This window comes from Pseudomonas capsici, from assembly GCF_017165765.1.
GTDB classification, from domain to species: Bacteria; Pseudomonadota; Gammaproteobacteria; order Pseudomonadales; family Pseudomonadaceae; genus Aquipseudomonas; species Aquipseudomonas capsici.
The window spans coordinates 1-52,780 of sequence record NZ_JAFGZD010000030.1; the positions used below are offsets into that span (position 1 = coordinate 1).

Annotated in this window: 47 protein-coding genes, 1 tRNA gene and 2 pseudogenes; 27 read left to right on the forward strand and 23 right to left on the reverse strand. The window is 56.4% G+C overall.

Annotated elements, in window-relative coordinates; genetic code table 11:
- The 4 genes from tssI to JSY17_RS24425 all read left to right on the forward strand — a co-directional run.
- A partial coding sequence (tssI, locus tag JSY17_RS24410) for a type VI secretion system tip protein TssI/VgrG (RefSeq protein WP_206403212.1) occupies positions 1–1,254 on the forward strand: 1,254 nt, incomplete at its 5' end.
- Complete coding sequence (locus JSY17_RS24415) at positions 1,244–1,987, forward strand: DUF4123 domain-containing protein (RefSeq protein ID WP_117163634.1); 744 nt, start codon at positions 1,244–1,246, stop codon at positions 1,985–1,987. The genes tssI and JSY17_RS24415, both read left to right, overlap by 11 nt.
- Positions 1,984–6,957 carry an RHS repeat-associated core domain-containing protein gene (locus JSY17_RS24420; protein ID WP_206403214.1) on the forward strand — a complete coding sequence of 1,658 codons (4,974 nt, stop codon included), beginning with the start codon at positions 1,984–1,986 and terminating at the stop codon, positions 6,955–6,957. The genes JSY17_RS24415 and JSY17_RS24420 overlap by 4 nt, the downstream gene beginning before the upstream one ends.
- Positions 6,954–7,430, forward strand: coding sequence for a hypothetical protein (locus JSY17_RS24425; RefSeq protein WP_200998032.1), 477 nt, complete (start codon positions 6,954–6,956; stop codon positions 7,428–7,430). Before JSY17_RS24420 ends, JSY17_RS24425 begins: the two co-directional genes overlap by 4 nt.
- Positions 7,431–7,943: 513 nt before the next feature.
- On the opposite strand, the gene JSY17_RS24430 is transcribed toward JSY17_RS24425, so the two are convergent.
- Positions 7,944–8,156, reverse strand: a complete 213-nt coding sequence (locus tag JSY17_RS24430) for a DUF6124 family protein (protein WP_095067309.1) — start codon at positions 8,154–8,156, stop codon at positions 7,944–7,946.
- A 346-nt stretch (positions 8,157–8,502) separates the two neighbouring features.
- Here JSY17_RS24430 and JSY17_RS24435 point away from each other — a divergent pair.
- The 4 genes and pseudogenes from JSY17_RS24435 to JSY17_RS24445 all read left to right on the forward strand — a co-directional run.
- Positions 8,503–10,215, forward strand: a pseudogene (locus JSY17_RS24435) (RHS repeat-associated core domain-containing protein); the annotation flags it as partial.
- A gap of 1 nt (position 10,216) precedes the next feature.
- Positions 10,217–10,564, forward strand: coding sequence for a hypothetical protein (locus JSY17_RS24440; protein ID WP_206403216.1), 348 nt, complete (start codon positions 10,217–10,219; stop codon positions 10,562–10,564).
- A gap of 174 nt (positions 10,565–10,738) precedes the next feature.
- Positions 10,739–10,933, forward strand: coding sequence for a hypothetical protein (locus tag JSY17_RS25775; RefSeq protein ID WP_263943517.1), 195 nt, complete (start codon positions 10,739–10,741; stop codon positions 10,931–10,933).
- A gap of 18 nt (positions 10,934–10,951) precedes the next feature.
- On the forward strand, positions 10,952–11,302 hold the full coding sequence (locus JSY17_RS24445) for a hypothetical protein (RefSeq protein WP_206403218.1): 351 nt from the start codon (positions 10,952–10,954) through the stop codon (positions 11,300–11,302).
- 115 nt (positions 11,303–11,417) lie between these two features.
- On the opposite strand, the gene JSY17_RS24450 is transcribed toward JSY17_RS24445, so the two are convergent.
- Positions 11,418–11,630 carry a DUF6124 family protein gene (locus JSY17_RS24450; protein ID WP_095067309.1) on the reverse strand — a complete coding sequence of 71 codons (213 nt, stop codon included), beginning with the start codon at positions 11,628–11,630 and terminating at the stop codon, positions 11,418–11,420.
- A gap of 346 nt (positions 11,631–11,976) precedes the next feature.
- Between JSY17_RS24450 and JSY17_RS24460 the strand changes: the two are divergent.
- The 6 genes and pseudogenes from JSY17_RS24460 to JSY17_RS24485 form a co-directional block, all read left to right on the forward strand.
- Positions 11,977–13,195 (forward strand): annotated as a pseudogene (locus JSY17_RS24460) (RHS repeat domain-containing protein); the annotation flags it as partial.
- A gap of 465 nt (positions 13,196–13,660) precedes the next feature.
- Positions 13,661–14,050 (forward strand): immunity 22 family protein, encoded by a 390-nt coding sequence (locus JSY17_RS24465; protein WP_206403221.1) that lies wholly within the window; start codon positions 13,661–13,663, stop codon positions 14,048–14,050.
- 192 nt (positions 14,051–14,242) lie between these two features.
- On the forward strand, positions 14,243–14,713 hold the full coding sequence (locus tag JSY17_RS24470) for a hypothetical protein (RefSeq protein WP_206403223.1): 471 nt from the start codon (positions 14,243–14,245) through the stop codon (positions 14,711–14,713).
- 30 nt (positions 14,714–14,743) lie between these two features.
- Positions 14,744–15,214: a hypothetical protein gene (locus tag JSY17_RS24475; protein WP_206403225.1), complete on the forward strand. Its 471-nt coding sequence runs from the start codon at positions 14,744–14,746 to the stop codon at positions 15,212–15,214.
- 179 nt (positions 15,215–15,393) lie between these two features.
- Positions 15,394–15,864, forward strand: a complete 471-nt coding sequence (locus tag JSY17_RS24480; protein WP_206403227.1) for a hypothetical protein — start codon at positions 15,394–15,396, stop codon at positions 15,862–15,864.
- A 64-nt stretch (positions 15,865–15,928) separates the two neighbouring features.
- Positions 15,929–16,534, forward strand: coding sequence for a hypothetical protein (locus JSY17_RS24485; protein WP_200998029.1), 606 nt, complete (start codon positions 15,929–15,931; stop codon positions 16,532–16,534).
- Between the two features lie 213 nt (positions 16,535–16,747).
- Here the strand turns inward: JSY17_RS24485 and JSY17_RS24490 are convergent, their stop codons facing one another.
- The 7 genes from JSY17_RS24490 to JSY17_RS24520 form a co-directional block, all read right to left on the reverse strand.
- Positions 16,748–17,767, reverse strand: coding sequence for an ABC transporter substrate-binding protein (locus JSY17_RS24490; RefSeq protein WP_117163950.1), 1,020 nt, complete (start codon positions 17,765–17,767; stop codon positions 16,748–16,750).
- Between the two features lie 52 nt (positions 17,768–17,819).
- Entirely contained in the window at positions 17,820–18,686 is an 867-nt protein-coding gene (locus JSY17_RS24495) for an ABC transporter permease (protein ID WP_117163640.1), read from the reverse strand.
- Positions 18,687–18,727: 41 nt separating this feature from the next.
- Positions 18,728–19,609: an ABC transporter ATP-binding protein gene (locus JSY17_RS24500; RefSeq protein WP_117163641.1), complete on the reverse strand. Its 882-nt coding sequence runs from the start codon at positions 19,607–19,609 to the stop codon at positions 18,728–18,730.
- A gap of 16 nt (positions 19,610–19,625) precedes the next feature.
- Positions 19,626–20,519 carry a TauD/TfdA dioxygenase family protein gene (locus JSY17_RS24505; protein WP_117182577.1) on the reverse strand — a complete coding sequence of 298 codons (894 nt, stop codon included), beginning with the start codon at positions 20,517–20,519 and terminating at the stop codon, positions 19,626–19,628.
- Positions 20,520–20,712: 193 nt separating this feature from the next.
- Positions 20,713–21,495, reverse strand: a complete 783-nt coding sequence (locus JSY17_RS24510) for a MetQ/NlpA family ABC transporter substrate-binding protein (protein ID WP_117182578.1) — start codon at positions 21,493–21,495, stop codon at positions 20,713–20,715.
- A 219-nt stretch (positions 21,496–21,714) separates the two neighbouring features.
- Entirely contained in the window at positions 21,715–22,647 is a 933-nt protein-coding gene (locus JSY17_RS24515) for a sigma 54-interacting transcriptional regulator (RefSeq protein WP_117163644.1), read from the reverse strand.
- A 99-nt stretch (positions 22,648–22,746) separates the two neighbouring features.
- Positions 22,747–23,328 (reverse strand): alpha/beta hydrolase, encoded by a 582-nt coding sequence (locus JSY17_RS24520; protein WP_206403228.1) that lies wholly within the window; start codon positions 23,326–23,328, stop codon positions 22,747–22,749.
- A 386-nt stretch (positions 23,329–23,714) separates the two neighbouring features.
- Between JSY17_RS24520 and JSY17_RS24525 the strand changes: the two genes are divergently transcribed.
- Together JSY17_RS24525 and JSY17_RS24530 are read left to right on the forward strand one after the other, a co-directional pair.
- Positions 23,715–24,707: an AraC family transcriptional regulator gene (locus JSY17_RS24525; RefSeq protein ID WP_206403230.1), complete on the forward strand. Its 993-nt coding sequence runs from the start codon at positions 23,715–23,717 to the stop codon at positions 24,705–24,707.
- A 241-nt stretch (positions 24,708–24,948) separates the two neighbouring features.
- Complete coding sequence (locus tag JSY17_RS24530) at positions 24,949–25,644, forward strand: Abi family protein (protein WP_122372005.1); 696 nt, start codon at positions 24,949–24,951, stop codon at positions 25,642–25,644.
- Here the strand turns inward: JSY17_RS24530 and JSY17_RS24535 are convergent.
- A complete protein-coding gene (locus tag JSY17_RS24535; RefSeq protein ID WP_206403232.1) occupies positions 25,634–26,344 on the reverse strand; it encodes a Crp/Fnr family transcriptional regulator in 711 nt (236 codons plus the stop codon). The genes JSY17_RS24530 and JSY17_RS24535 overlap by 11 nt on opposite strands.
- An 84-nt stretch (positions 26,345–26,428) precedes the next feature.
- Here JSY17_RS24535 and JSY17_RS24540 point away from each other — a divergent pair, with 84 nt between their 5' ends.
- On the forward strand, positions 26,429–26,953 hold the full coding sequence (locus JSY17_RS24540; RefSeq protein ID WP_117185887.1) for an Mpo1 family 2-hydroxy fatty acid dioxygenase: 525 nt from the start codon (positions 26,429–26,431) through the stop codon (positions 26,951–26,953).
- 131 nt (positions 26,954–27,084) lie between these two features.
- Here JSY17_RS24540 and JSY17_RS24545 read toward each other — a convergent pair whose 3' ends face one another.
- The 6 genes from JSY17_RS24545 to dibA form a co-directional block, all read right to left on the reverse strand.
- Positions 27,085–28,074 carry a sulfate/molybdate ABC transporter ATP-binding protein gene (locus tag JSY17_RS24545; protein WP_117163649.1) on the reverse strand — a complete coding sequence of 330 codons (990 nt, stop codon included), beginning with the start codon at positions 28,072–28,074 and terminating at the stop codon, positions 27,085–27,087.
- 2 nt (positions 28,075–28,076) lie between these two features.
- Positions 28,077–28,949, reverse strand: a complete 873-nt coding sequence (gene cysW / locus JSY17_RS24550; protein WP_117182584.1) for a sulfate ABC transporter permease subunit CysW — start codon at positions 28,947–28,949, stop codon at positions 28,077–28,079.
- A gap of 10 nt (positions 28,950–28,959) precedes the next feature.
- Positions 28,960–29,781 carry a sulfate ABC transporter permease subunit CysT gene (cysT, locus tag JSY17_RS24555; protein WP_117182585.1) on the reverse strand — a complete coding sequence of 274 codons (822 nt, stop codon included), beginning with the start codon at positions 29,779–29,781 and terminating at the stop codon, positions 28,960–28,962.
- 104 nt (positions 29,782–29,885) lie between these two features.
- A complete protein-coding gene (locus JSY17_RS24560) occupies positions 29,886–30,893 on the reverse strand; it encodes a sulfate ABC transporter substrate-binding protein (RefSeq protein ID WP_117182586.1) in 1,008 nt (335 codons plus the stop codon).
- Positions 30,894–31,038: 145 nt separating this feature from the next.
- The gene (gene oscA / locus JSY17_RS24565) at positions 31,039–31,221 is read right to left on the reverse strand and encodes a sulfur starvation response protein OscA (protein ID WP_025258055.1); all 183 of its coding nucleotides are present in this window, start codon (positions 31,219–31,221) and stop codon (positions 31,039–31,041) included.
- 206 nt (positions 31,222–31,427) lie between these two features.
- Positions 31,428–33,362, reverse strand: a complete 1,935-nt coding sequence (dibA, locus tag JSY17_RS24570; RefSeq protein ID WP_200977097.1) for a phosphodiesterase DibA — start codon at positions 33,360–33,362, stop codon at positions 31,428–31,430.
- Positions 33,363–33,519: 157 nt separating this feature from the next.
- Between dibA and desA the strand changes: the two genes are divergently transcribed.
- On the forward strand, positions 33,520–34,704 hold the full coding sequence (desA, locus tag JSY17_RS24575) for a delta-9 fatty acid desaturase DesA (protein ID WP_117163654.1): 1,185 nt from the start codon (positions 33,520–33,522) through the stop codon (positions 34,702–34,704).
- Between the two features lie 138 nt (positions 34,705–34,842).
- On the forward strand, positions 34,843–35,844 hold the full coding sequence (locus tag JSY17_RS24580; protein ID WP_117182589.1) for a GGDEF domain-containing protein: 1,002 nt from the start codon (positions 34,843–34,845) through the stop codon (positions 35,842–35,844).
- An 80-nt stretch (positions 35,845–35,924) separates the two neighbouring features.
- On the opposite strand, the gene JSY17_RS24585 is transcribed toward JSY17_RS24580, so the two are convergent.
- The 4 genes from JSY17_RS24585 to JSY17_RS24600 form a co-directional block, all read right to left on the reverse strand.
- Complete coding sequence (locus tag JSY17_RS24585; RefSeq protein ID WP_117182590.1) at positions 35,925–37,304, reverse strand: HDOD domain-containing protein; 1,380 nt, start codon at positions 37,302–37,304, stop codon at positions 35,925–35,927.
- Between the two features lie 160 nt (positions 37,305–37,464).
- A complete protein-coding gene (gene gabT, locus JSY17_RS24590) occupies positions 37,465–38,745 on the reverse strand; it encodes a 4-aminobutyrate--2-oxoglutarate transaminase (RefSeq protein WP_206403234.1) in 1,281 nt (426 codons plus the stop codon).
- A gap of 120 nt (positions 38,746–38,865) precedes the next feature.
- Positions 38,866–40,308: an NADP-dependent succinate-semialdehyde dehydrogenase gene (gene gabD / locus JSY17_RS24595; protein WP_117182592.1), complete on the reverse strand. Its 1,443-nt coding sequence runs from the start codon at positions 40,306–40,308 to the stop codon at positions 38,866–38,868.
- A 242-nt stretch (positions 40,309–40,550) separates the two neighbouring features.
- The gene (locus JSY17_RS24600) at positions 40,551–40,853 is read right to left on the reverse strand and encodes a RebB family R body protein (protein ID WP_404823385.1); all 303 of its coding nucleotides are present in this window, start codon (positions 40,851–40,853) and stop codon (positions 40,551–40,553) included.
- A 171-nt stretch (positions 40,854–41,024) separates the two neighbouring features.
- On the opposite strand from JSY17_RS24600, the gene JSY17_RS24605 reads away from it, so the two are divergent.
- The 5 genes from JSY17_RS24605 (at position 41,025) to JSY17_RS24625 (ending at position 47,625) form a co-directional block, all read left to right on the forward strand.
- Positions 41,025–41,101 (forward strand) — tRNA-Arg (locus JSY17_RS24605).
- A gap of 114 nt (positions 41,102–41,215) precedes the next feature.
- A complete protein-coding gene (locus JSY17_RS24610; RefSeq protein ID WP_206403236.1) occupies positions 41,216–42,289 on the forward strand; it encodes a site-specific integrase in 1,074 nt (357 codons plus the stop codon).
- 381 nt (positions 42,290–42,670) lie between these two features.
- Positions 42,671–44,872 carry a sugar kinase gene (locus JSY17_RS24615; protein ID WP_206403237.1) on the forward strand — a complete coding sequence of 734 codons (2,202 nt, stop codon included), beginning with the start codon at positions 42,671–42,673 and terminating at the stop codon, positions 44,870–44,872.
- A 1-nt stretch (position 44,873) separates the two neighbouring features.
- Positions 44,874–46,841: a P-loop NTPase family protein gene (locus JSY17_RS24620; RefSeq protein ID WP_206403238.1), complete on the forward strand. Its 1,968-nt coding sequence runs from the start codon at positions 44,874–44,876 to the stop codon at positions 46,839–46,841.
- A gap of 34 nt (positions 46,842–46,875) precedes the next feature.
- Positions 46,876–47,625, forward strand: a complete 750-nt coding sequence (locus JSY17_RS24625) for a hypothetical protein (protein WP_206403239.1) — start codon at positions 46,876–46,878, stop codon at positions 47,623–47,625.
- A gap of 44 nt (positions 47,626–47,669) precedes the next feature.
- On the opposite strand, the gene JSY17_RS24630 is transcribed toward JSY17_RS24625, so the two are convergent.
- Positions 47,670–48,551: an ImmA/IrrE family metallo-endopeptidase gene (locus JSY17_RS24630; protein WP_206403242.1), complete on the reverse strand. Its 882-nt coding sequence runs from the start codon at positions 48,549–48,551 to the stop codon at positions 47,670–47,672.
- Complete coding sequence (locus JSY17_RS24635; RefSeq protein ID WP_263943172.1) at positions 48,529–48,873, reverse strand: helix-turn-helix domain-containing protein; 345 nt, start codon at positions 48,871–48,873, stop codon at positions 48,529–48,531. The genes JSY17_RS24630 and JSY17_RS24635 overlap by 23 nt, the downstream gene beginning before the upstream one ends.
- A gap of 501 nt (positions 48,874–49,374) precedes the next feature.
- On the opposite strand from JSY17_RS24635, the gene JSY17_RS24640 reads away from it, so the two are divergent.
- Genes JSY17_RS24640 through JSY17_RS25780 form a run of 3 tightly spaced genes read left to right on the forward strand, consistent with a single transcriptional unit; the run spans position 49,375 to position 52,186 of the window.
- Positions 49,375–50,460, forward strand: a complete 1,086-nt coding sequence (locus JSY17_RS24640; protein ID WP_206403243.1) for a multiubiquitin domain-containing protein — start codon at positions 49,375–49,377, stop codon at positions 50,458–50,460.
- Positions 50,457–51,851, forward strand: a complete 1,395-nt coding sequence (locus tag JSY17_RS24645; protein ID WP_206403244.1) for a ThiF family adenylyltransferase — start codon at positions 50,457–50,459, stop codon at positions 51,849–51,851. The genes JSY17_RS24640 and JSY17_RS24645 overlap by 4 nt, the downstream gene beginning before the upstream one ends.
- Entirely contained in the window at positions 51,851–52,186 is a 336-nt protein-coding gene (locus tag JSY17_RS25780) for a DUF6527 family protein (protein ID WP_232849637.1), read from the forward strand. The genes JSY17_RS24645 and JSY17_RS25780 overlap by 1 nt, the downstream gene beginning before the upstream one ends.
- Positions 52,187–52,335: 149 nt before the next feature.
- Here JSY17_RS25780 and JSY17_RS24650 read toward each other — a convergent pair whose 3' ends face one another.
- The gene (locus JSY17_RS24650; protein WP_206403245.1) at positions 52,336–52,476 is read right to left on the reverse strand and encodes a hypothetical protein; all 141 of its coding nucleotides are present in this window, start codon (positions 52,474–52,476) and stop codon (positions 52,336–52,338) included.
- Positions 52,477–52,780 lie beyond the last annotated feature (304 nt).

The window sequence follows — 52,780 nt, forward strand, 5'->3', positions numbered from 1 at the left end:
GGCAAACACCTGGCCAAGCGCGCCCTCGAGCGTCATCGCAGCGACTATCAACTGGCCGAAGGCAAAAGTGATCAACCCTTGCTGGTCAGCGGCCACTTCCTGGCCCTGACCCAGCACCCCAAGGCCAAATGGAACGACCTGTGGCTGCTGACCGAAATCCTCCACGAAGGCAAACAGCCGCAAGTGCTGGAAGAGTCGGTCACCAGCGACACCACCGCGCTCAAGGACGATTTCCACCAGGGCTATCGCAACCGCTTCAAGGCCACGCCCTGGGATGTGCCGAACCGCCCGCCGCTGCTGCACCCCAAACCGCGCATCCTCGGCAGCCAGAGCGCCGTGGTCACCGGGCCGAAGGGCGAAGAAATCCACTGCGACCAGTACGGTCGGGTCAAGGTGCAGTTCCACTGGGATCGTGAAGGCCAGGCCGACGACAAGACCAGTTGCTGGCTGCGCGTCTCGTCCGCCTGGGCCGGAGCCCAGTACGGCGGCATCGCCATCCCGCGCATCGGCATGGAAGTGCTGGTGACCTTTCTGGAAGGCGACCCCGATCAACCGCTGATCAGCGGCTGCCTGTACCACAAGGAAAACGTCGTTCCCTACGAGCTGCCGGCCAACAAGACCCGCAGCACCTTCAAGACCCTGAGTTCACCGGGCGGTGGCGGTTACAACGAACTGCGCATCGAGGACAAGAAAGGTCAGGAACAGATCTACCTCCACGCCCAGCGCGACTGGGACGAGAACATCGAGCACGACCAGAAGATCCGCGTCGGCAACGAACGCCACGACACCGTCGAGCAGAACAGCTACAGCGAGTTCAAGGCCGAGGAACATCGCACCACCTACGCCGACCGCAAGGTCGAAGCCCGGGCCGACGATCACCTGACTGTCGCGGCCAACCAGCACGTCAAGATCGGCACGGGGCAGTTCATCGAAGCCGGGCAGGAAATTCACCTCGACAGCGGCATCAAGATCGTACTGGAGGCCGGTAGCGAACTGACCCTCAAGGCTGGCGGCAGCTTCATCAAGATCGATGCCAGTGGCGTGACAATCAGCGGCCCGGTGGTCAACGTCAATACGGGCGGCAGCCCGGGCATCGGGTCTGGCATAGCGGCTTTGCTGCCGGGTCTGTTGAAACAGGCGGATGCCGCCAGAGCCGGTGCAGTACTGACGCCAGCACAAATCAATACGCTTAAACGCAACGCGCCGTTCTGTGAAGAATGCGAGAAGTGCAAGGACGGTGCCTGTGCAATCTGATCCCTTGAGCCCAATGGCATGGCTGACACAACAGCCGCTGCAACAAGGCGAGCGCCTGTATCTGATCATCAGCGCAGCCAGCGATGCCGAACCTCTCAAAGCCTTCTACCAGCAAGGCCATGCACCGGAGCTGATCCCGATCTGGGGAGGCACGCCCTATGCCGACTGGCAGCCCGTGATGCCCTACCTTGCCGAGCTGAAACCCAACGCGGGCTTTATGCAATGGATCGCCGAAACCGATGCTCAGGATTGGGGCTGGCTCGCCGTGTCGCGCTCGGAGCCCAATACCGTGTTCGAACATCTGCGCAGTCTGACCCAAGTGAAAATGCCCGACGAGACCGAGGTGTTTTTCCGGTTCTGGGATGGGCGGCATATCTATCCGATTCTGAAAGGGCTGGGTGACTCGGCGGGTGAGCTGATGCCGATGTTCGAGCGCTACCTGATCAATGGCCGCAGTCTGGAAGTCGGCCAGAGGTCGGTGCCCAAAGCGAAGGACTGGCCGTGGTGGGAAGTACCTCAGAAACTGCTGGATGGCCTGATGGCGGAAAACCCGTCCACCATCATCGACAACATGATGCAGTGGCTGCTGGATGAGCAGGCCGAGCTGTACTTCTCGTTCCCCGAATCCAACCTGCGAGAAAAGGTGGCGCGCTTCGTCAAACGCACGCCGCTCACGGAAGAAAACTTTACCGGGCTGTTGAAGGCCCATCTGGAAAACGAGGTGGCGGCATGAGCGTTTTGATGGGCGGAATCACCGGAGCCCTCACGGCCAAACAGCCTGATGCTCAGGCCATCATCAACGACTTCAAGAAATGCCTGACCGATTATCGCGAGCATGCCGAAGCCTGGTATGGCGGCTTGCTGGATGCCGAACAGCAATTCAAGGTAGGCGACGAGGTCGGCACTGCGGACAAGGACATCAAACAGTCAAACACCCTGTATGCCAACTGCCCGGCCAACGGCAAGCTCAAGCTTGTCCACAGCTTCGAGTCGGCGCGTTTTGTACCGATCGGCAATACGCCAGTGCGTCTGGTGCCCGTGGAAGATGGAAGGGTCTACGGCAAAAACGAGGTCGGTCAGGCAATCGACCTGAAAATAGGTCCGAGCGGAATTCTGGAAGTCACGGGCCTCAAGCCGAATCAACAGTACGCAATTACCTTTTTCCCAAACCCTACCCGTGCGCAGATCGACAGCCTGTTCGCCTCCTATCAGGGCGTTATCGGTGACCTGAGCGGCTGGCTGCAAACCGAATGGAGCACCGACTTCCTGCCGCTGTGGCAAGCGCATACCAACGCTTCGATGGGCGGCAGAGCCTTGCAGCAACTGGAGTCTGCCTGGAAAGGTTTTCTCAAGGCGATCATGGGCCTGTGGGGCGATATAAAGGGTCTGTACGACCTGGTCGCTCACCCTCGTGAGAACTACGAAAAGCTCAAGAAATTCTTCACCGAGGAAGAGATCAAGAAGATCTACAACGCCTCGAAAGAAGCGATTCAAACGGCGCTGCTGATTGCCAGCGATGAGCCGCTGATGTGGATCTACGTCGCAGCTATCGTTGCCTGGGTCAAGATGCTGCCGCCGCAGACCTGCACGGAAGTTCTTGCGGAACTGACCACCGAAGTGCTGCTGAACATCCTGATCGGTATCGTCCTCACCGGCGGTATCGGCCTGGCCGTGCGGGTCGGCGCCAAGGGGCTGAATGCTGCGAAAAACAGCGGCAAGGTCATGAAGTTGATCGAAGACTTCACCGCCATGCTGATGAAGATCAGCAAGAAGAATGCAACCGGGCATGCAGAAACCGCCAAACCGCTGCTGCTCAATGGCAATGCGCCGATGAACCCGGCACGCAAGGCCAGCGTTGAAATCGCCCCGCCCAAGCCGGCAGAAACGGCCGTCGCGCCGAAGAAAAAGCCGCCGGTCACAGGTGGTGCCGTCGAAACCGATGCGCAGATTCAGGCACGCGCCAAGAAAGAAAACGCAACGCGCATCGAACAGCAGGAAAAAGTCGACGACGCGGCCAAGCAGTCGAAAACCCCTGCCGACCAGCCCGCCCAGTGCGCCGACCGGACCTGCACCAACGGCGAACCGGTCTCGATGGTCACTGGCGAAGAATTGCTGACCCTGACCGATGGCGAACTCAGTGGTTTGCTGCCACTGGAATGGACACGTCTGTATCGCAGCAGTGCAGTCGAGATCGATAGCCGTCTCGGTTACGGCTGGAGCCATTCGCTGTCCCATCGTCTGCAACTGGACGACGAAGGCGTGCTCTGGACGGACAACGAAAATCGTCAGACACGTTTCCCGATGCCGACCGAGCAACGTCCGGCCATCACCAACAGCCTGGCCCAGGCCGCCATTTACTTGGGCGACGCCCCTGGCGAACTGATCCTCACCCAGGCCGGACCAAAAGCACGCTTCTATCACTTCCGGGCCGGTCGCCTGACCACCATCAGTGACGCGTATGACAACCAGGTCCACATCAGCTACGACCTGGTAGACCGGATTCAGCGCATCGACAACGGTGCAGGTCGCGCCCTGCTCTTGCGCTACGACGACCGCCATATAGTCGCGGTGGACCAGCAGCAACAACGCTCGGAGTTCGACGAGCGTGGCGAGCGCCAGAACCCGTGGCTGACGATCCAGACCCTCGTCACCTACAGCTACAACGCCCGGCACCAACTCGTCTCAGCCACCAATGCAGTCGGTGAAACCGAGTATTACCGCTACAACGACCAGCACGTCATTCTGGAGCGGCAACTGGCCGGGGGTGCCAGTTTCTTCTGGGAATGGGAGCGTGAAGGCAAGCTGTCGCGTTGCGTACGTCACTGGGCCAATTACTCACAACTCGAAGCACGTTATGAGTGGGATGACAAAGGAACGGTCAAAGTCCACAACGCCGACGGCAGCGCACAGGTTTACGTGCATGACGAAAATGCCCGTCTGATCAGCGAAACCACTCCCGATGGCGCAGAAACCCAAAAGGCCTATGACGATAAGGGCCGCCTGATTGCGGTAAAAGATCCGCTGGGGGCCATTACCGAGTATCAGTACAACGACGCCGGGCGCCTGATCGCTGTGATCCCGCCGGAAGACGCGACGATCCGTTACAACTACTTCGACGGGCAACTGGTCGAAGTCCTGCGCGGTAAAGCCCGCTGGCAGTATGATCGCAACCAGCAAGGCGATATCACCCGGCAAATCGATCCACACGGCAACGAAACCCATTACCGCTACGACCGTCAGGGCCGCCTGCTGGAAATTCGTCATCCCGACGGCAGCCTTCATCAACTGGGCTGGAACGGTCTGGGTCAATTGCTGGAAGAGCGTTTGCCCGACGGCGGCCAACGCAAATACCGTTATGACGCACTGGGTCGGCAGATCACCCGTCAGGACGAAACCGGCTCCATCACCCATTACCAATGGGACGCTGCCAACCGCCTGGCACAGGTTACCTTGCCCGGCGGAGCGACCCGCGCCTTCACTTACAACCCGTATGGCCGCGTCACCGCCGAACGCGATGAACTGGGTCGCATCACGCGCTACGAATACGCCGACAACCTGCATCTGGTCAGCCGCCGCATCAATCCGGACGGCAGCCAGTTGCGCTACCGCTACGACAACTCGCGGCTGTTGCTGACCGATATCGAGAACGAACGCGGCGAGCACTATCAGCTCGACTACTACGCCAACGGCCTGATCCAGCAGGAAACCGGCTTCGACGGCCGCCGCACCGCTTACGAATACGACCTCAACGGCCAGTTGCTGAAGAAAACCGAATTCGGCGACGACGAAAGCGAGCTGGTGACCGAGTACCAGCGCGACGCCGCTGGCCGCCTGCTGGTCAAGACCCTGCCCGACGGGGAAGAGATTCACTACAGCTACGATGCGCTTGGTCGTCTGGTCAACGTCGACGACGGCCACTGGCCGCTGGCCTACGAATACGACCTGCAAGACCGCCTCATCACCGAACACCAGGGCTGGGGCACGCTGCGCTACGAATACGACAGCGTCGGCCAGCTCAAGCACTGTCGCCTGCCCGATGGCAGCAAGCTGGATTACCACCACCATCGTGGCGGGCAACTGAGCAGCATCGACCTCAACGGCTCGCGCCTGACCGCCCACCAGTTCAGCGGCGGTCGTGAACGCCAGCGCCAGCAGGGTCTGTTGCTCAGCCAGTATCAGTACGACGAACAAGGTCGCTTGCAGGCGCACAGTGTCAGCCAGCAAGACCGCAGCCTGTTCCAGCGCCGCTACGCCTACGATGCCAACGGCAACCTGGCGGGTATCGACGACAGCCGCAAGGGCAACCGCAGCTTCCATTACGACCCGCTGGACCGCCTGATCAACGTGCGCGGCGCGACCCCGGAAACCTTCGCCCACGACCCCGCCGGTAACCTGCTGGGCCAGGGCGACCTGCCCACCGCCAACCTGGCCAACGTCAAGGGCAACCGCCTGCTGATGCAGGGCGACCGTCATTACGACTACGATGCCTACGGCAACCAGATTCGCGAACGGCGCGGTGCCGGGCAGAAACTCGTCACCGAATACCGCTACGACGCCCAGCACCGCCTGATCGGCGTCAGCCTGCCGGGCGGCAGTACCGCCACTTACAAATACGACGCCTTCGGTCGCCGCATCGCCAAGACCGTCGACGGCCACACCACCGAATTCCTCTGGCAAGGCGAACGCCTCGTCGCCGAAAGCGCCGAGAACCGCTACCGCAGCTACATCTATGAGCCCGGCAGCTTCCGCCCGCTGGCCATGCTCGATGGCGAAGGCCCGCGCAAAGCCACACCGTTCTACTACCAGCTCGACCACCTCGGCACCCCGCAGGAACTCACCGACTACAGCGGCGAGATCATGTGGTCCGCCAAATACCGCGCCTACGGCAACCTCGCGGCGCTGGACGTCGCAGAAATCGACAACCCGCTGAGGTTTCAGGGCCAGTATTTCGATACGGAGACAGGGTTACACTACAACCGGCATCGCTACTACAATCCGGGGACTGGACGGTTCTTGACGCCCGACCCGATCAAGCTGGCGGGTGGGTTGAACAACTATCGGTATGTGCCTAACCCTACGGGGTGGGTGGATCCGTTGGGGTTGAGTGATAGCTGTCCAGGATCAGGAACCGCGCTACCCAACAACACTGCGAATGCGACAAAACCTGATCGTATACCCATGACTCAAGATAAATATGATGAGATTATCAATCTTGAGAAAGGAAACAGGCCTGGTAATGTCCGTGAATATTTACCAGATGAATATGTAAATCTACATGAGGAAGCTTTTAGAACACAGGGTAGCTCTTTCGTTGTTATTGATGACTGGATCGAACTTTCTAGTTACCCAACCTTCCCACCAAGAAAATTTGTTGGTTTGCCGTCAGAAATGGACGCTGTAATTGCCAAATACAAGGCAAGCGGGGGGAATTGGCAGGTATTAAATAGAGAGCTAAATCTTGGATCTGGAAATCTTTCAGATAAAAGAATCTATCTCGTAAAAATCAAGCCTGGCGACCCCAGATTCAAATATGAGCTGCCGAATGGAAATGAGGCAGGCGCTTATCCTAAAGAATGGGTACCAGGAGGCGAGACCAAAAGTGGAACTAAAGAAGCGGCCTTGGTAGGGTCGGAAGAAATTAATCACGGAAAAGATGTAAACAAGCTCCTAAGCCAATTTGATGAATGGGAACAACTTCAATGATTAGCAACTTTGAAAAAGCTTTAAAAAGAAATGAGTTTCCAGCATACTTCAGAGGGAGCGGTATTTATTTCACAAGAGACCCTGACTGGGGGACACAACTTCATGCTATCAACTGGTCCGGCCTATGTGGCTTTTTAAAGTTACAAAAAGATCCAACCACCCTGCTAAAAGACGCGTTTAAAAAATACGTGCTAAGCATTGAAGAAACGCCAGAAGAAGCAAGCGATCTATTGGAAAACATCATCTGCTACTATCATATGAGAAAGAAAGTTTCAGAACTATCTGAAAATGGGTTCGACTTGATTCGTGATTTAGGAATTGAAGAGAAAAAAATTATCTCAAACTTGATGAGACTGCTAAAGCAAGAAATTGGCAGATCTAACAACGCTCAGAAAATTGAAAACTACAACTTAAATATAAGCAAATTAATTAGGGATGGTGGCCCCAAAAATATAGAAAACCTAGAACTGTAGATGGTATTACACCGAGCACCGGCTGCTTTATAAACAACCGAATCAAGCATATATTTTGCCCCCCCCTTGTATGTTTATCCACATACTTCAAAATAACATCTAAAAATAATTACCGAGTGGAATAACAAAGTGGATATGCAGTTTCTTGGCTTGCGAGTCGAACTAAGAACCCTAGAGCCAGCTCAAAAAGCGTATCGACTTGGACAGCAAATACCAACTGGATACGCCTACTCTTCAATAGGTAATGAGCCCCGACTACTGTGAAAACGGGGATTTTCTTGGCTCTGGATTCAGCAAAGATTTTCGTTGGTTTTTTGATAATGACACTGTAGAAGTTGACAAAAATTCTTTACTGAATGCTATTGAGGGGTACTCGTACCACGTAGATATCATGTCGGACATGAAAGAAAAATCACGTGTGGAGGGGTCCGACGAATGCCCATAAAGTTCCGCAAGAACTTGCGTGCGAGCAAGGCAGACCTCACTCGCACACTTGCATTGCTCACTCGAATATCAACGCACCTCCACACGCTCCAACGACCGATCCAGCTCGGCTTTGGCCATGCCGATCAGATGCACAACCGAGAAAGCCAGATCGCGTTTCGGGCCGTTGAGGGTATCTCCGCTTTCATAGGCTGTCGCGGCCGCACAGCGCAATAGCTCGCTCACATGCAGCAATGACTCTTCAAGGGATTGAGGGGGTGGAGCTGGTGTTGAATTGATCATGATGTTCTCTCTGAATTGGGGCCACCAGCATTCGCTGCTAAACAAATTAAAGGTGGCAGCTTTGACGCGGGTTAGCAGACCGGTAGAGAACACAAGACCCGGCGCATCCGAAGATGCCCCACGCAAAGCCGCCATAAACGGAGCTTGCGCTGTATGTGTTCTGAAACAGGCTGCTAAACCCGATCACTGATATTCAGTGACCGACGCAGCCTAGAGGCCAGAATTCACATGCGCAAGGGCTCGGGATTCTCTCGGAAACTTCATGCAGAAGAAAGGGAAAAGGGTGTCGGATTAGGTGATAGGAGACAGGATTTTCGTTAGCGAACGTAAACAGGTTTGACGGTAGCCACACCTTTACGAATACGACCTGCAAGACCGCCTCATCACCGAACACCAGGGCTGGGGCACGCTGCGCTACGAATACGACAGCGTCGGCCAGCTCAAGCACTGTCGCCTGCCCGATGGCAGCAAGCTGGATTACCACCACCATCGTGGCGGGCAACTGAGCAGCATCGACCTCAACGGTTCGCGCCTGACCGCCCACCAGTTCAGCGGCGGTCGTGAACGCCAGCGCCAGCAGGGTCTGCTGCTCAGCCAGTATCAGTACGACGAACAAGGTCGCCTGCAGGCGCACAGTGTCAGCCAGCAGGACCGCAGCCTGTTCCAGCGCCGCTACGCCTACGATGCCAACGGCAACCTGGCAGGTATCGACGACAGCCGCAAGGGCAACCGCAGCTTCCATTACGACCCGCTGGACCGTCTGATCAACGTGCGCGGCGCGACCCCGGAAACCTTCGCCCACGACCCCGCCGGCAACCTGCTGGGCCAGGGCGACCTGCCCACCGCCAACCTGGCCAACGTCAAGGGCAACCGCCTGCTGATGCAGGGCGACCGTCATTACGACTACGACGCCTACGGCAACCAGATTCGCGAACGTCGTGGTGCCGGACAGAAACTCGTCACCGAATACCGCTACGACGCCCAGCACCGCCTGATCGGCGTCAGCCTGCCGGGCGGCAGCACCGCCACTTACAAATACGACGCTTTCGGTCGCCGCATCGCCAAGACCGTCGACGGCCACACAACCGAATTCCTCTGGCAAGGCGAACGCCTCGTCGCCGAAAGCGCCGAGAACCGCTACCGCAGCTACATCTATGAGCCCGGCAGCTTCCGCCCGCTGGCCATGCTCGATGGCGAAGGCCCGCTGAAAGCGACACCGTTCTACTACCAGCTCGACCACCTCGGCACCCCGCAGGAACTCACCGACTACAGCGGCGAGATCATGTGGTCCGCCAAATACCGCGCCTACGGCAACCTCGCCGCCCTGGACGTCGCAGAAATCGATAACCCGCTGAGGTTTCAGGGTCAGTACTTCGATACGGAGACAGGGTTACACTACAACCGGCATCGCTACTACAATCCGGGGACTGGACGGTTCTTGACACCTGACCCGATCAAGCTGGCGGGTGGGTTGAACAACTATCGGTATGTGCCTAACCCTACGGGGTGGGTGGATCCGTTGGGGTTGGATACGTGTCCGGGAGATAAAGAATCTAATGCTCTTTCAACCCAAAATACTGCAACCAAATCTGCTGTAGACGAGGGAACTCCAGATGTACCAAGCTACGAAACGCCTTACAAACCGCTGAGCGGCCCTCAAAAGGAAGCTCTACTGGAGAAAGTGGAAAGCAGGACGGCTACCCAAGATGAAGTTGCTCATTTAGATTGGGACAGACGTTTCAGCCTGAGACGACGCCAAGGCGTACGTGGCTTTTGGTCCGACGAAAGGGCAAGACTCAAGAGAGGGGAGCCGGGAACAAGAAATTGGTCCGAGACCCAAAAAGAAGATATTTTGAATAAAAAGACCCCCAAATTTAACGATAAGTCCATTGAGGGGCACCACATGTATAATGCTTTAGATTATCCACAACTGGCAAATGATAGACTTAACATCTATCCTGCAACGAGAAGTGAACACCAATATCGCTGGCATGGCGGAAACTTCCAAAATGACACAATGGGCAAGCCGCTAAACCCACTAGTTCCCGAGGAGTTCTAAAATGCCTAAAATAAGTATTTCATGCAGTATTCCTGTAAAGGATATTGAAGCCACAAAATTCCTGCATAAAAATCTTGGGTGGGGACTTAGCAGTGCCTCACGCATGTTAATGCTGGGTGAAAAAGGTTTTTTTTATACCTGCCAGCTTTACTTGAGCGATCATCTTGAACACGATAAAAAAATAAGAGCAATCATAGATTTTTTTCATAAAAAAAACATACCACTAACCATTCTAGAAATAGGTGATGATGACGACTGGGGTGATATAGGCACCAATTTCGATCTATTAAAAATAACTGATGAACAGATGCTGAATGAGCTGAATAGCTCAGAGGATTATGATGGATAAAAAGCACTCCTCAAAAGAAAGAGCTACAGGGATTAGGTCGCTCACCTAGATTGGAATAGGCGTTTTTCGAACAGACGCCAAAGAGGCGTAGGCCGCTTCTGGTCAAAAGAAAGGAAAAAGCTTCTCCGGGGTGAGTAGGGTACAAGGGATTGGAGTCCGGAGCAGGCAAATGACATCGTAAAAAACAAACGTCCTAAGTTTGATAATAAAATGATCGAAGTTCATCACATGTACAATGCGCTGGACTATCCGCAGTTGGCTGATAAAGCTTTTAATATTTATCCCATGACAAGAGACGAGCACTTGTACAGATGGCACGGTGGTAGCTTCCAAAAAATTAGACCAAAGGCAAGCCACTCAACCCACTGACTCCTGGGGACTTTTGAAATGGCAAAGATAAGCATTGCAGCAGCATCTCCTGTTACAGACGTTGAGGCTGCTAAATTTTTACACCAACGTTTAAAAATGTCGCTTCCTGGTAGTCAAAAAAAGCTTGCCATGGGCAATGCAGGCTTTTTTTACACCTGCGAACTCTATGGAAACGACCATGTTCAACGCGAAAAAGAAATACGCGACATAATCAGCTTTTTCCAGCAGAAAAACATTGAGCTACTATTGCTAGAAATTGAAAGCGACCAAGACTGGAGCGACATAGACGTACAAAACCTTAGCAAGTACTCAGTATCCGTGGATGAGCTCCTAAATGCTTTAGGCTCCTCAACTGGACTTTATGAGTAATAAAAAGACGTCTCGATTTGGACCGCAAATACTGGCTGGGATGCGTCTACTCTTAATATGTGCGAGCAAGGCAGACCTCACTCGCACCTTCACACGTGTATTGGTCACTCGTATATCAACGCACCTCCACACGCTCCAACGACCGATCCAGCTCGGCTTTGGCCATGCCGATCAGATGCACAACCGAGAAAGCCAGATCGCGTTTCGGGCCGTTGAGGGTATCTCCGCTTTCATAGGCTGTCGCGGCCGCACAACGCAATAGCTCGCTCACATGCAGCAATGACTCTTCAAGGGATTGAGGGGGTGGAGCTGGTGTTGAATTGATCATGATGTTCTCTCTGAATTGAGGCCACCAGCATTCGCTGCTAAACGAATGAAAGGTGGCAGCTTTGACGCGGGTTAGCAGACCGGTAGAGAACACAAGACCCGGCGCATCCGAAGATGCCCCACGCAAAGCCGCCATAAACGGAGCTTGCGCTGTATGTGTTCTGAAACAGGCTGCTAAACCCGATCACTGATATTCAGTGACCGACGCAGCCTAGAGGCCAGAATTCACATTCGCAAGGGCTCGGGATTCTCTCGGAAACTTCATGCAGAAGAAAGGGAAAAGGGTGTTGGATTAGGTGATGGGAGGCAGGATTTTCGTTAGCGAACGTAAACAGGTTTGACGGTAGCCACACCTTTACGAATACGACCTGCAAGACCGCCTCATCACCGAACACCAGGGCTGGGGCACGCTGCGCTACGAATACGACAGCGTCGGCCAGCTCAAGCACTGTCGCCTGCCCGATGGCAGCAAGCTGGATTACCACCACCATCGTGGCGGGCAACTGAGCAGCATCGACCTCAACGGCTCGCGCCTGACCGCCCACCAGTTCAGCGGCGGTCGTGAACGCCAGCGCCAGCAGGGTCTGTTGCTCAGCCAGTATCAGTACGACGAACAAGGCCGCTTGCAGGCGCACAGTGTCAGCCAGCAGGACCGCAGCCTGTTCCAGCGCCGCTACGCCTACGATGCCAACGGCAACCTGGCGGGTATCGACGACAGCCGCAAGGGCAACCGCAGCTTCCATTACGACCCGCTGGACCGTCTGATCAACGTGCGCGGCGCGCCCCCGGAAACCTTCGCCCACGACCCCGCCGGTAACCTGCTGGGCCAGGGCGACCTGCCCACCGCCAACCTGGCCAACGTCAAGGGCAACCGCCTGCTGATGCAGGGCGACCGTCATTACGACTATGACGCCTACGGCAACCAGATTCGCGAACGTCGTGGTGCCGGACAGAAACTCGTCACCGAATACCGCTACGACGCCCAGCACCGCCTGATCGGCGTCAGCCTGCCGGGCGGCAGCACCGCCACTTACAAATACGACGCCTTCGGTCGCCGCATCGCCAAGACCGTCAACGGCCACACCACAGAATTCCTCTGGCAAGGCGAACGCCTCGTCGCCGAAAGTGCCGAGAACCGCTACCGCAGCTACATCTATGAGCCCGGCAGCTTCCGCCCGCTGGCCATGCTCGACGGCGAAGGCCCGCTGAAAGCGACACCGTTCTACTACCAGCTCGACCACCTCGGCACCCCGCAGGAACTCACCGACTACAGCGGCGAGATCATGTGGTCCGCCAAATACCGCGCCTACGGCAACCTCGCCGCCCTGGACGTCGCAGAAATCGACAACCCGCTGAGGTTTCAGGGCCAGTATTTCGATACGGAGACAGGGTTACACTACAACCGGCATCGCTACTACAATCCGGGGACTGGACGGTTCTTGACGCCCGACCCGATCAAGCTGGCGGGTGGGTTGAATAACTATCGGTATGTGCCTAACCCTACGGGGTGGGTGGATCCGTTGGGGTTAGCGACAACACCAGTAATATGCCCAGGTAGCCCTAACGATAAACCTAAAACGAAATCGTTGGATGAACTGGTTCCTGGCGGCAGTGTTCCTAGTGTTAAAGATGGTGCATTTAGCAAATGGTTTAATGAGCTAACCCCGGACGAATTTGACACTGTTTGGTCTAACGAGACCTACCAAAACTCCATCAAAGCTAGGCTGAGATATCCAGGAGGAATGCACGAATGGCATATGGTGTCGAGGGCGGATACGTTCAAGCGCTGGGGGGTCAGTGCTGAGCAAATATATGAGCTACGCTCCGCTATTGCAGACGTGAAGTTTGTCAACCCTGCAGGCCATCACGGCGGTAAAGGATCGACCAAAGCACATAATGAAATCCTAGAGGTGATTGACAGCTCCAAAGATTATGATGAATTCCGAAAAGGTCTTAATGAATGGGCTGGAAGACGACTGGAAGGTGGAACTGACTCCCTACCTTCAGGATTAAAAAATTGAGGAAACTATAATGAGCTCAAAAAAAAGCGTATCAATTTGGACAGCAAATACCGGCTGGGATATGCCTACTCTTCGAGAGGTAATGAGTCCCGAGTACTCTGAAGACGGAGATTTTCTTGGTTCTGCGTTCAGCAAAGCCTTTTCGTTGGGCTTTGTTGATGATGATACTGTAGAAGCTGACAAAATTGAGCCCACAAAATCTTTGCTGAAGGCTATTGAGGGGGGCTCGTACGACGTGGATATCATGGCGGACATGAAAGGAAAAAATACCACTTCGACTCAAGATTTAATAGACACTATCATTGCAGTTTACGATTTCTCCTTTTCCGGCGCCCCCCAAAGCAGTACTGTTAAAAATAAAATATTCACGTACCGTGGAAGTTTTGAATACAACGAGTGATCGCCAAGCCCAACATTAAACCACCATAACTTGGCTTATTGACTAGCCCTATCAAGTGCAGAGCAGGCCGACAAACCATCCATAAAGTTCCGAAAGAACTTGCATGCGACTAATGCCAACCTCACACACACTGGCTATGAAGCTACTCATGCTCACTTCCCTAAGTCAATTTGAAGACTGGGAAAAACTCCAATGAAAACAAAATTTCAGACTGCGTTAGAAAACAATGAAATACCGGATTTTTTCAAGGGCCAGGGGCATTATTTTTCCCGCGACCCAGATTGGGGCGACCATCTATATATAAATAACTGGCAAGGTCTATGCAGCTATCTCAAACTAAAAGAAGACCCAAATAAAATCTTGCTGGATGCGTTCGCAGAATATGTGCAATCGCTTCACATAAACTATGAAGACGCTGATTCATTATTGCTAAACGTGAGCTGTTATTATTTTATGCGCACCGACATCCCTTTTATGTCGACCGATAATTTTGATTTATTACTTGCTCTTGATGAGGCCAGCAAAAAAATAATAGGCAAATTATTCAGATTGCTACGTAGAGAACACGCTGCACACAACGCGGGCAAGCCCGTAATTAGCTTCGATCAGTTTATTTCTGAGATTAAGGGGAATGGGTGCTCAGTAGAATTGGAAGCTCTATGAACTAGAGGGGATAGGTTTAAAGGTCCTTCAATGAAAACCAAATTTGAAATCGCCCTGGTTCAAGACGAAATCTCCAGCTTCTTTAAAGGTGAGGGTATCTATTTTGCTCGAGGTTGTGATTGGGGAGAGCATCTTTATATAAGCAATTGGAAAGGGATGTGCAGTGTCCTCAAAAAGCAAAAACCAGCACAGAGTCTGCTGACAAACGTATTTGAAGAGTATTTGCGATATCTCGGTGATTCCTACAAGGCTGCTGAAGGCCTGATTTTCAACATATCGGCTTATTACTCATTAAAAATGGACTTGCCATTCCTAAATGCCGAAAACTACGATCTGATCGAGAGTCTTGACTCAGAGAGTAAAAATATTGTCGGTCGTGTTTTTCGCTTCCTGAAAACTGAATACGACATACAAAACAAAAATTTACCCTGCTATAAATACGCTCAGCTAATCGAACAAATAAGAAAAAAAGGATGCACCATAGATTTCGAAAACCTCTAAATGCTGTACCAACTAAAACATATAGTATGATGAAACGGTTGACCTCCAGAATCTAAGCAGGACGCCGTTACGCCGGGCTGAAAGAATGGAGAAATTAAACAGGGACGATTGGGTCCGTAAAGTGATCCCAGAAAGGATGCGAGCAAGTTTTAGCCATATTGATGGGTGGAGGAGTTTCAATGAAAAGCAATTTTGAAACACCCCTGAATAGAGATGAGTTTCCAGATTACTTCAGAGGAAATGGGATATATTTCACAAGGGACCCTGATTGGGGGACTCAGTTACATGTCAGAAACTGGGGAGGGCTTTGCGGATTTATCAAGACACATAAGTCTCCAGACCTGATATTAAAAGAAGCTTTCGCAAAATATTTGGTTACGGTAGATTTTAACTTGAAGGATGCAGAGGATCTACTTGAAAATATAGTATGCTATTACTATCTTCGCAAAAAGGTTCCAGCATTATCTGCAAACGGGCTTGATCTGATTCTGGATCAACCTAGCGCACAACGAAAAAAAGTATCTGAAGTCATAAGATTTCTACGGCAGGAGCTTGAAAAATCCAACAATCCACAGAAGTTGGAGCTTTATACTCATAATATTAGCAGACTCATTCGTGATGGTGGTCCAGAACATATTGAAGCTCTTTAGATTGAAAGCTTCAGGAGTGGCAATGTAGTTTAATTTTTTGCCTTATGCACATGGAGCTTGTCGTATGCCCTACCCTGAACTGAAAAACGCTGTCCAACGTGCCGGATTCAACGTTATCGACTTCTTGGATGAGCGACCATATTTCGGTTGCTGGTCACTGACGGTCGAAGGTTATGGGCATACCTATTTGATCGTCAATGAAGGGCGAGATGGCTGGATGGTCTATTACCGCCGGGAGGTGGCCGGAACTTTTACGGAGATTGACAAGAGAGAATCGGGCTGGATGAATGATATCGACAAGGCAATGCAATGCCTGTCATGGCTTTCAAGCCACCGCCCAGCCTCGCCGCCGCATAAGGTCCAGGATTTTTACGTTATTGCCGAAAAGGATCTTGTACCGGAACGACCTCATAGTTCGGATTGGCCTAAGTTGATCGGCTATTGTTATGCAGAAAGCTATTTTCTGTTTTTCGAAGGCAAGGGGCACGGATTGGGAGGATGTACTGTCCCGGCTTGTGAAGTCAAAGAAGTTAACTGGTTGAAGATTTTTGCGATACTGGATGTCGAGTGGTTCATTGATTGGGTAGAAGCATCCAGTTTCACCTCCGAGGATGCATTTGCTCGGGAGCTGGTCGCGAGGGTCGGCCAATTAAAAATCGTTCGATATTAACAGCCTGCACCGCAGTGGAAATCATCGCACCATTGTAAGAGCAAATTCATTCGCGAGAGGCCGATACATTCACAAAAAATCTATCGCCTGGAATGCAGCTTTCGCGAATAAATTCGCTCCTACCAAGTAATGCCGATGATTAGTTAAGGTGCAGAAAACCGACAGACATTATGCATCCGTACACTGAAGTCGCCAGCAAGCTGCCTCCCACCATCAGCTACCCGATCCACCATGGGCTTCTTCGAAGAAGTAATCCTTCCAGCTCGCAGCCTTGTTTTTCAACACGCCCAGCTCATGCAGTTTTTCGGCATAGATGAAGGTGCGTTGCGGGGTGATGGTGAAGTCGATTTCCGGGTCGGAGACGATTTTTTCTACAAACGGCAGCGGCAGTTTCGATTGTTCAACGCGAATGTAGGTTTTGGCTGCTTCCGGTTTGTCGGCCTTGATGATTTTCTCGGCCTCGGCCAGCGCGTCGTAGAACGCCTTGTAGGTCTTGGGGTTTTCGTCGTGGAATTTTTCGGTGGTGTAGAGCACGTTGAAGGTGGCCTGGCCGCCCAGCACGTCGTAGCTGCTCAGTACTTTATGAACGTTGGGGTTTTCCAGCGCCTGGTATTGGAAAGGCGGGCTGGAGAAGTGCGAGTTGATTTCCGAACCACCGGCGATCAACGCCGAGGTGGCGTCGGGGTGCGCGAGGCTGACGGAGATATTGTCGAACTTCTTGAAGTTCTCGTTTCCGAACTGCTTGGCCGTCTCGATCTGCAAGGTACGCGACTGGAAGCCCACACCTGCCGCCGGCACTGCGATGCGGTCCTTGTCGGTGAAGTCTTTCAGGGTTTTGACATTCGGGTTGTTGGTCAGCAGGTAGTTGGGCATCGAGCCCAGCGAGGCAATGGCCTTGACGTTCTGTTTGCCCTTGGTGCGGTCCCAGATGGTCAGCATCGGTGGCACGCCTGCCGACACCACATCCAGCGCACCGGCCAGCAACGCTTCGTTCATCGCGGTAGCGCCGGAAATGCTGTTCCAGTCGACCTGGATGTCCAGGCCTTGCTCCTTGCCGTGCTTCTCGATCAGTTTCTGATCGCGCACCACATCCAGAATCAGATAACCGATGCCGAACTGCTGAGCGATGCTGATCTTGCCTTCGGCTTGCGCGCCGCCGCTGAGCAGTGTGCCTGCCAGCCCCAGTGCAGCAGCCAGTGAAGTGAGCGCAGGACGTTTGAAAGAAGTAACCATGAAACCCTCACAAAAACTCGAAAGACGATAAGAAACCAAGCGTTCCATGCACTTAACGCTGCATGCCCCAGCGCTTGACCGTCAGGCGCTCGATGTTGGCAAACAGCAGGTTTTCCACCAGCAGGCCGATGAGAATCACCGCCGCCAGCCCTGCAAAAACCTTGTCGGTATACAGCTCGTTACGGTTCTGAAAGATGTACCAGCCCAGACCGCCCTTGCCCGAGGACGCGCCGAACACCAGTTCGGCCGCGATCAGGGTGCGCCAGGCGAAGGCCCAGCCGATTTTCAGGCCAGCGAGAATCGAAGGCAGCGCCGCCGGAATCAGGATGTGCCAGACAAAGCGCAACCCCTTGAGGCCATAGTTGCGACCGGCCATGCGCTGGGTTTCCGAAACCCCGAGAAACCCGGCATAGGTATTGAGCGCCAGCGCCCAGAGCACCGAATGCACCAGCACGAAGATCAGGCTGTTCTGCCCAAGGCCGAACCACAACAGCGCCAGCGGCAACAGGGCAATGGCAGGCAACGGATTGAACATCGCAGTCAGGGTGCTGAGCAGGTCACGGCCCAGTTGGGTCGAGACCGCCAGTGTGGTCAGGCCGAACGCGAGGACGATACCGATCAGATAACCCTGGATCAGTACCTTCAGGGAGATCCAGACCTTGCCGGGCAATTCACCGGTGATGATGCCGTCATAGAACGCCGTGGCAGTCTGCAGAAAGCCGGGCAACAGCAGGTCGTTGTTCTGGATGCGGGCGGCGACTTCCCAGAGCACGGCCAGCAGGACCATGATCAGGCTCTTGCGGACCCAGCCCCGTTGCCAGATGCGTTGGGCCAGAGGGATGTCGCGCACCAGATCCTTCTGGGTGAAGGGCTCCAGCGTGACTTCGTATTCTTCACGAACGGGGGGTGAAAGGCTCATGTCGGTTTCTCTGTGTTCAGGTCGAGGCGCTTGAGCAGGCCTCAATAAGCGATGCGGATATCCTGGAAATTCAGCTCGGACTCGGTCTGGCCGGCTTCACCTTCATCGAACAGCAGGCGATGGATACGCTGCGCGGTCTGCTGGAAACCGATGCCGCCAAGGCTTTTCAGGTCGTACTGATGGCTGTTGATTTCCGCCCGCACACGGCCCGGATGAGGGGACAGCAACAGGATGCGGTTGCCGACCACCAGCGCTTCTTCGATGGAGTGGGTCACGAACAGCAGCGTGAAACGCACTTCTTCCCACAGCTCCAGCAGCTCTTCCTGCATCTTGCGTCGGGTCAGCGCATCGAGGGCCGCGAAGGGCTCATCCATCAGCAGGATTTTCGGTTGCATCGCCAGGGCACGGGCTATCGCTACCCGGGCTTTCATGCCGCCGGACAGGGTGTGCGGGTAAGCGTCGGCAAAGGCACTGAGGCCAACCTTTTCCAGGTAGTAACGCGCACGCTCCAGGGCTTCGGGACGCTTTAGCGTGCGCGATGCCAGCAACGGGAATATCACGTTCTCGATCACGGTCTTCCAGGGCGGCAACTGGTCGAACTCCTGGAACACCACGATCCGGTCCGGGCCTGGCTCCTTGACCTGCACACCCGCCAGACGAATCTGTCCTTCGCTGGGCTGAATGAACCCGGCCACGGCCTTGAGCAAGGTGGACTTGCCGCAACCGGACGGGCCAAGCAGAACGAAGCGATCAGCCGGATCGACTTCAAAGCTGACTTGATGAGTAGCCCGCACTACCCGCTCGGGCGTGCGGTATTCAAGGCTCACGTCCTGAACCTTCAACAAGGCCTCAGTGGCATGCTGAGTGGCCTGTTGCGTGTTTGTACCTTCGCTAGCCGTATGGCTTTGCACGACAGCATTCATGACCAATTCCCCTGAATCAAAACGGCGCATCGCCTTGAATGGTGGTGCGATACAACTTGCGGCGCAGATGCGTCGGGCAACCGGCGGCCAGATGGATCAGGGAGCGGTTGTCCCAGAAGACCATGTCGTTGGGCTGCCACTGATGGCGATAGATGTGCTCGGGACGCACGCTATGGGCATAAATCTCGCTCAGAATCTGACGGCTTTCGTCCTCCGGCAGCCCCACGATGCGGGTGGTGAATCCCTCACTGACAAACAGCGCCTTGCGGCCGTTTTCCGGGTGAGTACGGACGATCGGATGAGTCACTTCCACAACCTGGGCCAGTTGCTCCGGGGTCAGAGTCGGGCGCCAGCTGGCTGCGTTATGCCCTTCGGCATAGCGGGCGGTGTAGCTGTGAACGGCGGAACGACCTTCGACCGCCTCGCGCAGATGCTGCGGCAGGGTTTCCCAGGCCAGGTGCATGTCAGCGAACAGGGTGTCACCGCCTTCGCTTGGCAGTTCCTGGGCGTACAGCATCGAGCCCAGGCTCGGCAGTTCCTTGTAGGACAGATCCGAATGCCAGTACTTGCCGGCATCCCCCAGCCCCACAGGCTGGCCGTTCTCGACAATGTTGGAGACGATCAGGATTTCCGGGTGGTTGGCCAGCAGGAACTGCTTGAGCACATGGATCTGCAACACACCGAAACGGCGGCTGAAATCGATCTGTTGCTGCGGGGTGATGTGCTGGTCGCGAAAGACGATCAGGTGGTAATCGAGATGCGCCTTGTGCACACGGGCAAAGTCGGCGTCATTGAGGGTTTTGGACAGATCCAGCCCGACGATTTCCGCGCCCACCTTGCCGGTGAGGGGACGCACCTCGAACTGTTGCTCGGCGGCTTGGGACGATGAAGCTAGGGCGGCTGCGGACATAGGGCTCCGACTCCAAAACATGTAGATGAATATAGAGACAGAACTTTATAGGCATAAGAAATTAAATTTAAATACCGTTATGGCATATGCATAGCGCGGAAAGAGCTAGGAGGCTTCGCGGCTGAAGCCGCTCCCACAGAGAACTCCGTGGAAGCGGCATCCGGAAAAGGTATTGACCCAATCCGCTCGACAATCAGAACGCCGGCAATACCGCGCCGTCGTACTTCTTGTTGATGAATTCCTTCACTTCAGGACTGGTCAGCGCCTTGGACAGCTTCTGGATAGCGTCGGTGTTGGCGTTATCTTCACGAGTCACCAGATAGTTCACGTAAGGCGAATCGGAGCCCTCGATAATCAACGCATCCTTGCGCGGGCTCAGCTTGGCTTCCAGCGCGTAGTTGGTGTTGATCAGCGCCAGGTCAACCTGGCTCAGAGAGCGCGGCAGCAAAGCCGATTCCAGTTCGCGGAACTTCAGTTTCTTCGGGTTGGTGGCGATGTCTTTTACCGTCGACAGGGCGTTGGTCGGGTCCTTGAGGGTAATCAGGCCACCCTTCTGCAGCAGAAGCAGTGCACGACCGCCGTTGCTGGCTTCGTTCGGAATGGCAACGGTTGCGCCTTCAGGCAGATCGGTCAGGCTCTTGTGCTTGGAGGAGTAAGCACCGAACGGTTCGACGTGAACGCCGACGCCGGTCACCAGCTTGGCGCCCTTGCCCTTGTTGAAGCCATCCAGGTAAGGCTTGGTCTGGAAGTAGTTGGCGTCCAGACGTTTCTCGTTGAGCTGCACGTTAGGTTGTACGTAGTCGGTGAAGACCTTGACTTCCAGATCCACGCCTTCCTTGGCCAGGGTTGGCTTGATCAGCTCCAGAATTTCAGCGTGTGGAACAGGGGTCGCGCCAACCACCAGTTTTTCACCAGCCTGAGCCAGGCCAATGGAAAGCGCAGCCGCCAGGGCGGTCAACAACAAGGTCTTTTTCATGCAATGTCCTTAGGAAATCAAAGTCGTGGAAACGACAGCTCACCAATGTGTTGCCCCTGATGCACAGGCTATCGGGGGCATGGAGCGGACATTACCGGGCTTTCTTATTCCTAGAAAAGATTTTTTTGCTAAGTCCTTATATCTGTTTGATTTCAACCATCGTATGGCACGCAAAAAAAACGCCCCTAAAGGGGCGCAGGGCAAAAACAGGGCTGACTTTCAGTCCTTGGACTGAATGCGCTCCAGCAAGCGTTTGACGGCCAGAAGCTGTTCTTCCTTGGCATCCACCAGTATCTGCCCCACCAGCCGCTCGACCTCAGCAACCGGATTGGTGCTTTGCGGCAGGTTCAGGTGTTCCGGCAGAATCTCTTCGCCACTGCTGACCAGCAAGGCAAAGTGAATGACGTTTTCCAGCTCCCGTGTATTGCCGGGCCAGCTATGGGCTTGCAGGGCATGCTGCGCTTCATCGCTGAGCAACTGCACCGGCAGGTTCAGGCGTTGGCTGTAGATGCCCACGAAGTACTCCGCCAACGGCAGGATATTACCGGGCTGTTCGCGCAAGGCCGGCAGATCGAGCCGTCCTTCGCTGAGGTAGTGGTAAAGCCGCTCGTGAAACTTACCGGCCTCCACGGCCTGGGCCAGATCGATACTGGTCGCAGCCACCAGACGCACATCCACGGGGCTTGGTTGATGGGCACCGACTCGGGTGACTTCATGGTTTTCCAGGGCCGACAGCAGCTTGATCTGAATCGGCAGCGGCAAGTCGCCGATTTCATCCAGATACAGAGTGCCGCCATTGGCCGATCCGAACCAGCCGGCACGGCTGCTCCCCGAAACGCTGTGTGCGCCTGCGGCATAGCCGAACAACTCTGCATCGGCGTAGGACGGGCTGATCGCACCGCAGTTGACCGACACGAACAGCCCGGAACGGTCACTGCCACGGTGAATGTGCCGCGCCAGCAGTTCCTTGCCGGTGCCGGACTCGCCGCGAATCAGCACCGGCAGCGAGCGAGGGGCCAACTGTTCCATTTCTTCGCGCAACTGACGAGAACGCGGGTCGATGAAAACCAGTGCTTTGGCGCGGATGCTGAGGGGACTCTTGTCCGCTTCAGGGAAGGTCAGCAAGGGCTGACCGAAATTCTCAAGGCTCATGACAAACTCCCGCCTGAGCCCTTGCCAGACTCAAGCGTTAAAAACAGGCAGACCCGAAATGGCCCGACGAAAATAGGGTATGGCCGCCAGGGTATGAACTCATGCCCGACGACGTGCGTGCTGTTCCAAGCGGTTTTGCAGGCGGTACAGGTAAGCGAAACCCTGCTCCCAGCGTTGATGGCCCGACTTGACGTTGATATGCCCCGCCTGACTCAGGAAACCCACTTCGGCCCCCCAGTTGCGGGCCATTTCCATGGCGCGCTGTGAGCTGACAGCCGGGTCGTTATCCGAACTGACAATCTGCGTCGGAAACGGCAGGAGGTCCTGAGGAATAGGTGAAAAATTGCGCAATGCAGGAGGGCAGTTGGGGCGCTCGACATCGGCAGGAGCCACCAGCAACGCGCCATGCACCTGACGCAAGGACTCCAGCGGAGCCAGTTGCGCCCAATGCGCAACCGTGATGCAGCCCAGGCTATGAGCGATCAGGATCACCGGCGTGTCCTGTGCGGAAATCATGCGCTGCAACTCGCCAATCCAGTCCTCACGGCGCGGCTTGAGCCAATCGTACTGCTCGACGCGCGCACTGTTGGGAAGACTGGCCTGCCAGTGACTTTGCCAATGATCCTCAGGCGACCCTTGCCAGCCTGGCACGATCAGGTAACGAATCGACTCGTTGTGCATGGGGTCGCCTCCTGCATATGGGCATTCATGAAACGAGTATAGGGAGGAAACTTATATCCGATAAGGAATAAGTAGCTATTTATTAATGCAAATAAAGAATATAGGCATAGAAAAAAAAGGAACCGCCCCCCTGTCTCAAGGACGATCCCTCTAAAAATCGCTTTCAGGAAGGAAGATAAACCAGCCGGGTTACAGCAAAGCTACAGAAAGCGTGAACATGCCCAACGCTTCATATGGCCCGTTATGCATTCAGTCAGCCAGCACTTGCACAAGTGTCATAAATGCTTCCATGCTCTGACATCGGTATCGGGCAAAGGAGTTGCCATCGATACCTGTCGGCACCGACCGATCTTGAGCAGCAATAGATGACAGGAAGGGTCTTTCATATGCCCGAGTCAAACAGCTTTGCCACCTGGACCCGCGCATTGCGCAAACAACTCGATGTTCTGGGCCTGGACAGCTTTGCGCTGTGCAAGGAAGCAGGACTTGATCCCCACCTCATTGACACTCCCAACGCCGAGTATTCGCCCGTCGCAACACACCGGCTCTGGCAACTGGCGGTTCAGGCCAGTCAGGATCAGGCGCTGGGCTTGCGGGTCTCGCGCTTCGTCAGCCCGACCACCTTTCATGCACTGGGCTACACCCTGGTGGCCAGCGAGTCCTTGCGGGAAGTATTCGAACGTATCGTGCGCTACCACTCGATGGCCGATGACGCGCTGGCCCTGAGCTTCAAGCGGGTCGATGAACACTATGAGCTGCGCTTCAATGCACCGGCAGATACTCCGGCACCTGCCCATGAAGTGCTGGATGCCTTTGCCGCCATTTATGTACGCACCTGCCGTAACCGGCTGGGACGCAGCTATGCACCGCTGAGCGTCCACCTGCAGCGGCCCGCCCCCGCCAATCCTCAACCCTGGCAGGACTTCTTCCGTGCGCGGCTGTACTTCTCGGCAACAGAAAACCTGCTGACATTCGCGTGCGCCGACTTCGACTGCCATCTGGACGACAACCCCTCGCAACTGAGCGAGCAATCCCACAACGGCGAACAACTCCAGCCACTGATCTGGGAGCAGCGCGTGCGCTCGGCCATCGAGAACCTGCTGCCCGAAGGTGAACCCTCGGCCGAAAGCATTGCCCAGGCCTTGAACCTGAGCCCGCGCAGCCTGCAACGGCACCTGGCCGACGAAGGCTGCCGTTATGACCTGTTGCTCAAGCAATGTCGCCAGAACCTGGCGCTGCTGCACATGAGCGACCCACAGGTTTCCCTGAGCGAAGCCGCCTACCTGCTGGGCTTTGCCGATATCGACAGCCTGAACCGCGCCTTCAAACGCTGGACAGGACAAACGCCGGAGCAGTATCGAAATGAGTTGGCGAGGTGATATCAGATTCCAATCACCTGCATGCGGCTGCTCAGCCAAATGAAAAAATCCTGAAAGTCCCACAATTCCCACACAGCGATAAGGCGTGGAGACCTTGAAAACCTGGTGGTAAATTCAGCGCCGAAAACGAAAAAACCCACCGAGAGGTGGGTCTTTCGTGAACTACTTTCATATGTCCGCGGGTGGAGGCTTTCGCCCTCGTTTCCCTCGGCTAGTGAACGAAATATAAGGATATTCACCGTTGTCGTCAACGCTTGCTCAACCTGTCGCGCCAGCTATCCGCCTCGCTTTGTCACCGGCAAGATTTGCAACCTACGAGGCCGCAGCTGTGGCAGCAGGACTCTCCTGCGAGGATGCAGTAAGACTCTACGCATGGAACGCTCACGTTTCTGGCTCCTTACTGACCCCACTCCACATTTGCGAGGTAGCTGTACGCAATGCTGTATCGGATGCGCTCAAGTTGGTTTATGGGGACCATTGGCCTTGGGACAAAAACTTTGAAAACAGTCTTCCTGTCTCCAAAGGATACGGTTACCAGCAACGCCAAGACCTGATTGACACCCGTAACCGCTTTCGCACCACGGATCGCATTGTTGTCGAGCTCAAATTCGTGTTCTGGGAAAAGATGTTTACGAGCCGCCATGATCAGCGGATCTGGAATACTCACCTCTTTTCCCTGTTCCCGAACCTGGACCCGACAAAAACGGTATCGGCTCACAGACTGAGGCTGGCAACAGATCTGGAAGCAATACGCTTGCTACGCAACCGAATTGCGCACCATGAGCCAATATTCAGACGAAACCTGATCGACGAATTCTCAAAGGTACATGGTCTGGTGGAAGCCCGATGCCTGGTATCGGCTTCCTGGATGATGAGTGAACAGCGGGCTCTTGCCGCGATCCAGGCAAAACCGTTTTCGACTTGTATCAGCCCATAACCCTGGCCCGCGAGAAATTGGCAACCTTGCGCAGCGCGACCACATCGAAGACTTCCACCTGTTCGTCGCCAAGGCGCACGATCTTGCGCTGATGCAGATCGTCGAGGGCTTCAAGGACGTCAGGCCGGGACAGCGACAAGGTGTTCGTGGCCAGGATGTCGTCCAGCGTGGCAAGGCGTCGTGCATGACTCAAATGGCCATAGCCTTCACACAGCAACAACAGGCGCCAGGCCACTCTGGCCCTGGCAGGCAATTGCTGCATTTTTTCGGCACCGGGCAAGGCCAGGCCCAGTTTATGGCTGAGCAATGCCTCGAAATAACGCCAGTGCTGCGGGTTCTTTTCCAGCCACTGGACGAGGGTTTCATGGGGGATCTGCAGGAAGATCGTCTGATCCACCGAATAGGCATCCAGCATGCGGGGCATGCCGTCGAACAGCGAAACCTCGCCAAACCAGTAAGGCGGCCTGACCTCCTTGAGCCGGGGCGTCAGACGCTGTTCGTCAATGCCGCCCATGCGCACAGAGCCTTCGAGCAGGACATAAAGCCCGCACGGAGGGTCGCCTTTTTCGAACAGCAGTTTGCCGGGTGTCTTGCGCCGCTGCCGAGCGGCGTCAAGCAGGCTATCCTGCAAGTCGGCAGGTAAATAGGTAAACCAGTAATCGGACAGTAATCTTGACCGCCATCCCGCTCCATTTGTCATATTTGCTCCCTGTTTTTCCAAACGCTCGTATTGCAAAAGCGATACGGTAGCCCAACCCGATAATCGTCTCAGGCAGGAATAATAATGAAAAACCTTGTCGATCATCTCAGCCAGTACGCGGCGTATCACCGTGATTCACGCAATATCGTGACCCACTTCGTGGGAATCCCTCTGATCGTGCTGGCTGTGGCGGTATTGCTGTCGCGCCCGGGCTGGGACGTGAGCGGGTTCTGGTTATCGCCTGCGGCGCTTGTGGCGCTGGCCTCGACCGTGTTCTATCTCAAGCTGGATCGGGCGCTGGGGCTGGTGATGGCCGTGATGCTCGGGCTTTGCATCTGGGCAGGCGCGAACCTGGCGCAGCAGACCACCATGGTCTGGCTGAGTGCGGGTGTCGGGCTGTTTGTGATCGGCTGGATTATCCAGTTCATCGGCCATTACTACGAAGGCCGCAAGCCGGCATTCGTCGACGACGTCATGGGCCTGATCATCGGGCCATTGTTCGTGGTGGCGGAACTGGCATTTCTGATGGGGATGCGCAAGCCGTTGCAGCATGCCATCGAAGAGCGTTCGGGACCGGTTCGTCGCAATACACCGAAAACCGCGGTGTAACACTGTAGGAGGCAGCTTGCTGGCGACAACGGTGAAGTCGCCAGCAAGCTGCCTCCTACAGTCCTCTGACGGACTAGCAATGCAGACAGAGCAAATTCATTCGCGAATGAATTCGCTCCTGCAAGCCTGTGCTAGACGCCCGAAATCTTCTGCCAGACCTTCGGCTTGAAGAACAGCGTCTCGCCTCGTGCCAGGCCTACCAGGCTGTCGTGATCCTTCACCACTTCGACTTCGATCAGATCGCTCTGGCCTTCAGCCTTGAGGGTCACGCGCGTGGTAGCGCCCAACGGACGGATATCGCGGACTTCTGCAGCGTGGTGGTCTTCCAGTTCCTGACGCGACAGCGATACTTCGTGAGGACGGAACAGCACATGACCGTCGTCGCCCAGGCTCAGGCGGTTCGAGTCGCCCAGGAAGTGATAGACGAAGTCGTTGGACGGAGCCTCGTACACTTCGCCCGGCGAGCCGATCTGCTCGATCACGCCCTTGTTCATCACCACGATACGGTCTGCCACTTCCATGGCCTCTTCCTGGTCGTGGGTCACGAACACCGACGTCAGGTTGATGTCTTCGTGCAGACGCGCCAGCCAGCGGCGCAGTTCCTTGCGGACCTTGGCATCCAGCGCACCGAAAGGCTCATCCAGCAACAACACCTTGGGCTCCACGGCCAAGGCACGCGCCAGAGCGATACGCTGACGCTGACCACCGGAAAGCTGCTCGGGATAGCGGTCTGCCAGCCAGTCCAGTTGCACCATGTTCAACAGCTCATGAACCTTGGCGGCGATCTGGGTTTCGTTGGGGCGCTGATTCTTGGGCTTCATGCGCAAGCCAAAGGCCACGTTGTCGAACACCGTCATATGACGGAACAGCGCGTAGTGCTGGAAAACGAACCCGACATTGCGATCACGCACATCGTGACCGGAGACATCCTCACCGTGGAACACGATGCTGCCTGCATCCGGGGTTTCCAGACCGGCAATGATGCGCAGCAAGGTGGTCTTGCCGCAGCCTGACGGGCCGAGCAAGGCAACCAGCTCGCCACTCTGGATATCCAGATTGATAGCGTTCAGGGCCTTGAAGGCGTTGAAGTTCTTGCTGACGTTACGGACTTCGATCGACATGATTATTCCTCCGCCGCGCTTTGGCGCAGACGGTTAATGCGGGATTCGCTCCACTGCTTGAGCAGCAGGATGAACAGCGCCAGGATCAGCAACAGGCTCGCCACGGCAAAGGCTGCCACGTGGTTGTACTCGTTGTAGAGGATTTCGACGTGCAGCGGCAGGGTATTGGTGACGCCGCGGATGTGGCCGGACACCACCGACACCGCGCCGAATTCACCCATGGCCCGTGCGGTACAGAGCACCACGCCGTAGATCAGACCCCATTTGATATTGGGCACCGTGACGTGCCAGAACATTTGCCAGCCATTGGCGCCCAGAAGACGTGCAGCCTCTTCTTCCTGGGTGCCCTGCTCCTGCATCAGCGGGATCAGTTCGCGGGCCACGAAAGGCACGGTCACGAAAATGGTCGCCAGCACAATGCCCGGCAAGGCAAAGACGATCTGGATGTCGTGATCCTGCAACCATGGCCCGAACAGGCCCTGGGCACCGAACATCAGCACATAGACCAGACCGGCGATGACCGGCGATACCGAGAACGGCAGGTCGATCAGGGTCACCAGAATGCTCTTGCCGCGGAATGAGTACTTGCTCACGCACCAGGCGGCGCTGACACCGAAGATCAGGTTGAGCGGCACCGAAATCAACACCGCAATCACCGTCAGCTTGAGTGCCGACAGTGCATCGGGCTCGAGAATCGCGGAGAAGAACGCACCCAGACCGTTTTTCAGCCCCTGGGACACCACGATGAACAGCGGCAACCCCAGAAACAGGGCGAAGATCAGCCAGCCAAGGCCGATCAGGACCCGACGTGCGGTTGAGTTGCCACGGCGTGCAGCGTTGGCATCGGCGGCGGCAGAAACAGATGAATAAGACATGCGCGCCTCCTCAGGATGGGGTTTCGATACGTCGCTGCAACAAGTTGATCAGCAGCAACAGAATGAAGGAAACCACCAGCATCATCACGCCGATAGCCGTAGCGCCGGTGTAGTCGTACTGGTCGAGCTTGACCATGATCAACAGCGGCAGGATTTCGGTTTTCATCGGCATGTTACCGGCGATGAAGATCACCGAGCCGTACTCCCCGACACCCCGGGCGAAAGCCAGCGCAAACCCGGTCAGCCACGCCGGCAACAAGGCAGGCACCAGAATGTAGCGGAACACCTGCAGCGGGCGAGCGCCCAGGCAGGCAGCCGCCTCTTCGACCTCACGCGGGATGTCGGCCAGCACCGGCTGCACGGTACGCACCACAAACGGCATGGTCACGAACGTCAGCGCCAGGGTGATACCCAGAGGGGTGTAGGCGATCTTGAAACCCAGATCGGTGGCGAACTGCCCGACCAGACCATTGGGTGCGTAAAGCGCGGTCAGCGCGATACCGGCAACGGCGGTTGGCAGAGCGAACGGAAGATCGATCATCGCATCGATGATCTTGCGGCCCGGGAAGGTATAACGCACCAGCACCCAGGCCAGCAGCGTACCGATAACGCCATTGATCAGGGCTGCGTAGAACGCGGTACCGAAACTCAGCTTCAAGGCAGCGATCACGCGCGGAGCGGTGATGATGTTCCAGAACTGATCCCAGGTGAGCTGCGCGGCATGAAAAAACATGGCCGCCAGCGGTATGAGCACAATGAGACTGAGGTACACCAAGGTGTAGCCCAGCGTCAGCCCGAAGCCGGGTATGACGGGGGAGATACGACGCGACATAAAAGTCCTTGGTTGCGCTTGCACAAAGCCCGGAAACGAATCCGGGCTAATGAACGTGTCCTGGGCGGCATGCCTTATCGGGCAATACCGCCTGGCTGCACAGGTTACTGCGCTTGGTAAATCTGGTCGAACACACCGCCGTCATTGAAAAATTTCGGCTGCGCAGTTTTCCAGCCGCCAAAGTCTTTGTCGATAGTTACCAGCTCCAGTTTCGGGAATTGCTTCTCGTATTTGGCGGCAACTTCCGGATCACGCGGACGATAGAAGTTCTTGGCTGCGATTTCCTGACCGGCCTTGCTGTACAGGTGCTTCAGGTATTCGGTGGCGATTTCGGTGTTGCCTTTCTTCTCGGCGTTCTTGTCGACGACCGCAACAGGCGGCTCGGCCAGGATCGACAGGGAAGGCACGACGATATCGAACTTGTCGTTGCCGCCGTCTTCCTTCAGCGCCAGGAATGCTTCGTTTTCCCAGGCCAGCAACACGTCACCCTGACCGTTGTTGACGAAGGTAATGGTCGAACCGCGAGCGCCGGTGTCCAGGATCGGTACGTGTTTGAACAGAGTCTGCACGTATTCCTTGGCCTTGGCTTCGCTGCCGCCGGACTTCAGGCCATAGGCCCAGGCTGCCAGGAAGTTCCAGCGCGCACCGCCGCTGGTCTTGGGGTTCGGCGTAATGACCGAAACGCCCGGCTTGATCAGGTCGCCCCAGTCCTTGATGCCTTTAGGGTTGCCCTTGCGCACCAGGAACACGATGGTCGACGTGTAAGGGGTACTGGCATCCGGCAGGCGAGTCTGCCAGTTCTCAGGCAATGTCTTGCCCAGCTTGGCGATTTCGTCGATGTCGCCGGCCAGGGCCAGGGTCACGACGTCGGCGCGCAGACCGTCGATGACCGCACGGCCCTGCTTGCCCGAACCACCATGGGACTGCTTGACGGTAACGGTGTCGTCCGGATGAGCCTTTTTCCAGTAGCTGGCGAACTCTGCGTTGTACTCCTGATACAGCTCGCGTGTCGGATCATAGGACACGTTGAGCAATTCATAATCCTTTGCAACAGCGGAACCTGCAAAAACAGCGCTGGCCAGAGCAGCCAAGGCGAAACGGCGAATTGACATAAGGTGGAGCTCCTGGAAATTCTAAGTGTTGGCTTTTTTTGATTCTTCTTGGCGCTTCAAAACCGCATTCGGAATGGAGCGCTGCTGTTCACGGGTGTATCAGGAGTCAAAGTGAAGCCCTCCGGTTAACCAGTCGGGTGTGCAGTCAGCTCGGCTTGGCGCCGGAGTTCTGCAGACGAAACTTTTCCTTACGCTCGATCTGAACCACTTGCGCGTTGTGCACGGTAATTTCGACGGCGCCAAAACGCAGGTCACGCAGCGCACTCTGAATTTCACGCAGAATTGCTGCTTCGTCCTGACCGTCAACACTACGTAGAGATGCGCTCATAATCGTATTCCTTGAAATTTGAGAGGCCTGCCTGTCGCGACTGGGGGCGACGGCTTGTGGCGGTGAGGCAATATTAGATAGGCAGAGTTATTCTTAAAAAGACTATTTAAGAATGCAGATATAACCAAAAGTCATTTGGCATTGCAGCATGCAGCCGGAGCGCATTGCACGCCCCGGCCGGCCTGGCTTTCACAGGCAAAAATCATTCAGATAACGGGCTGGCGAAAGTCCGGTGCTCGCAACCAATCGATCTTTTCAGCAGGCATCGGACGAGCGAACCAGTAGCCCTGACCAAGCTGGCAACCGTTTTCCAGAAGAAACCCCGCCTGCTCGGCATGCTCGATCCCTTCGGCCAGAACCCGCATGCCCATGCTCCGGGCCAGGGCAATGATGATGCGCACAATCGCGATATCGTCATCATCGACCGGCAAACCGGCAACGAAGCCCTGATCGATTTTCAGCTTCTGCACCGGCATGCGCTTGAGTCGCAGCAGCGATGAATAACCCGTACCGAAATCATCGATGGCCAGGCTCAGGCCCAGATTGCGCAACCGATGCAGTTGTTCGATGGCCTGCTCGGGGTCGTCCATCACCGCACTTTCGGTGACTTCCAGTTCCAGAAACGCAGGATCCAGGCCGGTCTCACGCAGCACCTGAGCCACTTGCAGGTCCAGATCACCATGACTGAACAGCCGGCTGGATATATTCACCGCGACAAATGACAGATTGACGCCCTCCTCCAGCCAGGCGCGCATCTGCCGGCAGGCCGTGCTCAGGACCCAGGCATCGATATCGGCGATCAGCCCGCTCTGCTCGGCAATCGGAATGAATTCTCCCGGCGAAACCATGCCGCGCCTTGGATGCTCCCAGCGCACCAGGGCTTCAACACCCTTGATATGGCTGTTCTGCAGGTCATGAATCGGCTGGTAGAACACCCTCAATTCCTGCTGCTCGATGGCCCGGTGCAACTCACTGGCCAGTTCAACCCGCTGCTGGGCATGCGCCGTAAGCTCTTCGGTGTACAGCGCATAACCTTCGCGCCCGTCGCTCTTGGCCTTGAACAGAGCGGAATCTGCGTTGCGCAACAACTGCACGACTGTCGACGCATCGCCGGGAAACAGGCTGATACCGATACTGGCGGTCATGAACAATTCATGCTCGTCGAGCAGAAAAGGCTTCTTGAAACTGTCGATGATCTGCTGGGCCAGGGCGGCAGCCTGTACGGTCTGCTGGCAGTTTTTCACCAGCAGCGCAAACTCGTCGCCGCCCAGCCGCGCCAGGGTCAGTTCACTGTCGAACAGGCCCTTCAGACGCTCGGCCACCGCCTTGAGCACCTGGTCGCCTACACTGTGGCCCAGGCTGTCATTGATGTTCTTGAAGTGGTCCAGGTCGATAAGCAGCAAGGCACAACCGCGCTTGCTGGAGCGGGCATGCGCCAGCGCCTGAGTGGCGCGGTCAGTGAACAGCAGCCGATTCGGCAGGTCTGTCAGGGCATCGTAATGAGCCAGTTGGGCCAGTTCCTGCTCGGAACGCTTGATGGCCGTAATGTCCGAGAATACCGCCACGAAGTGCCTGATCTGGCCATCCTGGTCCTTGATGCCACGAATGCTCTGCCATTGTGGATAAATGTCGCCGCTCTTGCGCCGGTTCCAGATCTCGCCGCTCCATTGCCCGGCACTGAGAATGGAGCGATACATCTGCCGGTAGAACTCGGGGCCATGGCGACCGGACTTGAATTTGCTCGGGTTGAAGCCCAGCACTTCATCGGCCTGATAACCGGTGATTTCCATGAAGGCGCGGTTCACATGAACGATCAAGCCCTTCTCATCGGTCACCAATACCCCTTCGCGGGTGCTGTCGAACACTGCCGAGGCCAACCGCAGGCGCTCCTGATCTTCCTCCTGCTGACGGCGTAGCTGTGCATCGACGCCCATGAACCTGAGCAATCGCCCACGAGCGATGAAAATCATGACCGTGCTGAGCACTATCCAGAGATAACCGCCCATCTGCTGCCAGAAGGCCAATTCAGCCGGTTCTTCGATCCAATATGGCAACAGCTCATCGCACGCCACAAACCACAAAACAGAGGACACCCCGTACAAAAGAGCGGTCCGCAGGGCTTCCCAAGAAGAATTGTTCATAAGAATGCATAAAGCCTTACAAAATGACCGGATTATAAATCAAGAAACATCCTGCGACTCTTATCTAAAAGAGCGACTGGTTTTCTGTGAAGGCTAAGTGATAATGCGCTTGTTACTTTGTTTTTCACACGCGTCTCTACCGAGGGCCAAACAGCCTATGTGGTACAACGGTTTGCTCGACCTTTCCGTCTGGCAGTTAATAGCGGTCACACTGGTAATGACCCACGTGACCATCGTCGGCGTTACGGTTTACCTGCATCGCTACTCCGCCCACCGCTCCCTGGAACTCAACGCAGGGCTCAAACACTTCTTCCGTTTCTGGCTGTGGCTGACCACGGCACAGAACACCCGCGAGTGGACAGCCATCCACCGCAAGCACCACGCAAAATGCGAAACCGTCGATGACCCGCACAGCCCGGTCGTCAAAGGTCTTTCCACCGTTCTGCGCAAGGGTGCCGAGCTTTACCGTGCCGAAGCGCAGAATCAGGATACCCTGCGTATCTACGGCAAGAACTGCCCCGAGGACTGGATCGAGCGCAATCTGTATTCGCGCTACAAGATGCTGGGCATCGCCCTGATGGCCGTCATCGACCTGGCGCTGTTCGGTGTGCTCGGCATCACCGTATGGGCCGTGCAGATGATGTGGATTCCGTTCTGGGCCGCGGGCGTGGTCAACGGTCTGGGTCATGCCGTGGGCTATCGCAACTTCGAGTGCCGTGATGCGGCGACCAATCTGGTGCCATGGGGCATCGTGATCGGTGGCGAAGAGCTGCACAACAATCACCACACCTACCCCAACTCGGCCAAGCTGTCGGTCAAGCCCTGGGAGTTCGACATGGGCTGGGCCTGGATCAAGCTGTTCAGCGCGCTGCGTCTGGCCAAGGTCCAGCGGGTCGCGCCGATTGCCCACCGGGTCGAAGGCAAGGGTCACATGGACATGGACACCGCCATGGCGATCCTCAACAACCGCTTCCAGATCATGGCCCAGTACCGCAAGCTGGTCATCGGCCCGCTGGTTGCACAGGAACTGGCCAAGGCCGATGCCTCGGTGCGTCATCAGTTCCACCGCGCCAAACGCCTGCTTTCCCGGGAAACCAGCCTGCTGGAGGACAAGCATCACGTCCGCATCCAGGCCATGCTCGAACACAGCCATGCCTTGAAAGTGATCTACGAGAAACGCCTGGCCCTGCAACAGATCTGGCTCAAGACCAGCAGCAATGGCCATGACATGCTCACTGCCATCAAGGAGTGGGTACAGGAAGCCGAGGCCAGCGGTATCCAGTCCCTGCGCGACTTTGCAGATCAGCTGAAAACCTACTCCCTGCGCCCCGCTCACGCCTGACACCGTTGATCGGCGCGTCCCGCCCAGGGCGCGCCGATACCGGAACTTCCCCCCTGAAAATCAATCTCAATGGCGTCCCCATAATCTGTTTGGGTGGATGTTGCGGGTCTGGCCGCACGTCACTTGAGATGCCGCACGATGGAAAAGCAGACAGCAATCGCCCTACCCACGGCCACACAAATAGCCGAGATACCTGCGGCAGCAGAAACCCTGCTGGCCTTGATGCATGCCCAGGCCGAAGTGGCTCGCCTGAGCGAGCGCGAACAACTCTTCAGTTCACTGCTGGTAAGCGTCAATGCCGTACTTTGGGCGTTCGACTGGGAAACCCAGCGCATGGTCTATGTCAGCCCAGCCTACGAAAAGATATTCGGACGCTCGGCGGGCCTGCTGCTGGCTGACTTCGCGGAATGGCGCGACAGTATTTACCCCGATGACCTGAACTATGCCGAACGCAGCCTGAGCGACGTCATCGAAAAAGGCTCCATCGAAGATCGCGAATACCGGATCATCCGTGCCGATGGCGAGATTCGCTGGTTGAGCGACAAGTGTTTCGTCAGCCACCGGACCGATCCCAGCCAGCGCCTGATAGTGGTCGGCATCGCCGAAGACATCACCGAGAAAAAACACCTCGAAGATGAACTTCAGCGCCTGGCTACCACCGATGTGCTGACTCAGAGCAGCAACCGCCGCCACTTCTTCGAATGTGCCCAGCGCGAGTTCGAGCTGGCGCGGCTCAATGGCACGCCATTGGCCTTTCTGCTGCTGGATGTGGATGACTTCAAACTGGTGAATGACACTTACGGCCACCAGGAAGGCGATGTGGTGCTGCAGCGTATCGCCGAAAGCGGCCGCTCGGCGCTACGTCGCGGTGACCTGTTCGGGCGTATTGGCGGGGAAGAGTTTGCCGCCGTATTTCCTGGCTGCGCCCCCGAGATGGCCATGCAGATCGCCGAGCGCCTGCAACGTGAAATCCAGCGTCAGAGTTTTCAGTGCAACAACACGACGTTCGGCATCACCGCCAGCCAGGGCCTGACCAATCTGGGTCCGGAAGATAGCAGCCTGGAAGCGCTCTATGCACGAGCGGATGCGGCCATGTATCAGGCAAAACGCCAGGGCAAGAACCAGATCGTTCTGGTGTGAAGCCTTCGCGAATGAATTATCTCTTGTGTGTGTGGAAGGCAGCCTGCTGGCGACTGAAGCGAGTTGATTCGCGAAAAACCTCACCCCTTCGGCAATTCCTGAACACCGACGCCAGGGTCTTCCGCACTGGCCACCCCCGGGTCCACAGGCTCTGACGTAATATCCAGCAGATCGGTATCCGCTTCTTTTTCCGGCTCCGGTGCCTCAACCGCAACCGGCACCAGCAGGCTTGGGTCGGTCACGCCAGTGAGTTTCTTGCGCAGACGCTGCAAGTCCCCGACGCTCAGTTTCAACAGCTTGGCTGATTTGGTCTTGACCAGCGTCGTCACGCTTTCATGCTCACCCAGACGAGCCATCTGCCCGGCGAGGTTCATGGCCAACACTTCGCGGGTGTAGATGCCGGTGTTGTACTGATACACCGCAGCAATCAGCTCACGCAGCTCGAGCGGCAGACGCCAGCGGGTACGCAGGGCTGAACCGTAGGCAGCGGAGTATTGCTCCAGAGATTGCCTGATCACTTCTTCGTCCAGATGACCGCCTGCCAGCAACCATTCCTGCAGGCAACCCAAAACCGCCAGATCTCCCAGCGACTGCAACAACCCCGCACAGAAGCAGCGTTCGACATCCAGCTCCAGCATGCCACCCAGAATGCGCGCGTATTCGGCAGTACGTTGCGACATTGTCCAGAACTTGCTGGCCTGGACCAACAGCGCATCGTCTGTCAGCACGGCCATGCGTTTCTTGGCCAGGGCGCTCACGATACTGGCGCTCTGCACCGCGCCCAGCACACCGATGGCCAACCCCAATGTCTGGACAGGCTTGCCCAGATGCTGTGCAGCGGTATTGGCTGCCGCAATCAAGACCGCCGTAATGTGCGGGTCATTGCGTAATTCCTGCTCAAGCAAGGCAGCGTCGACGCTGCCTCCACTCTGGCTGAGCTTGAGCGCCGTAGCGACATCCACAAACAGGGGCGCACCATCGGCCACATCGCGTCTTCTTTCGAGAAACTTGGTCAGGGTCAGTCCTGGCGTCAGTGCAGGCATCTCACCCGGCACCGGCGCACGGCGCTCCAGCAACAGACCTTCAAGACGCTGACGCAGCCCTTCGGTATTCAGGGGTTTGGTCAGGTAAGCCGTAGGCGCAAGCGGCAGGACCTCCCGCACGCTGGCGCTGTCGTTACGATTGCTGAGCAGAATGAAGGGGATGGGAGGTTGACGACGCAATGCGCGGATACCACGCAGCAGACTCAAACCATCGATAACCGGCAACTCTCTGGCCGCAACCACCAGATCCGGCAGGTGTTTCTTGATCCCTTCGACGGCCTGCTTGCCGTCGCTGCACATCTCCAATTCGACGTCAGCCCGCACGCTCAGCACCAGATCGCTGAGGGTTTCGCGAACCCACGGATCCGACTCAGCAATCAATACGCGAGGCATCGCAGTCAAATCTACAGCAGTCATCAGAACTCTCCGACATCGATTCGCTCACCTTAGCCAAAGCCTTCGTCCGGATATATAGCTACAAGCGAGAAATCCTGCCCTCAAGACGAAAAAACCCTGCCGAGGCAGGGTTTTTTCTGTCTGTCTGGTCACAAATCATTCAATCTGCAACCATATTTTCTCAGGCAATCTCTGCGAAGCATTCTTCCAGAATCGCCAGACCTTTGTTCAGCAACTCATCATCGGCCGTCAAGGGCACCAAGACACGCAGGACGTTGCCATAAGTGCCACACGACAACAGGATCAGTCCCTTGTCACGAGCCTTGGCCACAACCTGAGCGACAGCGGCGGCGTTTGGCTTGTGACTGTCGCCGTCTTCGAAAAGCTCTACAGCGATCATCGCGCCCAGAGCACGGACTTCGCCAATGACAGGGTATTTGGCCTGGATGGCTTTCAGACCGGAGACCAGATGCTCGCCCACTGTCTTGCAGCGTTCCAGCAGTTTTTCTTCTTCAAACACTTCCAGAACAGCCAGCGCCGCAGCGCAAGCCACCGGACTACCCGCGTAAGTGCCGCCCAGACCGCCCGGAGCAATGGCATCCATGTACTCAGCCTTGCCGCAGACGCCCGCCAGCGGGAAACCACCTGCAATGGACTTGGCAAAGGTGGTCAGATCGGCAGCAACGCCCATCTGCTCCATGGCAAAGAAAGTACCGGTACGGCCTGCGCCGGTCTGCACTTCGTCAGCGATCAACAGAATGCCATGCTTGTCGCACAGCTCGCGCAGACGCAGCATGAACGCCTTCGGCGCCACATAGAATCCACCTTCGCCCTGCACAGGCTCGATGATGATGGCGGCAATATCCTTGGGCTCTGCGTCGTTCTTGAAGATGCGCTCAATGCTGGCGATGGAGTCATCAACGCTCACGCCATGCAGCTCGCACGGGTAAAGGGCGCGGAAGATACCACCCGGCATAAGCCCCATGCCGGCCGAGTAAGGCACAACCTTACCGGTCAGGCCCAGGGTCATCATGGTACGACCGTGGTAAGCACCGGTGAACGCAATCACGCCGGCACGGCCAGTCGCTGCGCGAGCAATCTTGACGGCGTTTTCCACGGCTTCGGAACCGGTGGTCACCAGCAGGGTTTTCTTGGCGAAATCACCAGGAACCCGTGCGTTGATTTTTTCGCACAGCTCCACATACGGCTCGTAAGCCAGTACCTGGAAACAGGTGTGAGACAGCTTGGTCAGTTGCTCTTGCACAGCCGCGATGATTTTCGGATGCAAGTGACCGGTGTTCAGAACCGCGATACCACCGGCGAAGTCGATGAACTCACGACCTTCGACGTCGGTAACGGTGGCGTTCTTCGCCGATGCGGCAAAGATCGGGTGGATCTGACCAACACCACGTGGAACGGCGTTCTGGCGGCGCTGCATCAGGGATTCGTTTGTATTGCTCATGTATTCCTCATTCGCCGCTCATCGGTCGGCGTAGTTCAAGGATTAAGCAGCCGGGGTAGATTGCAGCAGCATACGATGATCGACTGCTGCAACGCCCGGCTACCGGTCAAGCCCGCAGCGTCAAACGCTCAGGCACAGGTATTTGATTTCCAGGTAGTCTTCGATGCCGTACTTGGAGCCTTCGCGGCCCAGACCCGAAGACTTGATGCCACCGAACGGAGCCAGCTCGTTGGAGATCAGGCCGGTGTTGATCCCCACCATGCCGTACTCCAGCGCTTCGGCCACACGGAACACGCGGCTCATGTTCTGAGCATAGAAGTAAGAAGCCAGGCCGAACTCGGTATCGTTGGCCATTGCAATCACGTCGGCCTCGTCCTTGAAACGGAACAGCGGTGCCAGCGGGCCGAAGGTTTCCTCCTTGGCCACAGCAGCATCCTTGGGCACATCGACCAGAATGGTCGGTTCGAAGAAAGTGCCTTCCAGACTATTGCCGCCGAACAGCACTTTCGCGCCTTTGCCGACAGCATCAGCAATGTGCTCCTTGACCTTGGCAACGGCCTTGTCGTCGATCAGCGGCCCGGTGGTAATGCCTTCTTCCAGACCGTTGCCGATCTTGAGCTTGGCAACTGCGGCCTGCAACTTCTCGGCGAACGCATCGTAGACCGCGTCCTGCACATAGATACGGTTGGCGCAGACACAGGTCTGGCCGTTGTTGCGGTATTTGGAGATGATCGCGCCATCGACCGCCTTGTCCAGATCAGCATCGTCGAACACGATGAAAGGCGCGTTACCGCCCAGCTCCAGCGATACTTTCTTGATGTCCTGCGCGCATTCGGCCATCAACTGGCGACCGATTTCGGTCGAGCCGGTAAAGGACAGCTTGCGCACGATCGGGTTGCCGGTCAGTTCGCTGCCGATATCGCCAGCGCTGCCCGTCACCACGCTGAACACGCCAGCCGGAATACCCGCACGCTCAGCCAACTCAGCCAGAGCCAAGGCAGAATAAGGGGTCTGCGAGGCAGGCTTGAGCACCATGGTGCAACCGGCGGCCAGTGCCGGGCCGGCCTTGCGGGTGATCATCGCCGCCGGGAAGTTCCACGGCGTAATGGCTGCGGTTACACCAATCGGCTGCTTGAGCACGATCAGGCGCTTGTCCGGCTGATGGCCCGGAATCACGTCGCCATAGACACGCTTGGCTTCTTCGGCAAACCACTCGATGAAGGACGCCGCGTAAGCAATCTCGCCCTTGGCTTCGGCCAGCGGCTTGCCTTGCTCCAGCGTCATCAGGCGGCCCAAGTCATCCTGATTCTCGATCATCAGTTCGAACCAGCGGCGCAGCTTGTTGCCACGTTCCTTGGCGGTCAGGGCACGCCAGGCCGGCAGCGCCTTGTCGGCAGCCTCGATGGCACGACGGGTTTCGGCAGCCCCCATCTTTGGCACGGTACCGAGGATTTCATTGGTTGCCGGGTTGTTGACCTTGATCGTCTGACCACCGTCCGCATCCAGCCACTGGCCGTTGATATAGGCTTGCTGGCGGAACAGTTTGGAATCTTTGAGCTGCATGTCGGCCTCCTAAACAGCACCGCACAAGGGCGGAGCGAACAATTGAATATCGATGTGCTTCATTTGGAAGCCATCGCCGGGAAAACATTCCATCGGCCCCAGCGATGCACATCGCGGAAAAACGGGAAGACCGAACAAGAGCGTTTGAAATCTCAAACGAATCCTAGGGACTGCCGGGATAAAGGACAATAGCCTGTTCAAAAAAAAGAACAGGCCGACAACAGAAAGATGAACGCCCCTGCCTATTGGTAGCTCTTGAGTACCGTCAGCAGGCTTGCAAGGTTGTCTGGCACCCCGGACTTGGCAGCGCCAGTGGTATCGACGTTGTAGATCTGCATGATGCCCTGATTGGCAGCAGCCTGAGACAGCGTGTTCTGTTGCTGCTGCGCGGACACGGCGTTCTGAAAAAGAATCGCCGATGCCTGGGACATGGACTGATACAGAGTACTCATGGCCATGGGCGGAGACTCGCCCAGCACCTTGACGTTGGCCTGGGTGACCGCATCGGTAATCTGCGGGTTGACGATTGAGTCGGGCATGGACATCTCCTGGGAAACCGCTGCCACATCTGAAACCTTCACCACCTGGCGCAGATGCCAAGGGTCGCCCAAGGAGCATAGATGTGAAACCACAGAAGCAAAAGTCGCGATTTCCCGCCAGAAGCTAAAGCCAGCATGGACGCCCGCCCATCAGATGAGTATCATGGCGCCCGCGTTGCACTCGTAGCTCAGCTGGATAGAGTACTGCCCTCCGAAGGCAGGGGTCGTGGGTTCGAATCCCGCCGGGTGCGCCATCTTCTTCTCCTTGTATTACAAGGGGTTAGCGTTTATGACAGAAACCTGTCCTAGTCCTGAAAGTCGTTTTTGCCACAAATTTGCCACACTCAAGTGTGGTGAGGATGGTCGAAATGGCAACAATCAGGAATCGCGGCGAGTATCAGTGGGAAGCGCAAATTCGCCGTAAGGGCTATCCAGCCCAGCGCAAAACCTTCGAAACCAAAGCCGACGCCCAAGCCTGGGCACGCATGATCGAAAGCGAAATCGACCGAGGCATCTTCGTCTCTCGGGTCGAGGCTGAACGTACCACCTTTCATCAACTCATCGATCGCTACATCTCCGAGATTGCTCCGAAGCACAAAGGCGCGTATTCGGAAATTAAACGCCTGGAAGCACTCAAGCGTCATCCGCTGGCTACACGCATCGTCGCCACCCTCACCTCTTCAGATTTTGCCCGCTACCGTGATGAGCGCCTGAAGATCCGCAAGGGCAACACCGTGAAGCGCGAGCTTGCGTTGTTCCAGTGCGTGATTGAGGTCGCACGCCGCGAGTGGGGTATTCATCTTGCGGAGAACCCGGTGCGGATGGTCAGCCGTCCTAGCTATAACGACGAACGCTCGCGGCGGCTCGATCCGGTTGAAGAGCAATACATCCTCAGCGCGTTGGAGCTTTGCGAACGTCGTACGGACGGGACTTATGCCGATGCCTCTCACAATCCTTGGATACGGCCCATCGTCCAGTTAGCGATCGAGACAGCCATGCGCCGTGGCGAGATTTTCGAGCTGCGCTGGAAGCATGTGAACCTGGACCGCCGGACCGCACATTTACCGGCGACCAAGAATGGATTACCGAGGACAATTCCGCTCTCACCGAACGCCATCCAACTGTTGAGAGGACTACCGCGCTCCCTGTGCGGCCGGGTGTTCCCAACCACCGCTAATGCTCTCAAGAAGGCGTTTGTCCGAGGTCTGGAGCGTGCGCGGGCAAAATACTTGGCTGACTGCGACCAAGCGCACGTAACGCCTCAGGAGGACTTCCTGCTGGATCTGCGCTTTCACGATCTGCGGCATGAGGCGACATGCAGGCTTGCGACCAAGCTGCCAAACCTGATCGAGCTGGCTAGCGTGACTGGGCATCGAGAGGTAAACATGCTCAAGCGGTACTACAACATCACTGCGGAGGAGTTGGCGGCGAAGCTGGCGTAATAGGTGGGCCCTAAAGCGAAGTGCTCTATGGGTCTGCAGAACGCGATGGGCTGCAGCGAGCATGATCCGTACCCGTAGCTCAAGGGTTTGCTGATGCAGTTGTCGACTCTGAAGGCCAGAGGGATTGGGTGACTGCTGCCTCATCGGTAGATGCCGGACCAGCCTGCACAAGGCCTATTCCCCTCCCGCTTACTTTTGGGCCCTGTAATGCTCAAGTATCTATATAGGGGGCCGATAGGGACTGGCATCTACGCCCTGATGCCGCTGCGCGGCAGTGCCATTCCAAGCACCTTCAGTTGTATCGCCTAGGCGGCCACTGGCCGGCACTTGTGTCGAAGCTCGCATGCTGCGGCACCTTGATGATCGAACGAGGAAACCACAGTGACCCTGCAGTCCCCGGAAGCCCTACTTGAACACCTGAACAATGCCCTGCGCCATCTACGTGGCGCCTGCACTGTCTTGGACAGTGAAGACATCGATAGCAAGCTGTTGGCCGTGATGCGCCGTTTGTTGCTGGCCCAGGTATTGGGCGATACCTGGGTGGTGGCGGTGGGCGGCTCTCAAGGAGCGGGCAAAACTACACTGATGGCCAGCCTGTACGGCTTGCTCGATGCCGAGCAAAAGTGGCTTGAGGGTAATGAGGGGCGTGGAGAGAAAATGCCCGTGCTGATTCTCGAACAAGACGGCCTGAAGCAGGTGCAAGGCTTCGTGCGCCGCCTGGTGAAAAATGAGAGCGCAGCGGGCTTCACGTTGCAGGATGTGCAGGTTGAGGTCGCCGACTTTCAAAAGGCGTTCACTGACCCTAAAGCTGAGGACATGCTGCCGGTGTTGCGGGTGCCGCGGCGCTATTTCAAACGTCCAAACCAGGCTTGGCTGCTGCTGCCCGGCTATGAGCGACAGGACCGTGAAAACCGCGCCTGGCAAGAGCTGATGCGCCAGGCGATGATCGCCGCCGGCGGCTGCATTGTGGTCACTGACGAAACCCGCATGGCCAACCAACAGCAGGTCGAGATCGTCAAAGACATGCTGGCAGGCGAACTGGCCGGTGTGCCCCCCTACGTGGTGGTTACCAAAACAGAGGCCAGTCAGGGCGACGACGCCAAGCGCCAGCAATTGCGCAACAGTGCACAAACCACGTTTCAAGTGGCGCCAGAGCGTGCCGAGACGCACATCATCCTCACCGGCACGGACGACCCCAAGTACGTTGAGCAGTGGCTGCCGCAGCTTGAGCAGGCGTTGTATGGCCTCAACTTCACCGGACAGGCTGACCGCCATCTGCAGATGAGCGACTTGTCCGAGTTGCTGGGCAAAGACCTTACGCGCGTGCTCGGCTTGATCAGTGGCAAGGCGCAGCTGTACTTCAACTATGACGCAAGCTCCGATGGTGCGCGGGTTTTGGAGGAAGTACTGGGCGAGTTCGACGATGCAGCGCAGGTGCTGCGTGAGGATCACCTCAAGCAGGTCAATCAAGTGGTGGGCCATGCGCTGGACCGTGCCAGCAAAAGCCTCGACAAAGCCCTCAAGAACGACCATGAAGGTTTTCAAAATTGGTTATCGAACGTATTCGACACCACCAGCGAAACCAGAATGAAAATGAAGGCGGTGGTCACCAGCGCCTGGGCTGAGGGCGCTGCGCCGCTGTTCACCGAGTATTCGGGGGAGTTAGAAAAACTGACGGCCAAGCGCTTGGGCAGAGAGGCCACAGTACCTGCCGCGGGGGCCGCAAAGCCGTTACTGGCGGCAGCGCCGTCACGTGCGCTCAAGCAGGTAGGCTATATGCACAGCTCCGGGGAAATGGTGCGTTTTACCGCGCTGACCGCTGACGCCACCCACGATGTTAGACAACTGCTGAGTGATCCTGTGCAGGATGGCAAGGTCGTCTCTCAGCCGTTCAGCAAGGCGCTGAGCAAAAGTGTGAAGCTGATCCCGGCGCTTTCGCTGGAATACACCCGCTTGGTTTATGCGTTACCCGAGGTGGTGGGGCTCAAGGATGGCTTAGTGCCGGCCGACGCTGTACCAGCTGGCAATCTGGTCGAGGACGGCGTGCAAAGCCTGGGTGCAGGCGTTGAATTGGGTAAAACCGCGATCAAGTCCTTGGCAGCAGTGATGGCGGTGGATGTGGCCAGCGATGGCAAGGCCGGCATTCTCAACACCCTGCTTGGCAATACTCAGATCACCAGTGCTGACCCCAGCGCCACATTGCCGATGGTGCCTCCTTCGCCGCACCCGGCGGCGATTGCGGCGACTGCCGTCGTTGCCGCGGCGTACCTGACCACGGTTGCAGTGACGCGGCTACGTTCATTCGAGAAAGCCGCCAGCGCGCAGGCGCACACCATGTTGCATGGTGTCCACGATGCCCATGTCGAGCACCTACGTGTGCAGTTCGATGAGACTATGGCGGTGGCCCGGGCGCGCATCGTCGACTCGATACGTGCACGCTACAAGATGGACGAAGCCTTGATGCTCAAGGATCGCCTGGCATGCGCGCTGACCACGGTGAAGTCACTGGCCGGCGACCTGCGCCATGACCTCGATGCCTCGGCCACCGGCCTAAACGGGCTAGCGACTGGGCGCGGTGTTTGAGGTGGCGCCTGAGCACGCGCGTAACCTGGCCGTGGCGCACTGGCAGGGCTTGAGAGTAGAGCATCCGCAGTGGGCCCTGCGCGCTTACGCCCGGCTGGTAAGCACCCTTAGCCCGCAGGTGCAGCAGCGCTTGCAGGTCAAGGAGGCTGAGGCGGAGCCTTACGTGGTGGTGTTCGGCAAAACCCAGGTTGGCAAAACCACGCTGCTGCTCGATCTCATGGGGGTTGCCCCGGCGCAGATGGCCAGGGTGTCGACAGTGTTGCGCGGTGGCCGCGAGGCCGGCCAGTCGGCGACGGCCACTACCATGGAGTATTGCCGATCTGCCAGCGAACTGTGGGGCCTGGGGTGCAAGGGCGAGCCTAAATGGTTTGCCGGTGATCAAGCCATGGCTGAGGCGTTGGGCGGTTTGCGTGTGCGCATGGAGGCCGGCCAGTTGCACACAGGCACTGCGCCCTGGGTAGTGCACGTCCCACGGGGCTGTTTTGTGGACGGCGCTAAAGGCCCAGGTGTGCGCATGCTCGATCTGCCTGGAGACAAGCCGTCCAATGAGCAAGAGCAGCGGCACGTGCACCTGATGGCCAAAACCTACTTGCCGTTCGCGGACTTGATTCTGCTGGTGGGGCGCGGTGATGACTTGAGCTTTTTGCGTGCCGGCGAGCTTGCGCTGCCTGGTATCGAAGACTGGCAGGCCATGCCTTACCGGTTTCGGATCGTGACCACTTACTCGTACTTTGCCAAATCGGCGAAAGACTTTCTGCGCGAACACCCCGATGCCGACACGGTACAGGTACGCCAACGACTGTTAAACGAAGCACAACGTTTCGGCGCATTCAGCGAGGCAGCGCGGCAGGAGCGATTGTTCTTCCCGCTTGAATTCGGTAATAGCTGGCAGAACACTGCCAAGGATGACCCTCTGCTGCACGCGCGCATGGCGCCCATCATTACTGGCCTGCGCGATGAGCTACTGGCACAGATCTGCAGCAACACGACGCCCATGGGGCGCATGCTCGGCACGCTTCAGGCGCACGTTAGCGTGCGCTACATTCAGCAGCAGAAAACCTACGCGGTTGAGCACGCGCTAAACGAGCTGGCTACTCGCCGGGGCGTGTCGGAAACCGAGGTAAAGAGCTGGTCATCACTGAGCCAAACCTCTACAGCGCATTTTGAGACGATACGCGAGGTTATGGGCGCTCAGCCGTACCAGAAGGGCATTGTGGCCATTGACGTAGCGGCCAAGGCTTTGCAGGACGACCCTGAAGAGCGCTACTGGCCTAAAGCCGGTGGTGTGGAGGACGACCGTGAAACCCTTTACACGTTGATCAGGGACTACCGTCGGGTACTGACAACCCTGCGCTTGGAGGTTTCACCTGACAGCATCCCCCTCAGCTTTTGGCGGCAGGTGCGCAAACAGTTCAACGAGCCGCCCACGCGCGCCATCGATAGCGCGCTGGAGGCTGCTTTTGGGTGGGTGCGCGGCGTACTCAGCGATTATTGGTTCGACACTTACCTGTCGTCCGACAATTACCAGAAGGACCGCGGGCGCGTGCGTGAGGCTGGCGCCAACGCTTTGGAGCTGTTGGTCGACCTGTGGAAAAACCAGTGGCTCGAAGCCCTCGTGGGTACCGAGCGGGCATTTATTGAAGCCGCCAGGGTCGCCCAGGCCCAGGCCGCTGCGCACAAACAGGAAGCGGAGCACGCGCTGCAACGCCACCGCTTGATTACCCAGGCGATCGACGAAAATGCCACAGAACTTGAACGTATTGCCCAGGATTCCAAGGACGACCTTGAGCGCTGCGAACGCTATGTCGGGCTTTTGAAAGAGGAGTACGGCACTGAGCTTTGCCATCGCTACACCAAAGCGCTGGCTGAGGTTGAGCCGGTCGATGCGTTGATGGGGTTGTTGTCTTGCGTTGCGCTGCGCCTTCAGTACGCTGAGTTCATGCAGGTGTGCGAACCCGCGACAGCCTGAGCCCGTCAACTTTCACTGTTTTAGAGTACCCATCGTGAGCAACCAAGCCCAGGAAAAAGAAAATAGCCTCGCCGAGCTGATGGCGAGGATCTTAAAAGAGCCGCTCAAACCGCTGGACGAGTCGGTCAAAGGCTTGAAGGACGAATTGGCCGACATCAAAGACGAGATCGAGCACACCAAGAACTCCGTCGTCAGCGGTGTTGTCGAGGTGCTGAACAAGCACGAGCGTAGCGCCAAAAACCGGGACGAAGATATGCTGGAGGCCCTTCGCACCAGCATCTCTGAACAAGCGCAGGCGCTGGCTGCTATGCCTGGGCACGTGGGCGAAGCGCTGGCGGGCAGCGTAACAAGCCTGCCCGAGCAGCTTCACAAGCAGCAGGCCAGCCTAGCCGGCATGTTGGCAGAGTGGCAAACCCATGCGAGCGCCACTCATACCGAGCAGGCCGCGAGCATAAACACCGCCGTGGCCGGTATTAGCCAGCGCCTTGAGCAGCAGCAAAAAGGCGCCCAGGCTGCGCAGCTTGCACTGCTCGGGGCTCTTAAGGGCGCTGCCGAACACTCACAATCGGCCATGGCCAAAACCCAACAAGACGGCCAAACGCTGCGCGAGCTGTTTGCCGCTGGCCAGGCTGAGGTGCTTGGCGCCTTGAGCGAGCAGGCCCAGGTGTTCAATACCCGGCTCGATCAGAGCCAGGCCAAGATACGTCAGCTAACCATCATTATCGGGGTGTTTTTCGTCTCGATGCTGGCGTACGTAGTGTATGACGTGTTGGGCCGGGTCTAGCGGAGCGCTTCCTGTCCCGAACTTTGATCAGAAGGCTAGTCTCATCAAAATGTCGGCTCTCCTGTAAGGGGAGCTAGTAAATCCTCTTCGTCATCCGTACCGATATCTCGCGAGGGCAGCATCAATATTCCCAAGGTGTAGCCGTAGCCGTCCCCTTCTACCACAAATGTTTGCTCGATAATTTCCAGCCCCTCAGGCTCTTTTGGGAACCAAGCTTGCGCGTCAATTCGCCCTTTGTCTCCCGATACTGATCGAGGTGAGCGTGTGAGTACTGATGCTTCTGGGACTTCGATAAGCTGCTGCGAAGTAGCTAAAAAGGCTCCGCTTTTGAATGCCCGATCGTTCGAAGATGACCAATCGAGGAACCCATCCTTGGCGGCGAGGACTACGACCCGCCCAGGAGCAATCTCCCGCCATTTTAGGGCCGCTGCAGTGAGAGACACATCGTACCGATCTGCACAATGCCGCAGCAAATCCATTGAGAGCTCGTGACCGGCGACCTGGTTCCGAAAGTCGTCAGCAGGCATCAGGAGATAGGAGGCGAACACGTCTGCCTCCGTTTCGATTTTCTTCCCTAGTGCATCCCAGGTGTGCATGTCCTTCGGGTCGCATTGGAAATCTTGCTGCAGCTCACGATGCAGAATGTAGTGAGCGAACTCATGAGCGATGGTGAAATTTATCCGCCCAGAAGACGCCACGTCCTCGTTGACCCCAATGATCCACTTATCGCCCTTTGGACTCCTTTTGAGCATTCCTTCGAAGGTAGCGATAGGTACCGGCTTGACAGCAGATATGGGGGCTTGGGGGCATACAGCTTTCGAATACTCAAGAGCAACCTCCCTGACCTTGATCGGGAATTGGTCGAATCCAGCGGCGCGCAAAACCTTCGTGATTTTGTTGGCTTCACTCTTTGGGTTTTTCTCCATCGTCGTCCTCCCACCAAGCATCCACGATTTTCCGAAGACGTTTTTTATCACTTTCTTCGAGAGCCTGATATTTCCTGAAAAAAGCGCTGTCGGTTTCCTCTCCTGGAGATATCTCTGTCGCGCTCCCGAGTAGCGTCTCAGGTGTGAGATTCAGAGCAAGCGCGATCTTGTTCACCTTGTCCACTGATGGGTTAGGTTTGTCTCGGTTCTCGAGCTCCCACAGGTAGCTCTTGCTGGAGTCTGTTAGCTCCGCTAAGCGCTCCAGAGACATTCCGAGCTCTCGCCTCCTGGCGCCGATTGTCATTCCAAGGCTTGATGCCACCGTATTCACCTCTCAAGTCGTTCGGTGAGTGTACCACTGTACCGAACGAAAAAAACCCTATTGACAGGGTGGCCTGATCGGGCGCACAGTGAAGTCGTCGTTCGGTGGCCTGATATGCCAACGTTCGGTGAGGAGGGATGTAGAGCTTGAGAATATTGCTGGAATGGGCTCTACGCCTAGGCAGTCTGCGGCATACATTGGTCAGCTTGGCCGTATGACAATGAGAATAGGCTTAACGTCCAGGTGAGCGGAAACGCTACGACGGAAGGGGAGTTAAGGGGGAAGGAGGGACTAGCGAAGAAAGAATTCAACCGAACATCGAGTCGGAGGTGCTGGGAAACGCAACTGCAATTGCGCCCCAGCGAGTGCATGAAGAATGCAAGCACAGATTCAGTATCTTCATGCGCCATTGGGTAGTCAAGGCTACCCGTTGCTCTGACGCGCACACGAAACCCGTCAGAACACCTAATCACGCCTCAGAAAAGGCGTGTGGAGATACTTATGAACGAAGTCACTCAGGGTCACATTTTCATCGCCGGTTTGGATCTCGAGTTCAAACCGGTTCCCATCAACGACGAGACACCAATCGGTACACAGATTGCCCGTGCCGGCGGCTTTCTTCCCGATCAGATGCCTACGATTCTCCAGGCACTTCCATCCGGAGCATTCGAAGATATCCGCCCGGATGAGCTCGTGAACTTGGCGGCAACGTCGCGCCGCTTCATCGTCGTCGAGTCCGACCGCTCCTATTTCTTTGCGGTCGATGGTCAGCGCTTCGATTGGCCATGCAAGATCATCAATGGTCAAACAATCCGGAAGCTTGCACAGGTTGCTGAGAAAATGCGCCTGGTGCAGCAGCTGGAAGAAGAAGCTGATCGCGACATCGCAGACGCTGACGTCATCAATCTGGGTGAGGAGGGCATTGAGCGCTTTGTCATTCGTAAGCCGATCTGGAAGCTCAAGATCCAAGGTCGTACCCTGGAGTTCGACAAGCCACAGGTTACTGTACGGGAAGCCGCTTTGCGCGCTGGTCTGGATGTCTCCCTGGATTGGAAGATTACCCTCACAGCTGCGGGGCATCATTCCGAACTGCCCGGCTTGGACGCGATCGTTGACCTCAGCGCACCGGGCATCGAGAAGCTGCGGTTCACTCCTAAGGATGTGGGGAACGGTGAAGTCGCAACGGCGCCCCGTCGTGTTTTCAACTTGCTGCCAGCTGACATGCAATACCTTGACCAACTTGGTTTGCGCTGGGAAACCTGCATCGGGACAGATGGCCTGCGCTATTTGGTGATCCACGACTATGAACTGCCGGCGGGCTATAACCGCCAGCATGTCCAGCTGGCGATTCAAGTACTGGCAGGTTACCCGGTCGAGCCGTTAGACAGCTTCTACTTGTACCCCCATGTGTCGCTGGCCACAGGTGTGCTCCCTCCCAATGTGCAGCTGACGGCTCAAATCGACGGTTTGGGTTTCCAGGGGTGGTCACGCCACCGGACAACTGTCCCGTGGAATCCCCACGCCGATAACGTCATTTCGCAACTGGCTCTGGTCGAAGGCTGCCTTCACAAGGAGGTCGGTCAATGAAAACTGGGGCGACGCTCGTGATGACCGAAGCCCTGCACTACGTACTCCGGGAACACCTGTTCCCGGGGGACGGTTTAGAGGCAGCGGCCATCCTTATCTGCACGCGATACGAAGGTGAGCGCACCAAGTTACTCGCGAAGTCTATAATCCCGGTACCCCACGGAGCATGCGTCAGGGAGAAGGATTTTCTGAACTGGCCTGGCGAGTACCTTGATCTTGCGATAGCGCAAAGTGAGGAAACGCAATCTTCAATCATGCTTGTCCATTCTCACCCTGGCGGCTTCCTGGGCTTTTCAGAACTGGATGATGAAAGTGATCAAATCACCATGCGATCACTCTACGCTGGGGTTGAGGTCATCCACGGTTCAGGGGTTATGATCCCTGACGGCAGGGTGGTGGCCCGCACGTACGATGATTCGCAATGCTCTACCAATGTACGGTTGGTCTCAGTAATCGGCGATGACATACGGTTGTATTTCGACGGAGTTGAAGGCCATGCAGTTCTGGAGGGTAGGTCTGGAACGCCGATGGCGTTTACTTCCGAAATGACTCAGGCGCTGGCGAAGCTGAGCGTGGCCGTCATCGGCGTCTCTGGCACGGGCTCAGTTGTGGCCGAGCAGGTTACCCGTTTAGGCTTTGGCGAGGTCATCTTGATTGACCATGACCGTGTTGAGGAGCGCAACCTCAACCGGATACTCAACAGCACCCTGGAGGACGCGACGTCTTCGGCAACCAAGGTGGGAATGTTTGCGAGCTCCATCGAGCGAGTGCGCGGTAAAGGAGTAGCCCGCCCGATAGCAAAATCCATCGGGACTCGCGAGGCTGTACTAGCGGCAGCTGATGCGGACATTCTCTTCTGCTGTGTCGACACGCGATATGCAAGGATGATCGCTGATCGAATCGCTAGTCGTTTCCTCATCCCTCTCTTCGATGTTGGGGTGCTCATTCCTACGATGAAGGATGAGTCGGGAGTGATGATCGCGGGAGTTTATGGCCGTGTAGATTATGTGCAGCCTGGTGGATCATCTCTTGCCGATCGTGAGGTCTATACTGGTGAGTCGCTTCGTGCCGAGAGTCTTCTGGCTGCGAATCCGGAGGCCTATCAGCAGCAGATTGCGCATGGATACATTCGAGGATTCCATGAGGAAGCTCCCGCTGTGATTTCCCTGAACATGCTGGCGGCATCCTCATGCGTAATGGAATTTTTGGCCAGAGCATTTCCGATGCGTGAAGAGCCAAACGGCAACTACGCGCGAACCTTGATCAAGTTCAGAGAGGCAGAGCAGGAGTTTACTGCCGAAAAGGACTTTCCAAAGACCCCAGATCCAGGGCTTGCGCTTGGCGCTGCAGAGCCGCTTCTCGGGATCGCTGATCTGGCAGGTAATGTGTGATGCTCAAGGGCTTGAAGAAAGCGGTTTACCGCTGGTTAGATGGCCTGCTCCCTGCTCGAAAATTGGAGGTCGTGCAAGGTGATGTCTTGCCAAGCCGGCTGCCTTTTCGATCTCTAATCCTCGTGAAGGATGGCACGGAAGACTGGTGCGTTGGGTTCAAATGTCCATGCGGTTGTGGCCGGACAATTGAGCTTTCACTGCCGCCGGAAGTAACGACAAGGTGGACATATAGTATCGATTCCCTCGGACGACCAACTTTGCATCCATCTGTATGGCTTAAAAATGGTTGTGAGTCGCACTTCTGGCTGCGAAATGGCAAGGTTACTTGGGTATGAAACCCTCACCAGTAGGTTCAGTCCCACCTAAAGCAGAGCCTGGTCGTAGTACCAGGCTTTCCTAAAAGCCCGTTAAAAAACTGTCCTAGCTGATCGCTCCGCCACAGGCAAAAACTGACCTCTCAGATCAAATGAGAGATATCCAGATGTCAGTAGATTACGAAACCATCCAAAAAATACAGAAGCTCGGCGACGACGTTCTCGTGGATGTTGCAGAGGTCGCCGCATTGACCGGGTTCAGCGTACTCACCGTACGCCAACGGAAGCTGCCCGGCCTTGAGCCCGTTCATGGGTTATCCCGACTTAGGTGGAGGCTAGGAGACCTCAGGATCTGGATGCGTACTGGAGATACGAGCACCCCGCATCAGCCGCCAGCAGAGCTTGTGCTTTCAAAGCCGAAGCGCACGGGCCGGCCTACGAAAAAAGCACAAGTGGAGGCGCGGCAATGATCGATGCTTCGATCCAGCTCCTATTTTTGTCTACCGCGGAGCAATAATCATGGGCAGACAGAGAACCATCGTAAGCGTCCGGCGAACTCACCTTGCGTAAGTCAGGCCGGCATCCACTGATGCGGCAGTAACTGCCCGATCTCAC

Coding starts and splice junctions, on each gene's coding strand:
- JSY17_RS24420 (WP_206403214.1), top strand. CDS start 1,984: ATGAGCGTTTTGATGGGCGGAATCACCGGAGCCCTCACGGCCAAACAG.
- JSY17_RS24425 (WP_200998032.1), top strand. CDS start 6,954: ATGATTAGCAACTTTGAAAAAGCTTTAAAAAGAAATGAGTTTCCAGCA.
- JSY17_RS24430 (WP_095067309.1), bottom strand. CDS start 8,156: ATGATCAATTCAACACCAGCTCCACCCCCTCAATCCCTTGAAGAGTCA.
- JSY17_RS24440 (WP_206403216.1), top strand. CDS start 10,217: ATGCCTAAAATAAGTATTTCATGCAGTATTCCTGTAAAGGATATTGAA.
- JSY17_RS24445 (WP_206403218.1), top strand. CDS start 10,952: ATGGCAAAGATAAGCATTGCAGCAGCATCTCCTGTTACAGACGTTGAG.
- JSY17_RS24450 (WP_095067309.1), bottom strand. CDS start 11,630: ATGATCAATTCAACACCAGCTCCACCCCCTCAATCCCTTGAAGAGTCA.
- JSY17_RS24465 (WP_206403221.1), top strand. CDS start 13,661: ATGAGCTCAAAAAAAAGCGTATCAATTTGGACAGCAAATACCGGCTGG.
- JSY17_RS24470 (WP_206403223.1), top strand. CDS start 14,243: ATGAAAACAAAATTTCAGACTGCGTTAGAAAACAATGAAATACCGGAT.
- JSY17_RS24475 (WP_206403225.1), top strand. CDS start 14,744: ATGAAAACCAAATTTGAAATCGCCCTGGTTCAAGACGAAATCTCCAGC.
- JSY17_RS24480 (WP_206403227.1), top strand. CDS start 15,394: ATGAAAAGCAATTTTGAAACACCCCTGAATAGAGATGAGTTTCCAGAT.
- JSY17_RS24485 (WP_200998029.1), top strand. CDS start 15,929: ATGCCCTACCCTGAACTGAAAAACGCTGTCCAACGTGCCGGATTCAAC.
- JSY17_RS24490 (WP_117163950.1), bottom strand. CDS start 17,767: ATGGTTACTTCTTTCAAACGTCCTGCGCTCACTTCACTGGCTGCTGCA.
- JSY17_RS24495 (WP_117163640.1), bottom strand. CDS start 18,686: ATGAGCCTTTCACCCCCCGTTCGTGAAGAATACGAAGTCACGCTGGAG.
- JSY17_RS24500 (WP_117163641.1), bottom strand. CDS start 19,609: ATGAATGCTGTCGTGCAAAGCCATACGGCTAGCGAAGGTACAAACACG.
- JSY17_RS24505 (WP_117182577.1), bottom strand. CDS start 20,519: ATGTCCGCAGCCGCCCTAGCTTCATCGTCCCAAGCCGCCGAGCAACAG.
- JSY17_RS24510 (WP_117182578.1), bottom strand. CDS start 21,495: ATGAAAAAGACCTTGTTGTTGACCGCCCTGGCGGCTGCGCTTTCCATT.
- JSY17_RS24515 (WP_117163644.1), bottom strand. CDS start 22,647: ATGAGCCTTGAGAATTTCGGTCAGCCCTTGCTGACCTTCCCTGAAGCG.
- JSY17_RS24520 (WP_206403228.1), bottom strand. CDS start 23,328: ATGCACAACGAGTCGATTCGTTACCTGATCGTGCCAGGCTGGCAAGGG.
- JSY17_RS24525 (WP_206403230.1), top strand. CDS start 23,715: ATGCCCGAGTCAAACAGCTTTGCCACCTGGACCCGCGCATTGCGCAAA.
- JSY17_RS24535 (WP_206403232.1), bottom strand. CDS start 26,344: ATGACAAATGGAGCGGGATGGCGGTCAAGATTACTGTCCGATTACTGG.
- JSY17_RS24540 (WP_117185887.1), top strand. CDS start 26,429: ATGAAAAACCTTGTCGATCATCTCAGCCAGTACGCGGCGTATCACCGT.
- JSY17_RS24545 (WP_117163649.1), bottom strand. CDS start 28,074: ATGTCGATCGAAGTCCGTAACGTCAGCAAGAACTTCAACGCCTTCAAG.
- cysW (WP_117182584.1), bottom strand. CDS start 28,949: ATGTCTTATTCATCTGTTTCTGCCGCCGCCGATGCCAACGCTGCACGC.
- cysT (WP_117182585.1), bottom strand. CDS start 29,781: ATGTCGCGTCGTATCTCCCCCGTCATACCCGGCTTCGGGCTGACGCTG.
- JSY17_RS24560 (WP_117182586.1), bottom strand. CDS start 30,893: ATGTCAATTCGCCGTTTCGCCTTGGCTGCTCTGGCCAGCGCTGTTTTT.
- oscA (WP_025258055.1), bottom strand. CDS start 31,221: ATGAGCGCATCTCTACGTAGTGTTGACGGTCAGGACGAAGCAGCAATT.
- dibA (WP_200977097.1), bottom strand. CDS start 33,362: ATGAACAATTCTTCTTGGGAAGCCCTGCGGACCGCTCTTTTGTACGGG.
- desA (WP_117163654.1), top strand. CDS start 33,520: ATGTGGTACAACGGTTTGCTCGACCTTTCCGTCTGGCAGTTAATAGCG.
- JSY17_RS24580 (WP_117182589.1), top strand. CDS start 34,843: ATGGAAAAGCAGACAGCAATCGCCCTACCCACGGCCACACAAATAGCC.
- JSY17_RS24585 (WP_117182590.1), bottom strand. CDS start 37,304: ATGACTGCTGTAGATTTGACTGCGATGCCTCGCGTATTGATTGCTGAG.
- gabT (WP_206403234.1), bottom strand. CDS start 38,745: ATGAGCAATACAAACGAATCCCTGATGCAGCGCCGCCAGAACGCCGTT.
- gabD (WP_117182592.1), bottom strand. CDS start 40,308: ATGCAGCTCAAAGATTCCAAACTGTTCCGCCAGCAAGCCTATATCAAC.
- JSY17_RS24600 (WP_404823385.1), bottom strand. CDS start 40,853: ATGTCCATGCCCGACTCAATCGTCAACCCGCAGATTACCGATGCGGTC.
- JSY17_RS24610 (WP_206403236.1), top strand. CDS start 41,216: ATGGCAACAATCAGGAATCGCGGCGAGTATCAGTGGGAAGCGCAAATT.
- JSY17_RS24630 (WP_206403242.1), bottom strand. CDS start 48,551: ATGGAGAAAAACCCAAAGAGTGAAGCCAACAAAATCACGAAGGTTTTG.
- JSY17_RS24640 (WP_206403243.1), top strand. CDS start 49,375: ATGAACGAAGTCACTCAGGGTCACATTTTCATCGCCGGTTTGGATCTC.
- JSY17_RS24645 (WP_206403244.1), top strand. CDS start 50,457: ATGAAAACTGGGGCGACGCTCGTGATGACCGAAGCCCTGCACTACGTA.
- JSY17_RS25780 (WP_232849637.1), top strand. CDS start 51,851: ATGCTCAAGGGCTTGAAGAAAGCGGTTTACCGCTGGTTAGATGGCCTG.
- JSY17_RS24650 (WP_206403245.1), bottom strand. CDS start 52,476: ATGAACGGGCTCAAGGCCGGGCAGCTTCCGTTGGCGTACGGTGAGTAC.